The sequence below is a fragment of the Streptomyces sp. NPDC091292 genome (assembly GCF_044757265.1).
Taxonomy (GTDB): Bacteria; Actinomycetota; Actinomycetes; order Streptomycetales; family Streptomycetaceae; genus Streptomyces.
The window spans coordinates 225,246-273,860 of sequence record NZ_JBIVUQ010000012.1; the positions used below are offsets into that span (position 1 = coordinate 225,246).

The 48,615-nt window shown below is 70.0% G+C and carries 42 protein-coding genes, 3 tRNA genes and 2 pseudogenes (1 of these 47 cut by a window edge); 31 read left to right on the forward strand and 16 right to left on the reverse strand.

Translation table 11 applies throughout. The features are described 5' to 3' along the window. The 9 genes from dnaN to ACIQNU_RS28850 form a co-directional block, all read left to right on the forward strand. Positions 1-348, forward strand: partial view of a DNA polymerase III subunit beta gene (dnaN, locus tag ACIQNU_RS28810; RefSeq protein ID WP_401372001.1) — the 3' end only. 783 nt of this gene lie to the left of the window's left edge; only the last 348 of its 1,131 coding nucleotides appear in the window; its start codon lies beyond the left edge, outside the window; it ends in the stop codon at positions 346-348. A 138-nt stretch (positions 349-486) separates the two neighbouring features. Beyond that, positions 487-1,362 (forward strand): phosphogluconate dehydrogenase (NAD(+)-dependent, decarboxylating), encoded by an 876-nt coding sequence (gene gnd, locus ACIQNU_RS28815; protein ID WP_401372003.1) that lies wholly within the window; start codon positions 487-489, stop codon positions 1,360-1,362. Positions 1,363-1,391: 29 nt separating this feature from the next. Beyond that, positions 1,392-2,513 carry a DNA replication/repair protein RecF gene (gene recF, locus ACIQNU_RS28820; RefSeq protein WP_401372005.1) on the forward strand — a complete coding sequence of 374 codons (1,122 nt, stop codon included), beginning with the start codon at positions 1,392-1,394 and terminating at the stop codon, positions 2,511-2,513. A 128-nt stretch (positions 2,514-2,641) separates the two neighbouring features. Further along, positions 2,642-3,157: a DUF721 domain-containing protein gene (locus ACIQNU_RS28825; protein WP_401372007.1), complete on the forward strand. Its 516-nt coding sequence runs from the start codon at positions 2,642-2,644 to the stop codon at positions 3,155-3,157. A 431-nt stretch (positions 3,158-3,588) separates the two neighbouring features. Next, the gene (gyrB, locus tag ACIQNU_RS28830) at positions 3,589-5,649 is read left to right on the forward strand and encodes a DNA topoisomerase (ATP-hydrolyzing) subunit B (protein WP_401372009.1); all 2,061 of its coding nucleotides are present in this window, start codon (positions 3,589-3,591) and stop codon (positions 5,647-5,649) included. Between the two features lie 42 nt (positions 5,650-5,691). Further along, positions 5,692-8,289, forward strand: coding sequence for a DNA gyrase subunit A (gene gyrA, locus ACIQNU_RS28835; RefSeq protein ID WP_401372011.1), 2,598 nt, complete (start codon positions 5,692-5,694; stop codon positions 8,287-8,289). A gap of 15 nt (positions 8,290-8,304) precedes the next feature. Then, the gene (locus ACIQNU_RS28840) at positions 8,305-8,988 is read left to right on the forward strand and encodes a DUF3566 domain-containing protein (RefSeq protein ID WP_401372013.1); all 684 of its coding nucleotides are present in this window, start codon (positions 8,305-8,307) and stop codon (positions 8,986-8,988) included. A 139-nt stretch (positions 8,989-9,127) separates the two neighbouring features. After that, positions 9,128-9,204 (forward strand) — tRNA-Ile (locus ACIQNU_RS28845). A gap of 222 nt (positions 9,205-9,426) precedes the next feature. Beyond that, complete coding sequence (locus ACIQNU_RS28850) at positions 9,427-9,843, forward strand: hypothetical protein (protein ID WP_401372015.1); 417 nt, start codon at positions 9,427-9,429, stop codon at positions 9,841-9,843. A gap of 640 nt (positions 9,844-10,483) precedes the next feature. Here the strand turns inward: ACIQNU_RS28850 and ACIQNU_RS28855 are convergent. Then, positions 10,484-10,978 (reverse strand): DUF6344 domain-containing protein, encoded by a 495-nt coding sequence (locus tag ACIQNU_RS28855; protein ID WP_401372017.1) that lies wholly within the window; start codon positions 10,976-10,978, stop codon positions 10,484-10,486. 326 nt (positions 10,979-11,304) lie between these two features. On the opposite strand from ACIQNU_RS28855, the gene ACIQNU_RS28860 reads away from it, so the two are divergent. From ACIQNU_RS28860 to ACIQNU_RS28870, 3 genes are all read left to right on the forward strand, one after another. Beyond that, the gene (locus ACIQNU_RS28860; RefSeq protein WP_003999697.1) at positions 11,305-11,433 is read left to right on the forward strand and encodes a DLW-39 family protein; all 129 of its coding nucleotides are present in this window, start codon (positions 11,305-11,307) and stop codon (positions 11,431-11,433) included. A gap of 318 nt (positions 11,434-11,751) precedes the next feature. After that, positions 11,752-13,791 carry a VWA domain-containing protein gene (locus tag ACIQNU_RS28865; protein ID WP_401372019.1) on the forward strand — a complete coding sequence of 680 codons (2,040 nt, stop codon included), beginning with the start codon at positions 11,752-11,754 and terminating at the stop codon, positions 13,789-13,791. Then, positions 13,767-15,170: a hypothetical protein gene (locus ACIQNU_RS28870; RefSeq protein ID WP_401372020.1), complete on the forward strand. Its 1,404-nt coding sequence runs from the start codon at positions 13,767-13,769 to the stop codon at positions 15,168-15,170. The genes ACIQNU_RS28865 and ACIQNU_RS28870 overlap by 25 nt, the downstream gene beginning before the upstream one ends. A 72-nt stretch (positions 15,171-15,242) precedes the next feature. Here ACIQNU_RS28870 and ACIQNU_RS28875 read toward each other — a convergent pair whose 3' ends face one another. Next, positions 15,243-16,772: a protein kinase gene (locus tag ACIQNU_RS28875; protein ID WP_401372022.1), complete on the reverse strand. Its 1,530-nt coding sequence runs from the start codon at positions 16,770-16,772 to the stop codon at positions 15,243-15,245. Positions 16,773-16,821: 49 nt separating this feature from the next. Next, positions 16,822-17,370 (reverse strand): helix-turn-helix domain-containing protein, encoded by a 549-nt coding sequence (locus tag ACIQNU_RS28880; protein WP_401372024.1) that lies wholly within the window; start codon positions 17,368-17,370, stop codon positions 16,822-16,824. Between the two features lie 182 nt (positions 17,371-17,552). On the opposite strand from ACIQNU_RS28880, the gene ACIQNU_RS28885 reads away from it, so the two are divergent. Then, positions 17,553-17,625 (forward strand) — tRNA-Ala (locus ACIQNU_RS28885). 94 nt (positions 17,626-17,719) lie between these two features. Here the strand turns inward: ACIQNU_RS28885 and ACIQNU_RS28890 are convergent. Next, complete coding sequence (locus tag ACIQNU_RS28890) at positions 17,720-18,256, reverse strand: hypothetical protein (RefSeq protein ID WP_401372026.1); 537 nt, start codon at positions 18,254-18,256, stop codon at positions 17,720-17,722. A gap of 1,261 nt (positions 18,257-19,517) precedes the next feature. Further along, positions 19,518-19,691 (reverse strand): hypothetical protein, encoded by a 174-nt coding sequence (locus ACIQNU_RS28895; RefSeq protein WP_401372092.1) that lies wholly within the window; start codon positions 19,689-19,691, stop codon positions 19,518-19,520. 30 nt (positions 19,692-19,721) lie between these two features. On the opposite strand from ACIQNU_RS28895, the pseudogene ACIQNU_RS28900 reads away from it, so the two are divergent. Next, a pseudogene (locus ACIQNU_RS28900) lies at positions 19,722-19,955 on the forward strand (transposase); the annotation flags it as partial. 94 nt (positions 19,956-20,049) lie between these two features. Here ACIQNU_RS28900 and ACIQNU_RS28905 read toward each other — a convergent pair. Beyond that, positions 20,050-20,877 (reverse strand): ABC transporter permease, encoded by an 828-nt coding sequence (locus tag ACIQNU_RS28905; RefSeq protein WP_401372027.1) that lies wholly within the window; start codon positions 20,875-20,877, stop codon positions 20,050-20,052. 53 nt (positions 20,878-20,930) lie between these two features. Next, positions 20,931-21,842 carry an ABC transporter ATP-binding protein gene (locus ACIQNU_RS28910; protein ID WP_401372029.1) on the reverse strand — a complete coding sequence of 304 codons (912 nt, stop codon included), beginning with the start codon at positions 21,840-21,842 and terminating at the stop codon, positions 20,931-20,933. A 232-nt stretch (positions 21,843-22,074) separates the two neighbouring features. Here ACIQNU_RS28910 and ACIQNU_RS28915 point away from each other — a divergent pair, with 232 nt between their 5' ends. From ACIQNU_RS28915 to ACIQNU_RS28930, 4 genes are read left to right on the forward strand one after another with little or no spacing between them, the layout of a single operon-like run. Then, entirely contained in the window at positions 22,075-23,091 is a 1,017-nt protein-coding gene (locus ACIQNU_RS28915; protein ID WP_401372030.1) for a MarR family transcriptional regulator, read from the forward strand. 51 nt (positions 23,092-23,142) lie between these two features. Then, positions 23,143-24,204: an iron-siderophore ABC transporter substrate-binding protein gene (locus tag ACIQNU_RS28920; RefSeq protein ID WP_401372031.1), complete on the forward strand. Its 1,062-nt coding sequence runs from the start codon at positions 23,143-23,145 to the stop codon at positions 24,202-24,204. A 44-nt stretch (positions 24,205-24,248) separates the two neighbouring features. Further along, positions 24,249-25,310 carry a FecCD family ABC transporter permease gene (locus ACIQNU_RS28925; RefSeq protein WP_401372033.1) on the forward strand — a complete coding sequence of 354 codons (1,062 nt, stop codon included), beginning with the start codon at positions 24,249-24,251 and terminating at the stop codon, positions 25,308-25,310. Positions 25,311-25,321: 11 nt separating this feature from the next. Then, complete coding sequence (locus ACIQNU_RS28930; RefSeq protein ID WP_401372035.1) at positions 25,322-26,413, forward strand: FecCD family ABC transporter permease; 1,092 nt, start codon at positions 25,322-25,324, stop codon at positions 26,411-26,413. A 196-nt stretch (positions 26,414-26,609) separates the two neighbouring features. Here ACIQNU_RS28930 and ACIQNU_RS28935 read toward each other — a convergent pair whose 3' ends face one another. After that, positions 26,610-27,335 (reverse strand): DUF5324 family protein, encoded by a 726-nt coding sequence (locus tag ACIQNU_RS28935; protein WP_401372036.1) that lies wholly within the window; start codon positions 27,333-27,335, stop codon positions 26,610-26,612. A gap of 397 nt (positions 27,336-27,732) precedes the next feature. Here ACIQNU_RS28935 and ACIQNU_RS28940 point away from each other — a divergent pair, with 397 nt between their 5' ends. Next, a complete protein-coding gene (locus ACIQNU_RS28940) occupies positions 27,733-28,260 on the forward strand; it encodes a peptidylprolyl isomerase (RefSeq protein WP_401372038.1) in 528 nt (175 codons plus the stop codon). Positions 28,261-28,411: 151 nt separating this feature from the next. After that, complete coding sequence (locus ACIQNU_RS28945; protein ID WP_401372039.1) at positions 28,412-29,314, forward strand: rhomboid family intramembrane serine protease; 903 nt, start codon at positions 28,412-28,414, stop codon at positions 29,312-29,314. Positions 29,315-29,605: 291 nt separating this feature from the next. On the opposite strand, the gene crgA is transcribed toward ACIQNU_RS28945, so the two are convergent. Next, a complete protein-coding gene (gene crgA, locus ACIQNU_RS28950) occupies positions 29,606-29,860 on the reverse strand; it encodes a cell division protein CrgA (RefSeq protein ID WP_389893509.1) in 255 nt (84 codons plus the stop codon). Between the two features lie 152 nt (positions 29,861-30,012). Between crgA and ACIQNU_RS28955 the strand changes: the two genes are divergently transcribed. The 6 genes from ACIQNU_RS28955 (at position 30,013) to ACIQNU_RS28980 (ending at position 34,729) form a co-directional block, all read left to right on the forward strand. After that, positions 30,013-30,792, forward strand: a complete 780-nt coding sequence (locus ACIQNU_RS28955) for a DUF881 domain-containing protein (protein WP_401372041.1) — start codon at positions 30,013-30,015, stop codon at positions 30,790-30,792. Positions 30,793-30,820: 28 nt separating this feature from the next. Then, on the forward strand, positions 30,821-31,585 hold the full coding sequence (locus ACIQNU_RS28960) for a class E sortase (protein WP_401372084.1): 765 nt from the start codon (positions 30,821-30,823) through the stop codon (positions 31,583-31,585). A 184-nt stretch (positions 31,586-31,769) separates the two neighbouring features. Then, the gene (locus ACIQNU_RS28965) at positions 31,770-31,946 is read left to right on the forward strand and encodes a hypothetical protein (protein WP_401372043.1); all 177 of its coding nucleotides are present in this window, start codon (positions 31,770-31,772) and stop codon (positions 31,944-31,946) included. Positions 31,947-31,975: 29 nt separating this feature from the next. Then, positions 31,976-32,617 carry an aminodeoxychorismate/anthranilate synthase component II gene (locus tag ACIQNU_RS28970; RefSeq protein WP_401372086.1) on the forward strand — a complete coding sequence of 214 codons (642 nt, stop codon included), beginning with the start codon at positions 31,976-31,978 and terminating at the stop codon, positions 32,615-32,617. Further along, the gene (locus ACIQNU_RS28975; RefSeq protein ID WP_401372045.1) at positions 32,614-33,873 is read left to right on the forward strand and encodes a class E sortase; all 1,260 of its coding nucleotides are present in this window, start codon (positions 32,614-32,616) and stop codon (positions 33,871-33,873) included. The genes ACIQNU_RS28970 and ACIQNU_RS28975 overlap by 4 nt, the downstream gene beginning before the upstream one ends. A gap of 124 nt (positions 33,874-33,997) precedes the next feature. Further along, positions 33,998-34,729, forward strand: a complete 732-nt coding sequence (locus ACIQNU_RS28980; RefSeq protein ID WP_401372047.1) for a class E sortase — start codon at positions 33,998-34,000, stop codon at positions 34,727-34,729. Positions 34,730-34,829: 100 nt separating this feature from the next. Here the strand turns inward: ACIQNU_RS28980 and pknB are convergent, their stop codons facing one another. The 6 genes from pknB to ACIQNU_RS29010 form a co-directional block, all read right to left on the reverse strand. Beyond that, positions 34,830-36,845, reverse strand: a complete 2,016-nt coding sequence (gene pknB / locus ACIQNU_RS28985) for a Stk1 family PASTA domain-containing Ser/Thr kinase (RefSeq protein WP_401372048.1) — start codon at positions 36,843-36,845, stop codon at positions 34,830-34,832. Positions 36,846-37,013: 168 nt separating this feature from the next. After that, entirely contained in the window at positions 37,014-38,483 is a 1,470-nt protein-coding gene (locus tag ACIQNU_RS28990) for a peptidoglycan D,D-transpeptidase FtsI family protein (protein WP_401372049.1), read from the reverse strand. Then, positions 38,480-39,901, reverse strand: a complete 1,422-nt coding sequence (locus ACIQNU_RS28995; RefSeq protein ID WP_401372051.1) for an FtsW/RodA/SpoVE family cell cycle protein — start codon at positions 39,899-39,901, stop codon at positions 38,480-38,482. Before ACIQNU_RS28995 ends, ACIQNU_RS28990 begins: the two co-directional genes overlap by 4 nt. 26 nt (positions 39,902-39,927) lie before the next feature. Continuing rightward, entirely contained in the window at positions 39,928-41,505 is a 1,578-nt protein-coding gene (locus ACIQNU_RS29000) for a Stp1/IreP family PP2C-type Ser/Thr phosphatase (protein WP_401372088.1), read from the reverse strand. 132 nt (positions 41,506-41,637) lie between these two features. Continuing rightward, positions 41,638-42,153: an FHA domain-containing protein gene (locus ACIQNU_RS29005; protein WP_401372053.1), complete on the reverse strand. Its 516-nt coding sequence runs from the start codon at positions 42,151-42,153 to the stop codon at positions 41,638-41,640. 10 nt (positions 42,154-42,163) lie between these two features. Beyond that, positions 42,164-43,090 carry an FhaA domain-containing protein gene (locus tag ACIQNU_RS29010; RefSeq protein WP_401372055.1) on the reverse strand — a complete coding sequence of 309 codons (927 nt, stop codon included), beginning with the start codon at positions 43,088-43,090 and terminating at the stop codon, positions 42,164-42,166. A gap of 839 nt (positions 43,091-43,929) precedes the next feature. Between ACIQNU_RS29010 and ACIQNU_RS29015 the strand changes: the two genes are divergently transcribed. Further along, a tRNA-Leu gene (locus ACIQNU_RS29015) sits at positions 43,930-44,016 on the forward strand. A gap of 128 nt (positions 44,017-44,144) precedes the next feature. Here the strand turns inward: ACIQNU_RS29015 and ACIQNU_RS29020 are convergent. Beyond that, the gene (locus ACIQNU_RS29020) at positions 44,145-44,801 is read right to left on the reverse strand and encodes an FMN-dependent NADH-azoreductase (RefSeq protein WP_401372057.1); all 657 of its coding nucleotides are present in this window, start codon (positions 44,799-44,801) and stop codon (positions 44,145-44,147) included. 107 nt (positions 44,802-44,908) lie between these two features. On the opposite strand from ACIQNU_RS29020, the pseudogene ACIQNU_RS29025 reads away from it, so the two are divergent. From ACIQNU_RS29025 to ACIQNU_RS29040, 4 genes and pseudogenes are all read left to right on the forward strand, one after another. Further along, positions 44,909-45,247, forward strand: a pseudogene (locus ACIQNU_RS29025) (winged helix-turn-helix transcriptional regulator); the annotation flags it as partial. A gap of 229 nt (positions 45,248-45,476) precedes the next feature. Next, positions 45,477-47,063, forward strand: a complete 1,587-nt coding sequence (locus tag ACIQNU_RS29030; RefSeq protein WP_401372058.1) for a DUF2252 domain-containing protein — start codon at positions 45,477-45,479, stop codon at positions 47,061-47,063. A gap of 207 nt (positions 47,064-47,270) precedes the next feature. Next, positions 47,271-48,137 (forward strand): hypothetical protein, encoded by an 867-nt coding sequence (locus ACIQNU_RS29035; RefSeq protein WP_401372060.1) that lies wholly within the window; start codon positions 47,271-47,273, stop codon positions 48,135-48,137. A 52-nt stretch (positions 48,138-48,189) separates the two neighbouring features. Next, the gene (locus tag ACIQNU_RS29040) at positions 48,190-48,519 is read left to right on the forward strand and encodes a rhodanese-like domain-containing protein (protein ID WP_401372090.1); all 330 of its coding nucleotides are present in this window, start codon (positions 48,190-48,192) and stop codon (positions 48,517-48,519) included. The last annotated feature ends 96 nt before the right edge of the window (positions 48,520-48,615 follow it).

Sequence of the window (48,615 nt, forward strand, 5' to 3'; positions counted from 1 at the left end):
GAGACCGCCCCGTTCGTCGAGGCCGTCAAGCGCGTCGCGCTGGTCGCCGAGCGGAACACCCCGGTGCGGCTCAGCTTCGAGCAGGGCGTGCTCATCCTGGAGGCCGGCTCCAGCGACGACGCACAGGCTGTGGAAAGGGTCGACGCCCAGTTGGAGGGCGACGACATCTCGATCGCTTTCAACCCGACGTTCCTGCTCGACGGCCTCAGCGCGATCGACTCCCCGGTCGCCCAGCTGTCGTTCACGACGTCGACCAAGCCCGCGCTGCTCAGCGGCAGGCCCGCGCTGGACGCCGAGGCGGACGACGCGTACAAGTACCTGATTATGCCGGTGCGCCTGTCGGGCTGAGTCCGCGCCTGCGGGAGTCCGCAGGTGGGGGTACGTCTGAGCGGCTGAGCCCACAGGTGTGCGTGAGGGTGCGGGCGTAGGCTCGGACGAGGGTACGAAAGTGCCCGCTACGCCACATCGCGACGGTAAGGAACACTGATGGAGCTGGGTCTCGTCGGCCTCGGCAAAATGGGCGGCAACATGCGCGAGCGCATCCGCCGCGCGGGCCACACCGTGATCGGATACGACCGCAATCCGGACGTATCCGATGTCCACAGCCTGGAAGAGCTGGTGAGCAAGCTCAAGGGCCCGCGCGTGGTGTGGGTGATGGTGCCCGCGGGCGCCGCCACCCAGGCCACGATCGACGAACTCGCCGCGCTCCTGGACGCCGGTGACGTCGTCGTGGACGGCGGCAACTCCCGCTGGACGGACGACGAGAAGCACGCCGTGGAGCTGGGCCTCAAGGGCATCGGCTTCGTCGACTGCGGCGTCTCCGGCGGCATCTGGGGCCTGGAGAACGGCTATGCGCTGATGTACGGCGGCTCCGAGGAGAACGTCGCGAAGGTGCAGCCCGTCTTCGACGCCCTCAAGCCCGAGGGCGACTTCGGCTCGGTGCACGCCGGCAAGGTCGGCGCGGGCCACTTCGCGAAGATGGTCCACAACGGCATCGAGTACGCCATGATGCAGGCGTACGCCGAGGGCTGGGAGCTGCTGGAGGCCGTCCAGTCGGTGACCGATGTGCGCGAGGTCTTCCGCTCCTGGCAGGAAGGCACCGTCATCCGCTCCTGGCTGCTCGACCTCGCGGTCAACGCGCTGGACGACGACGAGCACCTGGACCACCTCAAGGGGTACGCGGAGGACTCCGGCGAGGGCCGGTGGACGGTCGAGGCCGCCATCGACAACGCCGTTCCGCTGCCGGCCATCACGGCGTCCCTGTTCGCGCGGTTCGCCTCGCGCCAGGACGACTCCCCGCAGATGAAGATGATCGCGGCGCTGCGCAACCAGTTCGGCGGCCACGCGGTCGAGAAGAACTGACACCACCAGGGGGAGGTCGGCGAACGACCATGCACGTCACGCATCTGTCGCTGGCCGACTTCCGCTCGTACGCCCGGGTCGAGGTTCCGCTCGATCCGGGCGTCACCGCCTTTGTGGGGCCCAACGGCCAGGGCAAGACGAACCTCGTGGAGGCCGTCGGCTATCTGGCGTCCTTGGGCAGCCACCGGGTCTCGTCCGACGCCCCGCTCGTCCGGGTCGGCGCGGAGCGCGCGATCATCCGGGCCGCGGTCCGGCAGGGCGAGCGTCAGCAGCTCGTGGAGCTGGAACTCAACCCGGGCCGCGCCAATCGTGCCCGTATCAACAAGTCGTCGCAGGTCAGACCCCGGGATGTGCTGGGGATAGTGCGGACGGTCCTGTTCGCGCCCGAGGACCTGGCGCTGGTCAAGGGCGACCCGGGCGAGCGCCGCCGCTTCCTCGACGAGCTGATCACCGCGCGCTCCCCGCGCATGGCGGGCGTCCGCTCCGACTACGACCGGGTCCTCAAACAGCGCAACACCCTGCTGAAGTCCGCCGCACTCGCCCGGCGGCACGGCGGACGGTCCATGGACCTGTCCACGCTCGACGTCTGGGACCAGCACCTCGCGCGCGTGGGCGCCGAACTGCTCGCCCAGCGGCTCGACCTGATCGCCGCGCTGCAACCGCTCGCCGACAAGGCGTACGAGCAGCTCGCGCCCGGCGGCGGTCCCGTGGCCCTGGAGTACAAGCCGTCCGCGCCCGGCGAGGCCCACACCCGCGAGGGCCTGCACGACCAGCTCCTGGCCGCGCTCACCGAGGTCCGCAAGCAGGAGATCGAGCGCGGGGTGACGCTCGCCGGACCGCACCGTGACGACCTGCTCCTGAAGCTGGGCCAGCTCCCGGCGAAGGGGTACGCGAGCCACGGCGAGTGCTGGTCGTACGCGCTGGCGCTGCGGCTCGCCTCGTACGACCTGCTGAGGGCCGAGGGGAACGAACCGGTGCTCGTCCTCGACGACGTCTTCGCCGAACTGGACGCGCGCCGCCGTGAGCGGCTCGCGGAGCTGGTGGCGCCCGGCGAGCAGGTGCTCGTGACGGCCGCGGTCGACGACGACGTGCCGGGCGTCCTCGCGGGGACCCGGTTCACGGTCTCCGACGGCACCGTGGAGCGCGTGTGAGCGCGCCGCGGGACATCCGGCCCGGCGATGCGGGCGGCCCCCTCGGAGCGCCCGGTGGAGGCGGTGGCCCCGCCCCCGGTCCCGTACCACCCACACCTTCCGTAACTTCCGTACCCTCCGCACCGTCCATGCCCTCCGCACCTCCCGAGCCGAGCGGTGTCGATCTCGCGCGGGTCGCCCTGCGGGCCGCGAAGGAGCAGGCACGCGCGCGGGGGGACGCGGTGGCGCAGAAGAAGCAGGCGCGCAGGGGTGGCCTTCGCTCCGGCGCGCGCGCCGACGGCCGCGACCCGATGGCGCTCGGCGCCGCGATCAACCGGCTCATCACCGAGCGCGGCTGGGAGGCCCCGGCCGCCGTCGGCGGGGTCATGGGCCGCTGGCCGCAGATCGTCGGCGACGACCTCGCCAAGCACTGCGTCCCCCAGAAGTACGACGAGGACGAGCGGGTCCTGACCGTGCAGTGCGACTCCACGGCGTGGGCGACCCAGCTGCGGCTGCTCGCCCCGCAGCTCGTCGCGCGGCTCAACGAGGATCTGGGCCACGGCACGGTGAAACTGCTCAAGGTGCTCGGTCCCGGAGGCCCCCCACGCCGCTTCGGCCCCTTGCGCGCCCCGGGCAGCACGGGCCCCGGCGACACCTATGGATGACCGCGCCGTCCCCGCCCGCCCGCTGCCCGGCGGCTCCCGTCCCGTGTCCTGCCTGCTCATCCGCCCTGCTCGCGCCGGGTTCGCGCCCTCCGCGTGCGGCCCTTTCGCTGCTGTTTCGCCCGTTCGGAGAACAGCGGGCCCGACGGTCGCTCGTGGTTGACACCTCGAAGCGCTGAGTGCCGCTGTGAGCCTCTTTTGGCCCGGGGCCGCATATGGGGAGTCGGTGGAGACCGGTTCAGGGCGGCACATGCGGACTCAGGTACCGGCAAACCCCCATCACTGTCGGCGCTACCGGTAGACTGGAAGCTAATCCCGCCCCACTTGTGGGACGCACCGAGCAACGCTGACCAAGGCTTACCACCGCAACACGCCGCAGCCGCTCCGGCCACCCGCCGGGAATTCGGCTAGTGCTGTGCCAGAAAGGGCGCTTCGTGGCCGATTCCGGCAACCCCAACGAGAACATCCCGTCCACCGACGCCGGCGCCACCGGCGAGGCCCACGCCTCGAACGGCGAGGTCACCGCCTCGTACGACGCCAGCGCCATCACCGTCCTTGAGGGTCTGGACGCGGTCCGCAAGCGCCCCGGTATGTACATCGGCTCGACAGGCGAGCGCGGCCTGCACCACCTCGTGCAGGAGGTCGTCGACAACTCCGTCGACGAGGCGCTGGCCGGCCACGCGGACACGATCGACGTCACGATCCTCCACGACGGCGGCGTGCGCGTGATCGACAACGGCCGGGGCATCCCGGTGGGCATCGTCCCGTCCGAGGGCAAGCCCGCCGTCGAGGTCGTGCTGACGGTGCTGCACGCGGGCGGCAAGTTCGGGGGCGGCGGTTACGCGGTCTCCGGCGGTCTGCACGGCGTGGGCGTCTCCGTCGTGAACGCGCTGTCCAGCAAGGTCGCCGTCGATGTCAGGACCGACGGCTACCGCTGGACGCAGGACTACAAGCTGGGCGTCCCCACGGCCCCGCTCGCGCGGCACGAGGCCACGGACGAGACCGGCACGTCGGTCACCTTCTGGGCCGACCCGGACGTCTTCGAGACCACCGAGTACTCCTTCGAGACGCTGTCGCGGCGCTTCCAGGAGATGGCGTTCCTCAACAAGGGTTTGACGATCAAACTCACTGACGAGCGCGAGCTGGCGAAGGCCACGGCCGGTGCCGACGAGGCGGGTGCGGACGAGAAGGACGAGGTCAAGACCGTCACGTACCACTACGAGGGCGGCATCGTCGACTACGTGACGTACCTCAACTCCCGCAAGGGAGACGTGGTGCACCCCACCGTCATCGACCTTGAGGCGGAGGACAAGGACAAGAGCCTGTCCCTCGAAGTCGCCATGCAGTGGAACAGCGGATACAGCGAGGGCGTGTACTCCTTCGCCAACATCATCCACACGCACGAGGGCGGTACGCACGAGGAGGGCTTCCGTGCGGCGCTGACCTCGCTCATCAACAAATACGCGCGCGACAAGAAGCTGCTGCGCGAGAAGGACGACAACCTCACGGGTGACGACATCCGCGAGGGTCTGACCGCGATCATCTCGGTCAAGCTGAGCGAGCCGCAGTTCGAGGGGCAGACCAAGACCAAGCTCGGCAACACCGAGGCGAAGACTTTCGTACAGAAAGCGGTCTACGAGCACCTCAACGACTGGCTGGACCGCAACCCGAACGAGGCCGCGGACATCATCCGCAAGTCCATCCAGGCGGCCACCGCGCGCGTGGCGGCCCGCAAGGCGCGCGACCTGACCCGCCGCAAGGGCCTCCTGGAGACCGCGTCGCTGCCCGGCAAGCTGTCGGACTGCCAGTCCAACGACCCGACGAAGTGCGAGATCTTCATCGTCGAGGGTGACTCCGCCGGCGGCTCGGCGAAGTCCGGACGCGACCCGATGTACCAGGCGATCCTGCCGATCCGCGGCAAGATCCTGAACGTCGAGAAGGCGCGGATCGACAAGATCCTGCACAACCAGGAGATCCAGGCGCTGATCTCGGCCTTCGGCACCGGTGTGCACGAGGACTTCGACATCGAGAAGCTCCGCTATCACAAGATCATCCTGATGGCGGACGCCGACGTCGACGGCCAGCACATCAACACGCTGCTGCTGACGTTCCTGTTCCGCTTCATGCGTCCGCTGGTCGAGGCCGGCCATGTCTTCCTGTCCCGCCCGCCGCTCTACAAGATCAAGTGGGGCCGCGACGACTTCGAGTACGCGTACTCGGACCGTGAGCGCGACGCCCTGATCGAGCTGGGCCGCCGCGCCGGAAAGCGCGTCAAGGAGGACTCGATCCAGCGCTTCAAGGGCCTCGGCGAGATGAACGCGGAGGAGCTGCGCATCACCACGATGGACATCGAGCACCGCGTACTCGGCCAGGTCACCCTGGACGACGCCGCCCAGGCCGACGACCTGTTCTCGGTCCTCATGGGTGAGGACGTCGAGGCCCGCCGCCAGTTCATCCAGCGCAATGCCAAGGATGTCCGCTTCCTCGACATCTGAGTCGGTCTCAGCTGACCGCAGCAGAAAGGATCTTCACCAGCAATGGCCGACGAGAACCCCCCCACTGTGCCCGCTGTGCCCGAAGGGCCCGAGTCGAACGTGCGCATCGAGCCCGTCGGGCTCGAAACGGAGATGCAGCGCTCGTATCTCGACTACGCGATGTCCGTCATCGTGTCCCGCGCGCTGCCCGACGTACGGGACGGCCTCAAGCCCGTCCACCGCCGCGTCCTGTACGCCATGTACGACGGCGGCTACCGGCCCGAGAAGGGCTTCTACAAGTGCGCCCGCGTCGTCGGCGACGTCATGGGCAACTACCACCCGCACGGCGACTCCTCGATCTACGACGCGCTGGTCCGGCTGGCGCAGCCCTGGTCGATGCGGATGCCGCTGGTGGACTCCAACGGCAACTTCGGCTCCCCGGGCAACGACCCCGCCGCCGCCATGCGCTACACCGAGTGCAAGATGGCGCCGCTGTCCATGGAGATGGTCCGTGACATCGACGAGGACACCGTCGACTTCACGGACAACTACGACGGCCGCTCCCAGGAGCCGACCGTCCTGCCGGCCCGGTTCCCGAACCTGCTGATCAACGGCTCCGCCGGTATCGCGGTCGGCATGGCGACCAACATCCCGCCGCACAACCTCCGCGAGGTCGCCGACGGCGCCCAGTGGTACCTGGAGCACCCGGACGCCTCGCACGAGGAGCTGCTCGACGCCCTCATCGAGCGCATCAAGGGCCCCGACTTCCCGTCCGGCGCCCTCGTCGTCGGCCGCAAGGGCATCGAGGAGGCGTACCGCACGGGCCGCGGCTCGATCACCATGCGCGCGGTGGTCGAGGTCGAGGAGATCCAGAACCGCCAGTGCCTGGTCGTCACCGAGCTGCCCTACCAGGTCAACCCGGACAACCTCGCGCAGAAGATCGCCGACCTGGTCAAGGACGGCAAGGTCGGCGGCATCGCCGACGTCCGCGACGAGACCAGCTCCCGTACGGGCCAGCGCCTCGTCATCGTCCTGAAGCGGGACGCGGTCGCCAAGGTCGTCCTGAACAACCTGTACAAGCACACCGACCTCCAGACGAACTTCGGCGCCAACATGCTGGCGCTCGTCGACGGAGTGCCGCGCACGCTCTCCCTCGACGCGTTCATCCGCCACTGGGTGGCCCACCAGATCGAGGTCATCGTCCGGCGGACGAAGTTCCGGCTGCGCAAGGCCGAGGAGCGCGCGCACATCCTGCGCGGCCTCCTGAAGGCCCTGGACGCCATCGACGAGGTCATCGCGCTGATCCGGCGCAGCGACACCGTGGAGATCGCACGGACGGGCCTGATGGGCCTCCTGGAGATCGACGAGATCCAGGCAAACGCGATCCTGGAGATGCAGCTGCGCCGACTGGCCGCCCTGGAGCGCCAGAAGATCGTCCAGGAGCACGACGAACTCCAGCAGAAGATCACCGAGTACAACGCGATCCTCGCCTCGCCGGTCCGCCAGCGCGGCATCATCAGCGAGGAACTGGCCGCGATCGTCGAGAAGTACGCCGACGACCGCCGTTCCAAACTCGTTCCCTTCGACGGCGACATGTCCATCGAGGACCTCATCGCCGAAGAGGACATCGTCGTCACCATCACGCGCGGGGGCTACGTCAAGCGCACCAAGACGGAGGACTACCGCTCCCAGAAGCGCGGCGGCAAGGGCGTACGCGGCACGAAGCTCAAGGAAGACGACATCGTCGACCACTTCTTCGTGTCGACGACGCACCACTGGTTGCTGTTCTTCACCAACAAGGGACGCGTCTACCGCGCGAAGGCGTACGAACTGCCGGACGCCGGCCGGGACGCGCGCGGGCAGCACGTCGCGAACCTCCTCGCCTTCCAGCCGGACGAGGCCATCGCCGAGATCCTCGCCATCAGGGACTACGACGCCGCGCCCTACCTGGTCCTCGCGACCAAGGCGGGCCTGGTCAAGAAGACCTCACTGAAGGATTACGATTCGCCCCGCTCCGGCGGTGTGATCGCGATCAACCTGCGGGAGACCGAGGCCGGCGCGGACGACGAGCTGATCGGCGCCGAACTGGTCTCGTCGGACGACGATCTGCTCCTCATCAGCAAGAAGGCGCAATCCATCAGGTTCACCGCGACGGACGAAGCGCTCCGCCCGATGGGCCGCGCCACCTCGGGCGTCAAGGGGATGAGCTTCCGCGAGGGCGACGAACTGCTCTCGATGAATGTCGTCCGGCCAGGTACGTTCGTGTTCACCGCCACCGACGGCGGGTACGCCAAGCGGACCCCCGTCGACGAGTACCGCGTCCAGGGCCGCGGTGGCCTCGGTATCAAGGCCGCCAAGATCGTGGAGGACCGCGGCTCGCTGGTCGGGGCGCTGGTGGTCGAGGAGACGGATGAGATCCTGGCCATCACCCTCGGCGGTGGTGTGATTCGTACGCGAGTCAACGAGGTCAGGGAGACGGGCCGTGACACCATGGGCGTTCAACTGATCAACCTGGGCAAGCGCGATGCCGTGGTCGGTATCGCGCGTAACGCCGAGGCCGGCCGTGAGGCCGAGGAAGTCGACGGGGACACTGTCGACGAATCGGCCGACGGCGAGACGGTCACCGGTACGGACGAGGGCACGGAGTCCACGGCCGAGTAGCGCGAGGAGTGAGTCGTGAGCGGAGCCACGGGCGCCGGAGCGAATGGAACCGGAGCGGACGGCGGCCGTGGCCCCGCCACTGACTCTTCTGCCTCCCATGACTCTCATGGATCCCAGGGGGGAACTGTGACGGACACCCGAGGGCCCCAGGCCCCGTACGAGGGGTATGCGGGCGGCCCGGCAGGCGGCGGCAGCACCCTGCCGGGGGAGCGCGAGCCCCAGCAGCACGCCGGGCAGCCCTACCACCCGCCGCAGGCGTACCAGACGCCTCCGGCGGGTCCGGCGGGCGGGACACGCCGGCCGCGGACCGGGGCGCGGACCACGCCCCGTACGAGGAAGGCACGGCTGCGGGTGGCGAAGGCCGACCCGTGGTCCGTGATGAAGGTGAGCTTCCTGCTCTCCATCGCGCTCGGCATCTGCACGGTCATCGCCGCTGCCGTGCTGTGGATGGTCATGGACGCGATGGGCGTCTTCTCGACGGTCGGCGGCACGATCTCCGAGGCCACCGGCTCGAACGAGTCCAACGGATTCGACCTTCAGTCGTTCCTGTCGCTGCCGCGTGTGCTGATGTTCACGGGCATCATCGCCGTCATCGACGTGGTCCTCGCCACGGCGCTCGCGACGCTCGGCGCCTTCATCTACAACCTGTCCGCCGGGTTCGTGGGCGGCGTGGAGCTGACGTTGGCGGAGGACGAGTAGGGGACGCGCAGCGGGATGCTGGGCGGCATGCGAGGCGCGATGCGGGGCGGTCGGTTTTCGGCCCGTACGGACCCCGGATACCGATTTTGGGACTGACCGCGTCGTGCGCTAATCTTCAGAGGTCAGCGCGCAGCGCGGCGGGGCTATAGCTCAGTTGGTTAGAGCGCATCCCTGATAAGGATGAGGCCACAGGTTCAAATCCTGTTAGCCCCACCAGTACGAAGACCCCCAACCAGTTGTGGTTGGGGGTCTTTGGCGTCTGCGGCCGGTGTTTACGGCTGACGTGGGGTGTTCGCGTCGCTGATCGGCTGTCGGTGCCCGGCGCTACCTTGAGGCCCCATTGGCGCGGCAGCTACAGAACAGGGGTAAGCCATGGGGGCCAGCGGGTGGGACTACGTCACTCCCTACCGAGAAAGCGTCGGAGCGACACTGGAGGCCTTGCACGACGAGGTGTTTCAGGAGCTGTACGGCGACGGCGAAGAGTACGAGAGCCTGCACGAGCTGTACGCCGACGAGGAATTCATGGGCGAGGAAGGCACTCACTCGATTCTCGACGTGCGGCGCATGGTCGAAACGAGCAATCCGCCTCAGGAGCACGACGAGGCCGACTACTTCACGCTGCGCCCGCTGCCCGCCGACCGGCTTGTGGACCACTTCGGCACGGACCGTCCCACCGTGCGGCAGTACGAAGACGCGATGGCTCGGTCGTTCGAGGCCATGCGCACGAGACGGCCTGGGGACGAGGACAGCACGCTGCTCGGTGAACACCGGGTGCGCTGGACGGGCTTCTACGTGGTCCTCTACGCCGATGGTCGGCCCACCCATGTCGGCTTCTTCGGCTCTTCCGGGGACTGAGACTCAGTCACGCGCGACGCCATTGGTCGGAGCCGGGGCCGGATCGGTGGCCGGGCGGTCGGGCCGGCGTCGGGGCGGTCGGTGTCGCTCGTCCTGAGGGGCGCGGGCGCGTGGGGGCGCCGGGGCGCGCGGGGGCTCAGGAGGGACTGCCGGGGCCGCGGTGTTCCGGCCGTCGCGTCGGGGCACGCGACGCTGCGGTTGGGGCAGTGGCTTTCCGCCGTGGGGCGGTGTGCGCTGCTGCGGGGCCGCGTCGTCGTGTGGTCGCGTCGCTACGGTGTGGGGCTGGGCGTGTGTGGGGGTGGGGCGTGCCGTGCTCGGCCGTCTTGCGGTGCGTCGTCGGGCGGTACGTGTTGGGGTGCGGGGCGTTGTGGCGCCCGTGGTGCTGGGGTGCTGCTTGGTGCATCGGGTGCGACCGGCGTACCGGATGGGGCCGGACTGCCGGTTGTTCCTGGTGGTTGTTCCTGGTGCGGATGGTGCAGCTCGTGTAGCTGGGCGTTGCGGGTGTATCCGGTGGTTCTGATGGTTCTGGTGGGGCTTGTTCTGCTGAGGGAGCTGGTTTTGCTGGGCTGGGCCGGGTCTTGACGGGCCTGCTCTGCGGTGGGCGCTCTGGTCGGCCGTGGTGCCGGGGGCGCCGGTGCGGTCAGTTCGCGTAGGCGTGGCGCGCATGGGTGTGGTGTGCGGGGCGGCCCTGGTGCGGGGTGCCGTGCTGTGCCGGGCCCTGGTGGCTGTGGGGGCGGTGCGACGGGCTGTGCTGTGACGGGCCGTGCTGCGCGGGGATGTGGGGCCGGTGCGCCGTGGGGTCCGGGGATTCGGTGGTGAGGGCTGCAACCGGTGCGTCGGCCTGTTCCGTCGTCGTGGCGGGTGCCGAGGGGCGGTGGCGGCAGCTCGGCGAGGAACCGTGGGCCTCGGCGCGGATCCGCTGCTTCATCGTGGGTGGCAGCGATGTGTCGTAGCGGGCCGGCAGCGGCGCCGCCGCCAGGCACGGCTCGGTGGTCTCCGCGCTGTTGCGCGCCTTCTCGGCCTGCTGTACGGGGGTGGCCGCGGCGGCCGTGGTGGAGAGTCCCAGGGTGGCGAGCACTGCGAAGACGGCTGTGATCAGGGCGGTCCACAGCGTCATGACCTTGTTCCTGGCCATGTTCCCTCACTTTCGGGTTGGTTCGATTTGCGTACTTTCCTCATGATGTGTATGTGCGCTCTTGAGTGGGGGACGCTCGCTTGTGGCGCGGCGATCTTCAGATGAACACCACTCGGATGGGCGCAAGTGCCCCGAATAATGGGCTGGAGCGGCGAAAGTCACAGTCTGAGGGGAGTAGTCGGAGTGCCTTCGCCCGCCAGGGCTCGTTGCTACTGCGGTGCTCGGAGCGGGAGTTGGGCTCCCTGGCAGGTCACTGATCGATATCGACCGGTGTGTATAGTCGGGCGCCAGAGGTCCCCTACGTCAAGGAAAGACGAGGTCGCGCGGTGAAGAAGCTTCTCCTGGTCGCACTGGCCGCCATCGGCGGGCTCCTCGTGTACCGCCAGATCCAGGCGGATCGCGCCGAGCAGGATCTGTGGACGGAGGCGACCGACTCCGTGCCCACGGGTTCGTGAGAATCGACAACAGTCTCTTCGCAGGCCCCGATCGCCCGAGCGGTCGGGGCTTTGTGCTGCCTGATCACGTTGTTGCGGGACCGTGACGCAGCGTCCCTTGAGTTCACCCCAGCAAATGACTAGGTTGCAGGAGCAAAGTCACGGGGTGGCGCAGACGGGGACGAGGGGGCACGCGTGAAGTCACAAGCATGGGCGTGGGTACGGGGACGAGTACGAGTGGATGTAAGGGCACGGGGGCGGGTTCAGGGGTTGGGTCGGGGGAAGCCGGGCGTCGTCGGGGGTGCGTCGGACGACGGTGACATCGGGTGGAATCGGATCTTGGGTGGGCGTCCGGGTGGCGGCCGTGCGGGTGGGCGGGTGCGCCGGGCCGGGGGTGGCGCGGTGCTCGTCGGGGCGGTGCTCTGCGGCCTGGTCGTCGCGCCGCTCCCGGAGGCGTCCGCCGCTCCGGCCGAGTCCATTGCCAACAGCGGCAACACCGGTAGCAGCGGCGACACCGGTAGCAGTGGTCTCGTCATGGTTCTCGACTCCTCGGGGTCCATGGCCGACGACGACGGCACCGGGCGTACCCGCATGGAGTCCGCGCGGGACGCCGTGGGCACGGTCGTCGACAGCCTTCCGGACGGTTATCCGACCGGATTGCGGGTCTACGGCGCCGATCAGCCGCGCGGCTGCACCGACACCCGGCTCGTGCGCCCCGTGGAGGCGCTCGACCGTGAGGCGATGAAGCGGGCCGTGGGCGCCGTACGACCCAAGGGCGACACCCCGATCGGGCTGTCGCTGCGCAAGGCGGCGCAGGATCTGCCCGAACCGCGGGCCGGCGCGATCGGGCGGCGCACGATCCTGCTGATCTCCGACGGTGAGGACAACTGCGGTGCCCCCGAGCCCTGCGAGGTCGCCAGGGAACTCGGCGAGGACGGCGTCGACCTGCGGATCGACACCATCGGCTTCCAGGTGAAGGGCGCGGCACGCAAGCAGCTCGAATGCGTCGCCGACGCGGGCCACGGCTCGTACTACGACGCACCGGACGCCGAAGCGCTGGCCCGCCAACTGGTGCGTGCCTCGCAACTGTCGGCCGACGGCTACCGCTTCCGAGGCGCCTCGATCACGGGCGGGTCGCGCGCGGAGGACGCCGCCGGGCTCACACCGGGGCAGTACCTCGACACGATCGGGCCGGGCGAGACCCGCTGGTACGCCGCCTCGCTCGACGGCGCGTCCGCGGCGGACTTCGGTGTCACCGCCGTACCGCAGCCGGGGGTGCGGGTCGCGTACGGCGACGGGATCGAGCTGAAGCTCACCTCCACGGGTCGGGTCGGGGCCACCTGTGACAGCGACCGGGCGCACTTCTCCCAGACCGAGGGCGCGATGGTGCTCACGAGCGCGGTCAGTCGAATCCCCTCCTCCCAGGGCAACCGGTTCTGTGACAAGGCCGGGCGGTTCCTACTCTCTGTACACCGCTCGACCGCATCTGGTTCCGATGCCGCCCGCTGGCCGGTCGAACTGCGCCTGGGCACCGAGAAGCCGCTGAAGGCCGGGACGGTGCCGGCGGAGTCGGCGACCGAGTACGGTGCGGCGGGACCGGACGCCGTCCTTCCGGTCGGCGACCCGAAGGACGTGACGGGCGGAACGGGTTTCAACGACGCGCGCGCACTGACCAAGGGCGTGTGGCGCGACCATCTGCTGCCCGCGCAGACCCGCTGGTACAAGGTGCGGGTGGGCTGGGGCCAGCAACTGCGCTACCGGCTCGACTTCGGCAACGAACCCACCGTCGACGCCACGACGACGGGCACGCCGAAGTCCTCGTTCGTGCACACGGCCGTCTACACGCAAGGCCGCAAGAGCGTCTGGTCGGGCACCGGCTTCCGCGACCGGCGCGGCTACTACGGCGATCCGGCCGCCCTGGACATGGGGACCGTCCCGGTCTCGTGGACCAATCGCTGGGAACCCGCTCACCAGGTCGTTCCGTTGCGCGCGGCGGGTGACTACTACGTGGCCGTCTCCCTGGGCCCGGAGGTGGCCGCCTTCGCCGAGAACCCGGCGATCGGCGTCGTGCTCAAGGTCGACGTCGTCGGTGACGAACTGGCCGGTCCTCAGCACGACGCGCCCCCGCGCGCGAAGAACGCGGACGACGCCGGTGACACCGCTGGTACCGACGGCAAGGGCGGCGCCGGTGATTCGGGTGCCCGCGCGGACGGTGCGGAGTCCGGCGCGGCAGGATGGTCCACCGTCACGGTCGCTTCGGTGGCCGGTGGCGCCGTCGCGCTGATCGCCGCTCTCGGGCTGGTGTTCGCGCGGCGCCGGGCGGCCAGGGCGGCGGCCGGGACGGGAACGGCCGGATGGACAACGAGGGGTGGCGCGTGATGAGGCGGTACGGCACGAACGGGAGGCACGCGGGCCACGGGAGGCACGCGGGCTACGGGAAGTTCGGCCGGGCCGCGCTGGCCGCCGGAGCGGCGCTGTGTGCCGTCGCCGCGCTGCCGGAGGTCGCCTCGGCGGCCGGCACCCCGAACCCGTACGCCTTTGCCGAGGGCGCGAAATCGGTGACCGGGACGGCGAGCAACACGGACGCCGCGAAGCTCGAAGCCGGGAGCACGTACAAGAGCACCAGCGCGCGCGAGGGGACGCTTTACTACCGGCTAGAACTCGACGCGAAGACGAACGCCTATGTGTCCGTGACGGCGGTCCCTCCGCTGGGCACGAAGGTCGCCTACGGGGATGGTGTGACGGTCTCCGTACAGGACGGCAACGGCACCAATTGCTCGTCCGGGCAGGCGCGTTTCGGGTCGGCGACGAGTCCGCGGCCGATCACCGCCTGGGCGTCACGGAGGATCGGGCCCGACAAGACCAGTTGCCAGGAGAGCGGCACGTACTACGTGGTCGTCGAACGGACCCGGCAGGGCACGTCGACGCCGGGGCCCTGGGACCTGGAGATCCAGCACGTGTCGGAGCCGGGTCTCGCGAAGGCGGGCTCCACCACGCCCCCGGAGACCTGGAACTCGGCCTCGCCCGAACCGCTGTCCGGCGATCCGCAGCGGCGCACCGGCGGGACCAGCTTCAACGACGCGGTCGGCCTGGAGGAGGGCGTCTGGTCGGACCGGGTCAAGCCCGGACAGACGTTGTACTACCGGGTGCCCGTCGACTGGGGACAGCAGCTCTCCGCGCGCGCGGAGCTGGGCAGTTCGGCGGATGACGGCTATGTGTCGTCGGCGCTGGAGATCGCGCTGTACAACCCGGTGCGCGGCTTCATCACGCGGGCCGACACCCCGTACGACGGCAAGCAGAAGTCGGCCGCCCTGGAACCGCTGCCCCCGGTCGCGTATCCGAACCGGTACGAGACCAAGGACGACGTCAGCGGGATGCGGTTCGGCGGGTGGTACTACCTGACGGTGCATCTCAACCCGGAGATGGCGGAGAAGTACGGCCAGGGGCCGATCGGGACGACGTTGCGCGTGAAGGTCTCCGGGACCGCGCAGGGCGGACCGGAGTACGCGGGGACGCCGCAGCCGGCCGACGCGTTCGGCGTCAGCGACCGGGACAAGGAACTCGCCGCGTCCGGCGGTACCGAGGAAGAGGCCGCGCGGAGCGACACCATGCGGCTGGTCGCCGCGGGCGCCATCGGTGCCGGTGTGGTGCTGGTGGCGGTGCTGGCGGTGTGGACGCTGACGGCCCGCAAGCGGGCGGCGGCGGCACCGCAGGGCGGCACGCCGCCTACGGGGTACGGGCCGCCGGGCGCCTGGTAGCGGTCGGCAGCCAGCCGGGAAGCCTACGGCGCGGAAGAGTGCGGCGAGGAAAGGTACGGCGCGGGGCAGGGCTCAGGTCTGGGTGAGGGCCCAGATGCCGACCGCGAAACAGAGCAGGGCGACTACGAGGACCGGGACTGCGACCTTCGGGGGCGGTCCCGGTCGGCGTTGCGGCACCTGCCGGTGGCCCGTCGGCGCCGACATGGCCGGACCGGCCGGTGTGGCCGGAGCGCCCGACTCCGGAACCTGTGCGCCGGGATGCGGAACCTGGAGGCCCTGGGCGGTGTATGGACGAGTAGGAGCGTATTCACGCTGCACCCCGGAGGTCGGAGCCTGGGGGGAGACGGGGGAATGGTGGGGCTGAGGTTGAGGCTGAACGGACGGATGGGGCTGACCGGCCTGGTGCTGGGGTGCCTGCTGGGCTGGGGGACCCTGGTGAGGCTGCTGAGGCTGAGACTGGTGACCGGGATGGGGGCCTTGGTAGGGCTGGGGGGCGGACGCCTGCGTGGGCTCGAAGTGCGCCGGGGCCTGGTGGGCGGGGGCCTGCGTGGGGTCGGGCGCGGAGGGAGTGGAGGGGGTGGAGAGGCCGGAGGCCGTGTGGGGTGCGGCCGGCGGAGGGGGCGCGAGATGGAAGCTGCCGGTCTCCGACATGGACGGCCGCACCGCAGCGGGCACAGCGTCGGGTACGGGAGCGGTGGCGGGGCCGCGTCGGCTCTCGGGGCGCTCGGGACCCTCGGGGCCGAAGCCTGCGGGGAGCGGTCCGATCTGGTCGAAGACCTCCACCAGCTCGTCGTCGGGGCCCAGCTCGGGCAGCATCTCGACGGCGGAGGTCAGCGCCTTGCGCGCTCCCGTGGCCGTGCGGAACCGCGCCTGCGGATCGGGCTGGAGCAGATTCGCGATGACCTGCCACAGCGGCTCGTCGATGCCCTGCGGCGCCGACGGTGTGCCGTGCTCCGCGAAGTGCTCGATGAGGGCCTGCGAGTCGGGCTTGGCTCCCTGCAGCAGATAGAGCGCGACCAGGCCCACGGCGAACAGATCGGCGGTGAAGTCCGGCTCCGCGCCCATCATCTGCTCGGGCGCGAAGTAACCGGGCGTGCCCACCACATAGTTGGTCTCGGTCAGCCGCGGCTCCCCCTTGCGCATGGAGATGCCGAAGTCGGACAGCCGCAGATGCGGGCGCCCGGTGCCGGTGGCCTCCAGAAGGATGTTGGCGGGCTTGATGTCGCGGTGCACGACCCCCTCCGCGTGCACCGCGGTGAGCCCGGACAGAAGCTGGTCGAGCAGCGTACAGACGAATCGGGGCGGCAGCGGGCCGTAGTCCCCGATGAGATGGGCCAGTGAGCCGCCGCTGACGAGGTCCATCGTGAACAGGACCTTGTCGTCGTCGGCGGCCCAACTGGCCGGCGCGAGTACATGCGGGTGATCGATCCGGAGTGCCTGTTCGCGGACGAAGCGCAGCAGGGTGTGCGCGTCGCTCTGCTGAAGGACCTTGGCGGCCACATACCGGCGCCGCCGGTGGTCCCAGGCACGCCAGACCGCGCCGACTCCCCCACGTCCGATCGGGTCGGCCAGTTCGTACCTGCCGGCGAATACCTCACCCATCGCTGTACGTCGCTCCCCGTGCTGCGTTTCCGGCTGCTGGGCCCTGGGCTCAGCTCTGGTGTGCCTGATAGTGGGCGACCGCGTCGGCGGTGCGCCCGGCGCCGTAGACCTTGAGGAACTCTGCCAGTTCCGGGTGGGTCGGGGCGAGGGAGTCCGCCGCATCGATGATGTCGCCCGCCGCCGCGACCGAGCGCAGCAGGGACTGGATCTCACGGACCACACGCTTCACGGTGGGCGCACCGGTGCTGGAGGTGGACTGGGACGTGTTGCTCAGGACGGATCCCCCCTGGGACTTCTTGATCTCGTCCATGCGCTCGGTGGCCTCGGCGGCGCTGACACTGCCGTCGGCGACCTGGGCGGCGAGTTCCTGAAGGAGCTGGACGCGCTGGACGACCGCCGGGTTGCCGATCTTGGCGCGCTGGCCGCTCATCAGCTGGGACAGCATCGGCGCCGACAGTCCGAGGACTCCGGCGAGCCGGGCCTGATTGAGCCCGAGATCCTCGATGAGCTTACGGAAGAGCGCCCCCAAAGGCTCTCCGTACCAGTTCCGCTGTAGCTCCCGCGCTCTCGCGGTGGCTTCTTGCTGTGCGGCGTCCATTTGCGTCTCCCCATCGCTTCCCCAAGTACCGCGCTTCGCTCCAGCGAACCGCGTGCGAGCATCTTACGGAGCGTGCTGGGGCACGGGGAGTCCAATCCTTTTGCGGGATCCGGGGGGTGACCCGGTACTCTGGTCTGCGATGCCGCCCGGGGGCCGAGTGCTCCGGCGACCGCATCAATTTCGGGGCCTTAGCTCAGTTGGTAGAGCGCTGTCTTTGCATGGCAGATGTCAGGGGTTCGACTCCCCTAGGCTCCACACTTGCGAGACCCTCTCTGAACTGCGGAAACGTTGATCAGATGGGGTCTCGCGCCACATCTGGTGGGTGTACGGCGGGCGCGCACGCGGTACGTCAGTCCTCGTCCGCCCTGGTCAGGGCTTCGGTGATCAGGCGGGTGGCGAAGTCGCGGTCGTCGGTGAGGCGGTTGATGTGCTCCGCCAGCAGGAAGACCGTGGCTTCCAGCGGAGTCATCTCGTCCCTGGTCCATTCTCCGTACTGCTTGCGCCACAGGCTGGGGCTCAGTCCCGTGCCCGCGGCGACGAGCAGGCCCGCCATGCTGGGAATCGCCTCGGGGCGGACACTGCGGGGCATCATGCGTAACGTGGCCACGAGATTGGGTACCACTGCGGCGATGACGTCCTCGTCGTGGTCCTCGTAGGCCATCCGCAGCCACTCCATGAACATGAAGATGAGCGTGCACGCGCCGTCCAGCACTTCATGCGCTCCCCTGGGACCCAGAGTCGCGGCGAACTGGTCGGCCAGGGCCTTTTGGTCGGCGTCGGTCTCGGTCCTGCCGTCGTAGACGGCTTTGAGCCGCGAGTCGATCATCATGAGCGCCGTGCCCACGTCGCCGGCGGGTGCGTACCGGGGGTCACAGGGCGATGGCACGGGAACCTCCTCATGGCCCGCGCCGGGCAGCGCGGCGTGTTCGTACGCTAGACCGCCGAGGGGGCGGGGTCCGGCGAATCCGGGAAGGTCCGTCCGGAGAGACGGATCGCTGATCGATTGTGTGTCGAAGCCGGTCATCGGCGGTCTTCGGACGCCACCTCGCGATCCCCGCTCCGGACTTCATTCCACCGCCGGCCGTGGCACCGCCGTCACCGGCCGGCCAGGTAACCAAGATCAACCCACCCTGCGCTCAGTCTTGTCTCGTAGCAGGTCGACGTGGTGATGCGCACCCGTCCACCGCCGTGCCACCGTCAGTGTCATCGCGCGCCCACGTCCGCCACCGCCGCCGCAGCAGCAGCCAACCCCAGCACCCGAGTGCGATGAGCATCAGGATCGGCCAGGCGAGCTGACCCGGCTGCTGTCCGAGGCCGACCCGCACGCGTCGCGCACCTTCGTCAGCCTGGTGAGCGGGGGCGTCAACCATGGTCCGGCGTTCCAGGGATCGCACATCATCGGTGACATCACCTTCCACGTCCCGTCGGCACCGGCGTCCACCCCGGGCATCCCGCCCAAGCCGGATCAAGTGCCGCCCGTGACCGTCCACTTCAGCAACGGCAGCGCCGAACTGGCCGTACTGGACCAGACGCTCGGCCCGGGAAGTGGCCGCGGCTCCGTCAATGTCGGAGTGCTGGGCGGACTTCCCGGGGTCGGCAAGTCGACCACGGCCCGGTGGTGGGCGGAGACGGCCCGGGAGTTCTTCCCCGACGGGCAGCTGTACGTGGACTTCGCGGCGCTGCGCGACCGGCCCACGGCCGGCGCGGATGTCTCGGAGGCCGTCGCCATGTGCCTGCGATCGCTGTGCGGAGGCGACCTCGGCATCCCGAACTCACTCGCGGAGCGGACCAATCTGTTCCGGTCACGTTCGGCCGGCCTCCGCATCCTGATCGTCCTGGACGACGTGAACCAGCCCGCACAGGTGCGGGGGCTGATCCCCAAGGGGCCGGGCAGCGCGGTACTGGTCACCAGTCAGGGCAGGCTCGGCGAGCTGGCCCTGGACGGGGCCCGGTTGGTAGCGCTGAAGCCGCTGGACGCCCACGGCGGACTGGCCCTGCTCAAGGACAGGTGCGGTGAGGAGGCGGTCGCGGCGGAACGGGGCGCCGCGGAGCGCCTGGTGGAGCTGCGGGTGTCGGTTTCGGGGCGGCCAGTGGGGCGGCCACGGGAGCGGTCGCTGGAGCGGCCACTGGGGCGGTCCGCGGAGTGGCTACCGGTGCGGTGGACCGGGGCGAAGGCGGAGTACGACGTCCTCGTCCCGCACGTCACCGATCCGCAGCGCCACCCGGGCGCCGTCCAGCGGACGCCCCGCGCGCAGACAGGCGTAGACGACCGCGGCTGGCAGGCCCGGGTCCATCGCCGGACCCGTGGCCGCCGACTCCACGACCCGGCCGTCCCTGAGGCCGACGAGACAACCGCCCCCGGGAAGAAGGTCTTCGGCAAGCCGCTGCCCAACAGCGAACCGAAGCTGCTGGCCATGTTCAACAAACTGACCGCGAAGTTCGGCACCGTCCTGGTAATCGTGGGCCAGCCTGCCTCCACCGCAGCCCACCTCGCCTCCTACGCCGGCCTCCTCCCCACCACGAATTCGTCCGGGACCTCGATCCACGGCGAACACGCGCCCCGGGGAGGAAAGCGCCCAGTCAAACGCGCGATGCTCCGGGACGGCACCTTCCACGAACCCAGAACCCCCACGCCTCGCTTGACGAAAGACATAGAGGCAGCCCATGCCCCACCCCTCCTCACCCCACCCGCTGAAGTGCCCTCTCCCGTCGGGCCCCCAGGTCCGAGCCCGACTCGCGGCGGGCCATGCGGCGTAGGACGTAGGGGGCGATGGTCAGGGACAGGAGTGTCCAGGTGCTCAGTACCGCGACTGTTTCCCAGGGGCGCCAGGAGGCGCCTATCTCGATTGCCGCTGCCGAGTCGGGGAGGAGCGCGGAGCGCATGCCCAGGCCGAGCCAGTAGATCGGCGAGAACTGTGCGACCCCTTGCAGCCAGCCCGGCATCGAGGTGATCGGGTAGAAGATGCCGGAGATCGCTATCAGGGCAAGCACCGGGAGCTGGATCAGACCCTGGCCGCGGGCGCTGGTGAAGACCGATCCCAGGATCGCGCCCACGGGCAGTGTCGCCGCCATGCCGAGGACCAGGACCCAGCTCAGGGTCAGCCAGGTCCCCGGGCTGCCGGTGGTCAGGCCGTCGATGAGGAACAGGCCCGGGATCAGCAGGATCGCCAGGTCCGCGAGGAGACCGCCGCCCACCGATACGACCTTGCCGACGAGGTAGCCGAGCATGCCGTTCGGTGTCGCCTTGGCCCGCAGCAGCGTTCCGTCCTCGCGTTCGGCGGTCAGTATCTGGCTCATGGCGACCATGCCCATCGCGACGTTCATCCCCAGGATGCTCGGCAGCGCCAGTGTGCCGAGGAGCGGTCCGTCCGGACCGAACTCCCTGTCCCGCAGGAAGAACAGCGCGATCAGCATCAGGACCGGCCAGAGGAGATGGGACACCAGGTCGGGGCCGTTCGTGAACGACTGCCGCAGTTCGATCACGCCCCGCGCCCAGCCCGCGCGCACCGCCTCCGCCTTACCCGCCTTAGCCCCTGCCGTGGCCCTTTTCGGCTCCCCCCTCACCGGCCCGCCCCCTCGTCCTGCCGTACCCAGGCCAGGTACGTATCTTCCAACGAGGCTCGGCGCACTTCGAGTTCCCCGATCGTGTCCCCGTACGTGTGGAACAACTCCCTGACGAACTCCGTGGATTCGGTGGTCGTGCGGACGAAGCGGTGGCCCTCGTGTGTCCAGCGGACCTCGTCCTCGCCGGCCGTGCGCCGGGCCAGGTCGTCGGCCGAGCCGTCGGCGACGATCCGGCCGCCGACGAGGATCAGGACGCGGTCGGCGAGCTTGCCGGCCTCGGCGAGGTCGTGCGTGGTGAGCAGGACGGTCGTGCCGTGGTCGTCGGCGAGGCGGCGGACCAGGTCGTGGAACTCGTACCGCGCCTCGGGGTCGAAGCCTGCCGTCGGTTCGTCCAGGAACAGGAGTTCGGGGCGGCCCACGATGCCGATCGCCACGTCCAGCCTGCGCCGCTGCCCGCCGGACAGCGTCTTGATCTTCTTGTCGGCGTGGGCGGTCAGACCGACCGCTTCGACCAACTCGGCGGCGTCCCATGGTCGTCGGACCGTGCCGTCGGAGTAGGGGGCGTAGTAGCGGCCGAGGTGGGCGAGGAGTTCCCGTACCCGCCATTTGCCGTGGTCGCGCCAGGACTGGAGGACGACGCCGATCCGCGCGCGCCAGCGTTCGTCGCCGTGCGCCGGGTCCGTGCCGAGGACCTCGACGCGGCCCGCCGAGCGCATCCGGAAGCCTTCCAGGATCTCGATCGTGGTGGTCTTTCCCGCGCCGTTCGGGCCGAGCAGGGCCAGGACCTCGCCCTGTTGAGCCCGGAACGTCACCTCGTGCAGAACGTCGTGCGGGCCGTAGCGCATCCGCAGCCGTTCGACATCGAGCACCACACCCCCGGTGCTCGCCGCCGCCGTGTTCGCCGTCATCCCACTCCCACTTCCGCTCTCCGTACCGTTCGGGCCCGATTCCCTTCGGGCGGCCTCAAAAGCTACGTTGCGTTCAGTGTGGCCTCAATGAGTTCGGGGATGGATTCGGTTGTGTAGCGGGGTAATTCGGTGTTCCATTGCAATGGTTCTGACGGCGAATGCAATCTTCATGATCTTTCGTTGCAATGTGCTGAAGCTGAACGTAAGGAACGTGAGGGAGTAGGGAGTACGGATGCCCGGTGGCAGGCTCACGCACGAGGACCGGCGGCAGATCGCGTCGGGGCTGGCCGATGGGCTCGGGTATGCCGGGATCGCCCGGCGGCTGGCGCGGCCGACCTCGACCGTGAGCCGGGAGGTGGCCCGTAACGGCGGGCCCGACGGGTACCGGGCCGACCACGCCCATCACGCGACCGCCCGCCGTGCCCGCCGCCGCGATCCGCTCCCGCCTCCGGGCGCCCCCGGCGACGAGAGCCGCGCACCCGGGGGCCGTACCCCCGAAAGCCGCAGCTCCGAGGGCCGTGACCCCGAAGCCGTCCGCGCCTTTGTTGATGATTTCGCCGCGCTCATGGTCGGCACCGGGCTGCCCCGCATGGCGGCGCGCGTGCTGGCGTCCCTGGTCACGACCGACTCGGGGGCCCTGACGGCCGCCGAGTTGGTGCGGCTGCTGCGGGTCAGCCCCGCCTCGGTGTCCACGGCGGTCCGCTATCTCGAAGGGTTGGATCTGGTCCGGCGTGAACGCGAGGGTGCCCACCGCAGGGAGCGGTATCTCATCGATGACGACGTCTGGTTGCGTACGTGGATGACGAGCGCCCGGACGAACGCCGCGCTCGCCGATCTCTCCCGGCGGGGCGTCGCGGTGTTCGACGGCGCGACGCGGGCCGGGGCGCGACTCGACGGGATGCGGCTGTTCTTCACGCAGCTCAGCGACGACATGGCCGGCGGCACCACCGCCGCCGTCTTCAGCGACGCACTGACTGTGCTCGCGGCGCTCACACATGCCGCGCTCGCCGGGGCACCGGCCCTCACCGCGCACCGCATCGCCGCCGCGCTGAACTGGGACGAGAACCGTGTCACGGACGCCCTGCGCGAGATCGAGCGGCACCCGGACCTCTCCGACCCGCTCACCCTCCACCGCACGGGGCCCGGCGGGTACACGGTCACCGTCCGGCCCGACCGGCTCACTTCCGCCCAGCGCCGGGCACTTGGGGAACCCGGCGTTCCGCACCCACCTCCGCACGGTCTAAGGTAAGGCTTACCTAATACGAGTGCCACGCGGGTGGCGAACTGTGGGAGTGCGGTCATGCGGGTGCGAGGGGCGAGGGCCGTACTGGTCGCGGTGGTCGTCGGTGGGCTGGTCGCCGGGTGCGGCGAGTCCGGGAGCGGGAGTTCCGGCGGCGGCAAGGACAGCGGAGGCGACACCTCCCGTAACGCCGTCACCGGGGCGAAGGACGGGAAGGGGCCCACGGCCGCGCCCAGCGCCGTACCGGACGGGATGGGTACGGAGGCGAAGGACGGCGAGTTCCCGCGTACCGTCGGCCACTTCAAGGGAGAGGCGGAGCTGGCGAAGGCGCCCGAGCGGATAGCCGTACTGTCCACCGGACAGCTCGACGACCTGCTGACCCTCGGCACCGTGCCCGTCGCCACGACCCGCGCCGACAACGCCGGACTCGTCCCCGACTATCTCGCCGACGCCTTCCCCACCGAGAAGAAGAAGCTCGCGGCGATGACCGACGCGGGCACGCGCACCGCGCCCAATCTGGAGTCCCTGGCCCGCGCCAAGCCCGATCTGATCCTCGCCAACGACTCCCTCGGCGATCTCTACCCCAAGCTCTCCGCCATCGCGCCGACCGTCGTCACCAAGGGCCAGGGCATCAACTGGAAGAGCGATCTGCTGCTCGTCGGCGCCGCGATCGGCAAGAAAGAGCAGGCACAAAGTCTCCTGGACGGGTTTGCGAAGGAAGCGAAGACAAAGGGCGCGGCGCTCGCCGACAAGGGCGCCGAGGTCTCCATGGTCCGCTTCACACCCGGCCGGACCCGGATGTTCGGGGTGTCCTCGTTCACCGGATCGATCGCCGTCGACCTGGGCGTCGCGCGCCCGAAGTCCCAGCAGTTCCTCGCCATCTCGGAGGACATCAGCGCCGAGCGGATCGACACCGCCGACGGTGACTGGATCTTCTACTCGGTGCAGGGCGACCCCGCCAAGACCGACGCGGGCAGCGTGCTCGCCGGGCCGCTGTGGAAGTCCCTCAAGGGCGTCAAGGCCGGGCACGCCGTCAAGGTCGACGACGACCCCTGGTACCTGAACGCGGGGCCGACCGCCGCGCAACTCGTCCTCGACGGACTCACCGACCGGCTCGGCTGACCCCCTCCGGACCGGCCCCGCAACCCACCCCAATCCACGTCACCATGGCCCCCGCCGCACGAAGCGACACCAGAACCCCCGCCGCACGGATCGCCCGCCGCACCGCGTGGCCCGTCCTCGCGCTCGCGCTCACCCTCGTCGCCGTCGCGCTCAGCCTCGCCGTGGGCTCACGCCCCGTACCGCTGAGCACCGTCGTGGACGCGCTGCTGCACGGAGCGGACGGTGGCGGAGCGGACGGCGGCGGCCGGGACGCGCTCGTCGTACGGTCCCTGCGGCTGCCGCGTACCGCCGTGGGGCTCGCCGCCGGGGCCGCGCTCGGACTCGCTGGAGCCGCGCTCCAGGCGGCGACCCGCAATCCGCTGGCCGACCCCGGGATCCTCGGGCTCAGCCAGGGGGCCGCCGCCGGTGTCGTGTTCGCCATCGCCACCGGCAGCGCCAACGGCTTCGCCGGATATGTCTGGTACGCGTTCGCGGGCGCCGTGCTCGCCGCCTGTCTCGTGTACGCCATCGCCACGCGCGGCCGGGGCGGCGCCGACCCGGTCAAGCTGGCGCTCGCCGGTACGGCGCTCTCCGCGATGATCACCGGCGCCACCACCGTGGCCCTGACATCGAGTTCGGCGACGCTCGACCAGTTCCGGTTCTGGCAGGTCGGCGCGCTCGACGGGCGGGACGCGGGCACGGTCACGCGGATGCTGCCGTTCCTCGCGGCGGGCGCGCTGCTCCTGCTCGTCTGCGCACGCGGCCTCGACGGGCTCGTGCTCGGCGACGAGACCGCCCGCGCCCTCGGCCACCACGTCCAGCGGGTACGGGTCACGGCGGCGCTCGGCGCGACCCTGCTGACCGCGGCGGCGGTGGCGGCGGCCGGACCCATCGCCTTCGTCGGGCTCGCCGTACCGCATCTCGCCCGCCGGCTCGTACCCGACGGACACCGCTGGACGCTGCCCATGTCGGCGCTGCTCGGCGCCTGTCTGCTGCTCGCCGCCGATGTCGCGGGCCGCGTCGTACGGCCGCCCGGCGAGGTGCCCGCCGGGGTGATGACCGCGCTGGTCGGCGTTCCGGCCCTGATCTGGCTGGTGCGGCGGCGCCGCGCGGTGGGGGACGCCTGATGGACACGGCCATGCGGGATTCCGGCGCGAGGGGTTCCCGTACCCGGACCACCTACCCCCGGTCCGCCGGGCTGCGCGTCCTGCGCGCCCCCCGGTCGTCCCGGCGCCGCTTCTCCGTCCTCTGGCACCGCCGTTCCGCCGTCGTCGCCCTGGTGCTGTTCCTGCTCCTGGCCGCCACCGCGATCCTGTCCGCGTGCGCCGGGCAGACCTGGGTGACGCCGGGCGAGGTGTACGGGATACTGCGCGGCGGTCAGGGGGCTCAGCGGCTGGTCGTGGGGGAGTTGCGGGTGCCGAGGATCGTGCTCGGCGCGCTGGTGGGCGCCGCACTCGGGCTCGCCGGCGCGCTGATCCAGTCCGTGACCCGTAATCCGCTGGCCTCGCCCGACGTCATCGGCGTCGGACACGGCGCCGCCGCGGCCACCGTGCTCGCCCTCGCGACCGGGGTGACCGCGTCGCCGAACGCGCTGCCCCTCGTCTCCGTCGCGGGCGGACTCGCCGCGGCCGGTCTGGTGTGGGCGGTCGCCTGGCGGGGCGGGATGCGCGCGAGCCGGTTCGTGCTGACCGGTGTCGGGGTCGGCGTCGCGCTGTCGGCCGTCGTACAGCTCTATCTCACGGACAGCGAGCTGGAACAGGCCGAGCTGGTCAAACTGTGGCTGACGGGCAGCCTGAACGGCCGTGGGTGGGAGCAGGCGGGTCCGCTGGCCCTCGTCCTCCTGCTGTCGCTCCCCGTCCTGGTGTGGGCGGCCCGTGCGCTGCGCCCGCTCGGTCTGGGCGCCGACACGGCCACCGCGCTCGGTTTCCGGGTGCGGCGGGCCCAGCTCGGCCTGACCGCGCTCGGCGTGGTGCTCGCCGCGAGCGCCACGGGGGCGGCCGGGCCGATCGGTTTCGTCGCGCTGACGGCGCCCCAACTCGCCCGCCGCCTCACCCGCACCCCCCACCTCCCGCTGACCGCCTCCGCCCTGACCGGCGCGCTGACCCTGACAGCGGCGGACCTGACGGCCCGCACGGTGCTCATCCCTCTGGAGATACCGGTGGGCGCGCTGACGGCGCTGGTCGGAGCCCCGTACCTGCTGTGGCTCCTGGGCAGCAAGAACTCCCGTTGAACCCGCCGACCGCACGAGGGACCGTCCGCACCCGCTGAATGTTTCACGTGGAACATCGCAGAGGGCCGGGAACCCGCTACGGGTCCTCCGGCCCTCTCAAGCGCCTTCTCGCAGAGTTGGGTCAAGTTGCGTCAGGTGGGGCAGATGGGGCGCCTACCGCGCTACCACCCCTACCGCGCTACCGCCCCTACCGTCCCTACTCCTGCCGGTCCGACGGCGAATCCGCCTCCGCCTGCTTGGCCTCGACCTCCGGATCGAGTCCGCTGCCGTCCACCGAACTCAGCCGCGCCCCGCCGTCGGAGACCTCCGTGGCGGCTGGCGGTTCCACCAGCCAGTCCGGGTTGGCCTGCTTGTCCCACCACTTCCACGCGGCGAAGGCGCCGCCGGCGAGCAGTGCGACCAGGGCGAGCCTCTTGACGGCACGCCCGGCCCGAGCCCTGCGCTCATGGCTGCGGATCAGCCGCTGGATCTCCTGGGCCGACACCTGCCCCCGCAGCGCGGCCAGCGCGGCGGCGCTGCGGGACGCGGCCTCGTCGCGCACGGGCCCGGCCGCGGCGACGACGTGCTCGATGTGGGGCCGGGAGTAGTCCGCGGCCTGACGCGAGTACTCGGCGGCCTGCCGAGCCGCCCTACGGGTCCGCTCGGCCGCCTCCTGGGCGGCCAGGTCGACCTTCGGCGGAACATGGGTACGGGCCTGCTCGATCCGTGGCGCGAGATACGCGCCGTACTGCACGCGGGCCTGTTCGGCGGCCTGCTGTGCGGCGTACGAGACCTTGGGTGCCAGTCGCAGCCGGGCCTCCTGCGCGTAGAACGCGGCCCGGTCCTTGGCCGTGTCGGCGTAGGGCGCCACCACTTCCGCGGCGTGCAGCACGCTGTCCTTCGCCGAACCGGTCGCGGCGCGCACGCTGTCGATGCGGGTCACGGGAACCTCCTCCTCGGTGGCGTACGTAGGCGTTCGGGGGTGTGCCCCAAAAAGTCACAGTTCACCTTTCCACCCTTTTCCGGATCATGCCTGCCGGACACCGCCCCGGCATGCGAGGGCGGGCATCCGGGTCAATTCCGGGGCAATTGCGCGCAAGGGTGAGGCCTGCTTTCGACGATGCCACGGATCGGACGTCCCGGCGCCTCGTTCGGCGAAGGCGAGTACGAGGGCGGGCCCGCTGCTGAGGGGACGGCAAAGGGGCGTCAGAGGGGACGGCGGGGGGACGGGAGATGACGCGCGACCATGCCCGACCATGCCGAGAGGAGGCCGCCGGACGACGGGCGCCTGCGCTCGTGCGAGGATCGGGGGGTTCACAGAGGACAACGGAAGGCAGATCGTGGCCGAGCAGCTTTACGCCACCCTGAAGACCAACCAAGGCGACATCGTGATGAGGCTCCTGCCCAACCACGCGCCCAAGACGGTCAAGAACTTCGTCGAGCTTGCCACCGGTGAGCGCGAGTGGGTCAACCCGGAGACCGGCAAGAAGACCACCGACCGCCTCTACGACGGCACGGTCTTCCACCGGGTGATCAGCGGATTCATGATCCAGGGCGGTGACCCGCTGGGCAACGGCACCGGTGGCCCCGGCTACAAGTTCGAGGACGAGTTCCACCCGGACCTCGCCTTCACCAAGCCGTACCTCCTGGCCATGGCGAACGCCGGTCCGGGCACCAACGGCTCGCAGTTCTTCATCACGGTGTCGCCGACGGCCTGGCTGACCGGCAAGCACACCATCTTCGGCGAGGTCGCGGACGAGGCCAGCAAGAAGGTCGTGGACGCCATCATCAACACCGACACCAACCCGCGCACGGACCGTCCCGTCAAGGACATCGTGATCGAGTCCGTCGTCGTGGAGACCCGCTGAACCGCGTCCCGTAGGGGAAGCAGGCTCGCGGCACCCCGTTCGGGGAACAAAACCGCCCCGCCCATCCGTCAGGAAGGGCGGGGCGGTGCGTTGGCCCCGGGGCGGGGACAGTGCGGAGACGGGCCTCAGTACGGAGATGGAGGGGACCCCCATGGATCAGGCGCCAGGCGGACCGCAGGGCACACAGGGCCCACAGGACGCGCACGGCCTGCCGGGCTGCTATCGGCACCCGGACCGCGAGACAGGGGTGCGCTGCACCCGCTGCGAGCGTCCGATCTGCCCGGAGTGCATGGTCAGCGCCTCGGTCGGCTTCCAGTGCCCGGAGTGCGTGCGCGGCGGCTCGGGCACGGGTCACGCGCCGGCGGCCAACCACCCGCGGACCCTCGCGGGCGGCACGATCGCCCGTGACCCCCGGCTGATCACCAAGCTCCTGATCCTGATCAATGTCGCGATCTTCATCGCGATCCAGGCCGACAGCCGGCTGGTCACGGATCTGACGCTGATCGGCGCCTGGCCCCCGGCCCCCTTCACGCCGACGCAGGGTGTCGCGGGCGGTGAGTGGTATCGCCTGGTGACGTCGATGTTCGCGCACCAGGAGCTGTGGCACATCGCGTTCAACATGCTGAGCCTGTGGTGGCTGGGCGGTCCGCTGGAGGCCGCGCTGGGCCGGGTGCGGTACTTCTCGCTGTACATGGTGTCGGGCCTCGCGGGCAGCGCCCTCACCTATCTGATCGCCTCGCCGTCCGAGCAGTCGCTCGGCGCGTCCGGCGCGATCTACGGCCTCTTCGGCGCGACCGCCGTCCTGGTCCGCCGGCTCAACTACGACATGCGGCCGGTCATCGCCCTGCTGGTGATTAACCTGATCTTCACCTTCAGCCTGAGCGGTATCGCCTGGCAGGCCCACGTCGGCGGTCTCATCGCGGGCGTGATCGTCGCGTACGGCATGGTGCACGCGCCACGGGAGCGCAGAGCGCTGGTGCAGTGGGGGACCTGCGGGGCGGTCCTGCTGATCGTCATCGTGACGATCGTGCTGCGGACCGCGGCTCTCGCCTGAAACCGCGGCTCCCGCCTGCTCGGACGTGCTCGGCGTGAGGTTGTCCACAGCGTGTACCCGAACCTGTGCATGCTGTGGGGAACAACTGTGCCCCTCGCCCCTGACCTGGGTTTCCCCAGGAAGGGCAAGGGGCGAACAGGGGTCCGGATCCCGGTAGGTCAGTCACACCGGCGTCAACACCGAGAGGTTATCCACAGATCGTCAGACCTTTTCCCCACTGTGGACAAGGGTTGTGGATAACTCCCCGGATAACTCGGGGCAGAGCTATGTCCACCCAGGCGTTGGGCGCCGTTACTTCCACTGAGTGGAGACGCCGAAGCCCGCCGCGATGAATCCGAAGCCGACGACGATGTTCCAGTTGCCGAGGGCGTCCAGCGGAAGCTTGCCGTCCGTCACATAGAAGACGACGATCCAGGCCAGGCCGATCAGGAACATCGCCAGCATGACCGGTGCGACCCAGCTGCGATTGGTCAGCTTGATGGTGGTCGTCTGCTTCGACGGCGGCGGCGTGTAATCGGCCTTCTTGCGGATACGTGACTTCGGCACGAGGGTCTCTCCTGTCGATGCGCTGCGTGGCCGCGCAGGGAACTGTGGCGGGCTCCGGGGCAGCGTACGGGGAAGTACAGGGGGAAACCGACTGCTCCCCCGGGCGTCCGTTAGCGTAGTGCTTCCTCGGCGCCGTAAGGAGTAAGGGTACGTTGAGCAATTCTGCCGACTCCCCCGGCATGGGCACCAGCCCTGCCCCGAAAAAGCGCTGGCGCCCGGTGCGGGTGCTCACCGTAGCGGTCTTCGCCTTGGCCGGGCTGATCTTCTTCACCAGCTTCAACACGGCCAAAGGTACCAATATCCGGACGGATGCCTCCCTGCTGAAGCTGTCCGACCTCATCCAGGAGCGCAGCCGCAAGAACGGCGACCTGGAGGAGTCGAACGGGGCCCTGCGTCAGGACGTCGACTCACTCGTGGGGCGGCAGGACACCGGCACCAAGGCCGAGGGGGACCGGCTCACCGAGCTGGAGAGGCGGGCCGGCACCCGCAAGCTCACCGGCGACGCCGTCTCCGTGACCCTGAACGACGCCCCGCCCGACGCCACCGCCAAGCTCCCCGGCTACCCCGAGCCCCAGCCCAACGACCTGGTCATCCACCAGCAGGACCTCCAGGCCGTCGTGAACGCCCTGTGGCACGGCGGCGCCGAGGGCATCAAGGTGATGGACCAGCGGCTGATCTCCACCAGCGCCGTCCGCTGCGTCGGCAACACCCTGATCCTCCAGGGCCGCGTCTACTCGCCGCCGTACACGATCACCGCCATAGGGGATCCGGGACGGCTCAAGAAGGCGCTCACCTCGTCCCCCGAGATCCAGAACTACATGCTGTACGTGAACGCCTACGGCCTCGGCTGGAAAGTGGAGGACGACGGGGCGGTGACTCTTCCCGGCTACTCGGGCACAGTGGATCTCCATCAGGCGGAGCCTGTCGGCTAGACCTAGTCCGGGAGGGGCGACGGTGTCGGTGCGGGTGGTCGTCAGGACGTTCAGCGAACTGTGCATCACCGTCGGCGCCGTGATTGTCCTGTTCGTCGTCTACGTCCTGTTCTGGACGGGTGTGAAGGCCGACGGCGCCATGGACGAGCAGATCTCCCGGCTCCAGGACAGCTGGGCGCAGGGCGCGCTCCCCACGCAGCCGCCCCCCGGGCCGACGGACACCCCGCCCACCGACCCCACCGCTCCGGCTGACAGCAAGTCCGGGGGCGCCGACCCCGCCCCATCGCCCAAGGCCGCGAAACCCGCGAAACCCGCGCCCTACGAGAACGGCAAGCCCTTCGCCGTCATGTACATCCCGCGGCTTGGTTTCACGTGGAACAAGCCCGTGCTCCAGGGCACCGCGACCGACACCCTGAAGAAGGGCCTCGGCCACTACTCGGGCACCGCCCAGCTCGGCCAGGAGGGCAATTTCGCGGTCGCCGGGCACCGCCGCACCTACGGCGACCCCTTCAAGGACTTCCCGCGGTTGCGCCGAGGCGACGCGGTCGTCCTGACCGACGGCACGACCTGGTTCACGTACCGGATCGACAAGGGGCCCTACAAGACGCTGCCCACCGATGTCGCCGTCATCGATCCCGTGCCGCGCGCCTCGGGATACAGCGGTCCCGGGCGCTATCTCACCCTCACCACCTGCGAACCGGAGTGGGGGCACAGCCACCGGCTGATCGTCTGGGCCCATCTGGACTCCACCCGGCCCGTGGAGCAAGGGAAACCGCCGGCGCTGCGACGCTGAGACAGGTTCGGGCCGGTGCTTTGCGCAGACCGATCCGGCCCTTTGCCCCGCACCGCCTTGCAACTGCACGCACCACACCCCGCTCACCAGTACCGGGAGGTCGCCGTTGCATTCCTCCGACCTGACCCGCCGGACAGGCCCTAGTCTGGGGACGCACACATCCTCGACGGCAAGTAGGGACGGCATGTACGGCTGGATCTGGCGGCATCTGCCGGGCAATGCGTGGGTGAAGGCGCTTCTGTCGCTGATCCTCGTTCTCGCGGTCGTCTATGCGCTCTTCCAGTACGTGTTCCCGTGGGCGGAGCCGCTGCTTCCCTTCAATGACGTGACCGTCGACGAGGGAAGGTCGGCCACCCCGTGAGCACCCAGCCCGTGAGCGCCATCCGAGCCGTGAGCAGCGCGCGCATTCTCGTCGTGGACAACTACGACAGCTTCGTCTTCAACCTCGTGCAGTACCTGTACCAGCTCGGCGCCGAGTGCGAGGTGCTGCGCAACGACGAGGTGTCCACGGCGCACGCCCAGGACGGTTTCGACGGCGTGCTGCTGTCGCCGGGGCCCGGGACTCCCGAACAGGCCGGTGTCTGCGTCGACATGGTCCGGCACTGCGCCGCGACCGGGGTGCCCGTCTTCGGTGTCTGTCTCGGCATGCAGTCGATGGCGGTGGCGTACGGCGGCGTCGTCGACCGGGCGCCGGAGCTGCTGCACGGCAAGACCTCGCTGGTCGAGCACGGCGGCAAGGGCGTCTTCGCCGGGCTGCCGTCACCGTTCACCGCGACCCGTTACCACTCGCTGGCCGCCGAGCCGGCCACCGTCCCGGCCGAGCTGGAGGTCACGGCCCGTACGCACGACGGCATCATCATGGGGCTGCGCCACCGTGAACTCGCTGTCGAGGGCGTCCAGTTCCATCCCGAGTCGGTCCTGACCGAGCACGGCCACCGGATGCTGGCCAACTGGCTCGTGGAGTGCGGGGACACCGGCGCGGTGGGGCGGTCGGCGGGGCTCGCCCCGGTGGTGGGCAGGGCCACGGCGTGACCGCAGTGCGCCCCGAGCGCGACTCCGGCTCCGGATTCGGAGAGTCCGGGGAGTACGGGACCTCGTACGGGCAGGAGCCGTACGAGGTGCCGGGCGCGTTCGAGGCGGCGGTGCAGGGGCTCGCGGATCCGCTGAGCGACCCGCTGCCGGGCCACTGGTACGGGACAGAGGCGGCGCCCGAGTCCGCGTATCCACAGGCGCCTCCGGCGCCCGCGCCCGCACGGGAACCCGTACCCGTACCCCAACCCGATCCCGTACCCGTAGCTGTCCCCGTACCCGATCCCGTACGCGAGCCCGCCTATCAACCGCATCAGCCGCCCCCGGACGACGAGACCGTGGCCTTGCGGACCTCCGACCTGCGGCGAATAGCCGCCGAGGGGACGCTCACCGACCCGTCTCGGCCGCCGTCCGCCACTCCGGCCCCCGAGCCGCCCTTCGAGGGCCGGGCCGCGCGCCGCAAGGCGGCGAAGCGGGGCGGCGGGGGCCACCGGGCCACCGAATCGCCCGCGCAGCCCGCGGCCTCCGCCGAGTCGGGCGCCCCGCTCTCCCGCGTCGAGGCCCGCCGCCAGGCGCGCGCACAGAAGCCGGGCGCCGGCGTCGTGGCGAGCCGCGCGATCGGTGAACTGTTCATCTCCGTCGGCCTGTTGATGCTGCTGTTCGTCACCTACCAGCTGTGGTGGACGAACGTCCGCGCCCAGGCGCAGGCCAACGGCGCCGCCGACCATCTCCAGGACGACTGGGCCAAGGGCAAGCGCAACCCCGGCACCTTCGCACCGGGCCAGGGCTTCGCCCTGCTGCACATCCCCAAGCTGGACGTCGTCGTCCCGGTCGCCGAGGGCATCGACAAGCAGAAGGTCCTGGACCGGGGCATGGTCGGCCACTACGCCGAGGGCAGCCTCAAGACGGCGATGCCGGACGCCAAGACGGGCAACTTCTCGGTCGCCGGGCACCGCAACACCCATGGCGAACCGTTCCGCTACATCAACCGCCTCAAGCCCGGCGACCCGATCGTCGTGGAGACGCAGGACGCGTACTACGTGTACAAGATGGCGAGCATCCTGCCGCAGACCCCGCCCAGCAACACCAGTGTGATCGGGCCGGTCCCGCCGGGATCGGGCTTCACGAAGCCCGGCCGGTACATCACGCTCACCACATGCACCCCCGAATTCACCAGCAAGTACCGGATGATCGTCTGGGGCAAGATGGTCGAGGAACGGCCGCGTGACAAGGGGAAACCGGATGCGCTCGTCGGCTGACCCACCCGACGCCACCCCGAACCGGCGGGACCCACCGGACCTACCGGACCATCCGGCCGCACCAGAACATCCGGCCGCAGCAGAACAGCCGCACAGGGCAGACAGAGCAGACAAGGCAGATGCAGTGGCAGCGACGACCGACCACGACGAGCGGACCGACACGCCCCCGTCCGCACCGAGGCGCCGGGGGCGCGGCCGGGTGGCCATGGCGGTCAGCGTCTTCGGTGAACTCCTCATCACCGCGGGCCTGGTGCTCGGCCTGTTCGTCGTCTACTCGCTGTGGTGGACGAACGTCGTCGCGGACCGCGCGGCCGACAAACAGGGCAGCAAGGTACGGGACAACTGGGCGGACAGCGGTCCCGGCGCCCTGGACACCAAGGACGGCATCGGCTTCCTGCACGTCCCGTCGATGGTCAAGGGCGAGGTGCTGGTCGAGAAGGGCACCACGTCGAAGATCCTCAACGACGGCGTAGCCGGCTACTACACCGACCCCGTCAAGTCCGCGCTGCCGCAGGACGCCAAGGGCAACTTCACGCTCGCCGCGCACCGCGACGGGCACGGCGCCAAGTTCCACAACATCCACAAGATCAAGAAGGGTGACCCGATCGTCTTCGAGTCGAAGGACACCTGGTACGTGTACAAGGTGTACGCGATCCTTCCGTCGACCTCGAAGTACAACGTGAAGGTGCTCCAGCCGATCCCGAAGGAGTCCGGCGCCAAGAAGGCCGGCCGCTACATCACGCTCACCACCTGCACGCCGATCTACACGTCCACGTACCGCTATGTGGTCTGGGGCGAGCTGGAGCGCACGGAGAAGGTCGACAGCGAGCGCACCCCGCCGAAGGAACTGGGCTGAGCCAGGACGCGGCAGAGCACACGACGGAGCCCCGGCACCCTTTCTGAAGGGTGCCGGGGCTCTGCCGTACGCTCTGGCCGGTTCGGGTCGGTCCCCGCGGTCAGTTCCTGCGGCTCAGGCCGTTCTGGCCGCCGAAGAAGCCGCCGTCACCGCCGCCTCCGCCGTTGTTGTTGCCGTTGTTCCCGCCGCCCCCGGCCATCGTCTGGAGGGCGACCTGGCTGTTGGCGGGGACCTGGGTGCCCGAGGGCGGGTTGGACCCGAGGAAGATCGCGTTGTCGTCGCCGGGACCGTTGATCTGGCCGACCTGGAGTCCGGCGTCCGTGATCGCCTTCTTGACGTCCTTGAGGGACATACCAGCGGTCAGGGTCGGTACGGTCACCTGCTGCGGGCCCGCCTTCGCCACCTGGAGGTTGACGACCGAACCCGGGGTGACCTCGCTGCCCGGCTCCAGGGACTGCGAGAAGACCTTGCCGGCCTCCTGGTCGTTGTTCTCGACCTCGGTGCAGGTGCCGGTCAGCTTGTTGTCCTGGAGCTGCTTCTTGGCGTCCTCACAGGTCTGGCCCTTGACATCCGGAACCGTGGACTTCGCCTTCTCCTTGGCCACGTCCAGCGTGATCGTGGAGCCCTTTTCGACCTCGGTGCTCGGGCTCGGGTTCTGGTCGAGAACGGTGCCGGGCGTCTGGCTGGACTCGACCGGCTTCTCCTTGACCTTGAACTCGAACTTGGGGCCCCCCAGCTTGGCCGTCGCCTCGTCGATGTCCATGTCGATGACGTTCGGCACGGCCACCTTCGGCGCCCCGGTCGACACGGTCAGCGTGATCACGTCGTTCTTCTTGACCTGCGTACCGGCCGTCGGGTCCTGCGCGCAGACGCTGCCCTTGGGCTGCTCCTCGCAGGGCTTCTTGGTGGTCTCCAGCTTCAGCTCACGGTTCGCCGCCATCCCCTCGGCGTCCGAGAGGGTCTGCCCCACGAAGTTCGGCGCGTCGAAGCTGTCGCCCGCGCTGCTGTCGCCGCTGACGATCCACTTGCCGATCAGGATGGCGCCCACCAGGACCAGCAGACCCGCCACGACCAGCAGGATCGTGGAGGTGTTGTTCTTCTTCTGGCGGCGCCGGTCGGGCCGGTCGTCATAGCCGTAGCCGCCGTCGTCCGGGTTCATCGGCGGCAGCATGGACGTCGGCGCCCCGCCCCCGCCCTGCGCGGACATGGCGGTCGTCGGCTGGTCGTCGCCGTATCCGTAGCCGACGGACGCCATGGCGGCGGTCGCGGCGACGGGCTGGCCGTCGAGGCACGCCTCGATGTCCGCGCGCATCTCGTCGGCGGACTGATAGCGGTAGTCCGGGTCCTTGACCAGCGCCTTGAGGACGATCGCGTCCATCTCGGGCGTGATCTCCGGGTCGAAGACGCTCGGCGGCTGCGCCTCCTCGCGGACATGCTGGTACGCGACCGCGACCGGCGAGTCCCCGATGAAGGGCGGCCGTACGGTCAGCAGCTCGTACAGCAGGCAGCCCGTCGAGTACAGGTCGGACCGTGCGTCGACCTGCTCGCCCTTGGCCTGCTCGGGCGAGAGGTACTGCGCGGTACCGATGACGGCCGATGTCTGCGTCATGGTCATCCCGGCGTCGCCCATGGCGCGCGCGATGCCGAAGTCCATGACCTTGACCTGCCCGGTGCGCGTCAGCATGACGTTCGCGGGCTTGATGTCACGGTGGACGATCCCGTTGCGGTGCGAGTACTCCAGGGCCTGGAGGATGCCGATGGTCATCTCCATGGCCCGCTCGGGCAGCAGCTTGCGCCCGGAGTGCAGCAGCTCACGCAGCGTCGACCCGTCCACGTACTCCATGACGATGTACGGGATCGAGATGTTGTCGACGTAATCCTCGCCGGTGTCGTAGACCGCGACGATCGCCGGATGGTTGAGCGAGGCGGCCGACTGGGCCTCACGGCGGAACCGGGCCTGGAACGACGGGTCGCGAGCGAGGTCCGCACGCAGCGTCTTCACGGCTACGGTGCGGCCGAGGCGGGTATCGTGCGCGAGATAGACCTCGGCCATGCCACCGCGGCCGAGCACCTGGCCCAGCTCGTACCGGCCGCCGAGGCGACGCGGCTCTTCCATAGCTATTCCAGCCCTCTCCGTCGGTCCCGACCGCACCGTCGTGCGGTCCGGCGGTGTGCTGTCCGGGCATACCGTACCCGGCTCGTCCTACCTGCTCCGGCCGTGACCGTCACCCGATACCGGACCGGTATCGCAACGTGCACCGATGTGAAGGGAACGTGACCGGGGTCACTTCTTGCTGTCGATGACCGCCTGCATCACGGCCCGCGCGATCGGGGCCGCGAGACCACCGCCGGAGATGTCGTCACGGTTGGCGCTGCCGTCCTCGACGACCACGGCGACCGCGACCGGCGAACCGTCGCCCGTCTTGGCGTAGGACAGGAACCACGCGTACGGCTTCTCGCTGTTGTCGACGCCGTGCTGCGCCGTACCGGTCTTTCCTCCGACGGTGACGCCGGGGATCTGCGCCTTGGTTCCGGTGCCTTCCTTGACCACGGTCTCCATGATCGACTGGAGCTTCTGGGCGTTCTCCTTGCTCAGCGGCTCGCTCATCTTCTTCGGGCTGTGCTTCTCGATCACGTCCAGGCTCGGCGCCTGGAGTTCCCGCACCATGTACGGCTCCATCAGGGTGCCGTCATTGGCGATCGCCGACGCCACCATCGCCATCTGGAGCGGCGTCGCCGCCGTCTCGAACTGGCCGATCGAGCTGAGCGCCGTCTGCGGCTGGTCCATCGTGGTCGGGAAGTTCGACGCGTTGGAGCGGACCGGCGTGAACTGCTCCGCGTTGAAGCCGAACTTCTCGGACGTCTCCAGCATCTTGTCCTTGCCGAGATCCGCGCCGATCTTGCCGAAGACGGTGTTGCAGGACACCCGCAGCGCCTCGCGCAGCGTGGCGTTCTTACAGGGCAGGTTTCCCTCGTTCTTCAACTCGGTCGACGTGGTCGGCAGGTCGTACGGCAGCGGCGAGTCCGTCTTCGCGTCGACATCCGAGTACAAGCCGTGCTCCAGGGCGGCGGCGGCGGTGACCACCTTGAACGTCGAACCGGGCGGATAGGTCTCCCGCAGCGCCCGGTTGAGCATCGGGTCGTTGGGGTCCTTGTCCTTCTGCAGGCTCTGCCACGCCTTGGTGTCCGTCGTCGTGGAGTTCCCGGCGAACGACGACGGGTCGTACGACGGGGTCGACGCCAGCGCCAGGATCGCGCCCGTCGTCGGATCGATCGCGGCGACCGCGCCCTTCTTGTCGCCGAGCCCCTCGAACGCGGCCTTCTGCGCCGCGGCGCTGAGCGTCGTGACGACGTTGCCGCCTTCCTTCTTCTTGCCCGTGATCATGTCGAGCGTGCGGCGGAAGAAGAGCCGGTCGTCGTTGCCGGTGAGGATGCCGTCCTCGATGGACTCCAACTGCGTCGCGCCGAACGCCTGCGACGCGTACCCCGTCACGGGCGCCCACATCGGCCCGTTCTTGTACGTCCGCTTGTACGCGAAGTCGCTGGCGTCGGTCTTCTTCGACCCGGTGATCGACTTGCCGTCCACGATGATGTCGCCGCGCGGCTGCGCGTACCGCTCGATGGTGACGCGGCGGTTGTGCTTGTTGCTCTGCAGGTCGTCCGCCTGGACGTACTGCACCCAGTTGTCCCGCAGCAGCAGCGTCAGGATGAGCAGGCCGCAGAAGAGCGCGATCCGGCGCAGGGGCTTGTTCACGGTCGGACCACCTGGGTCATCTCGGCGTCGGGGCTCGGGGCGGGGGCGGGCGCCGGGCGGCGCGCGGTGTCACTGATACGGATCAGGATGCCGATCAGCGCCCAGTTGGCGATCACGGAGGAACCGCCGTACGCGACGAAGGGCATGGTCATACCGCTCAGTGGAATCAGACCCATGACGCCGCCCGCGACCACGAACACCTGGATCGCGAAGGCGCCGGACAGGCCGACGGCGAGGAGCTTGCCGAACGGGTCGCGGGCGGCGAGCGCCGTGCGCACACCGCGCTCCACGATCAGCCCGTAGATCAGCAGGATCGCCATCACACCGGCGAGCCCCAGTTCCTCGCCGAATGTGGCGAAGATGAAGTCGGAGTTGGCCGCGAAGCCGATCAGGTCCGAATTGCCCTGACCGAGCCCCGTGCCGAGCACACCGCCGGAGCCGAACGCCATCAGCGACTGCGCGATCTGGTCGCTCTGCCCCATCACCTCCGGCGAGAAGGGGTGCAGCCAGGCGTCGACCCGCTGCTGCACATGCGGCTCGAAGGTGGCGACACCGACCGCGCCGGCCCCCGACATCAGCAGACCGAAGACGATCCAGCTGGTCCGCTCGGTGGCGACGTACAGCACGACGACGAACATCCCGAAGAACAGCAGGGACGTACCGAGGTCCGTCTCGAAGATCAGGATGAGCAGGCTGATCGCCCACACGGTGATGATCGGGCCCAGGTCACGGCCGCGCGGCAGATACAGGCCCATGAAGCGGCGGCTGGCCAGTGCCAGTGCGTCCCGTTTCACCATGAGATAGCCCGAGAAGAAGATCGCGATCATGATCTTCGCGAACTCACCGGGCTGGATGGTGAAGGAGCCGATCTTGATCCAGATCTTGGCGCCGTTCACGGCGGGGAAGAACACTGGCGCGACCAGCAGGATCAGCGCGGCGGCCATCGAGATGTACGTGTACCGCTGAAGGATGCGGTGGTCCTTCAGCAGGATGAGGATCACAGCGAAGAACGCGATGCCCAGGGCCGAGTACATCAACTGCTTCGGCGCGTCGGGACTGAAGGCCCCGAACAGGTTTTCGGCGCGCTGCTGAAGTCTCGGTGACTGGTCGAGCCGCCAGATGATCACCAGTCCCAGACCGTTGAGCAGCGTCGCCAGCGGCAGCAGCAGCGGGTCCGCGTACGGCGCGAACTTGCGCACCACGAGATGCCCGACGCCGGCCAGCAGACCCAGCCCGATGCCGTACCCCAGCAGTCCGGTGGGCACCTCGCCGTTGATCGCGAGCCCGACGTTGACATAGGCGAACACGGGGATGACCACCGCGAACACCAGCAGGGCAAGCTCGGTGTTACGGCGGCTGGGCGCGCCGATCGAACCGATCGTCGAGGTGTGCGTCGTCGTGTTGGTAGTGCTGCTCATGGCGTGACAGGGCCCCTCACGGCTGCTTACTGCTTACCGCACAGCGAGACCAGCTTCTGCTCTTCGTCGGAGAGGCTGGGGCCGGGTGTCGGAGTGGGTGCGGTCTTGGACTTGTTCGCGGACTGGGTGCCGGACGCGGTCGGCTGCGTCGACGCCGCCACCTGGGTCGTGCCGGGCTTCGCCGTACCGGACTGGGACAGCGGCTCCTTCGCCGTGCCCTCCGTGCCGCCGGCCTGACCCTCACCGGTCTTGGCGTTCTCGCTCTCGGCCGCCCGGCGCTGTGCGTCCTTCTTGCACGCCGACGCCTGCGTCGCCAACTCGTCGATCTTGTCATTGGCCTCGACGAGACCGCCCTCGGCGATCGTCGCCTCGACCTGCTTGCGCTGATACGGCGGGAGGTACTTGAGTTCGATCTCGGGGTGGTCCTTCTGGACCTTCGACAGACTCACCCACGCCAGGTCCTGGCTGATCCCGCGGTACAGCGCCACGTGCTCGTCCTTGGAGCCGACGAAATACTGCGTCTGCGTCCAGCGGTAACCGCCGTAGAGGCCGCCGCCGACGACCGCGAGCGCCAGCACCACGAAGAACGACCGCTTCAGCCACTTCCGGCCGCCGCCCCGCTTCACGAAGTCGTCGTCGCCGTACGCGCCGAAGCCCCCCTCGGGTGCGTACCCCGCCGGGTCGCCGCTGTCCGGCGGGCCGAACTCGCCGCCGCCCGCGCCGCCCTGACCGCCCTGGCCCGGCACCGGCCGGCCGAGGCCGGAGGCGCGGCCCGCGGGGGTCTGCATGGCGCCGCCGTCGTGCAACTGGTGCTGGTTCTCGGCGACCGCGCCGACGACGACCGGGGTGTCCGACAGCTGCTCGGCGAGCGTGTCGCCGCTGTCGATGTCGAGGACGTCGGCGACGATCACCGTGATGTTGTCGGGGCCGCCGCCGCGCAGCGCGAGCTGGATCAGCTCCTGCACGGTCTCCTGCGGTCCCTGATAGCTCGCGAGGGTGTCCTCCATCGTCTGGTGCGACACGACACCGGAGAGACCGTCGGAACAGATCAAGTACCGGTCGCCCGCGCGGACTTCACGGATCGACAGATCGGGCTCGACATGGTCGCCGCTGCCCAGCGCGCGCATCAGCAGCGACCGCTGCGGATGCGTGGTGGCCTCCTCCTCGGTGATCCGGCCCTCGTCGACGAGCCGCTGCACCCAGGTGTGGTCCTGCGTGATCTGCGTCAGCACACCGTCGCGCAGCAGATACGCGCGCGAGTCGCCGACATGGACGAGGCCGAGGCGCTGCCCGGTCCACAGCAGGGCGGTGAGCGTCGTGCCCATGCCCTCCAGCTGCGGGTCCTCCTCGACCATCAGCCGCAGTTGGTCGTTCGCGCGCTGCACGGCGGTGCCGAGCGAGGTGAGGATGTCGGAGCCCGGCACGTCGTCGTCGAGCGTCACGAGGGTCGAGATCACCTCGGAGCTGGCCACTTCACCGGCGGCCTGGCCGCCCATGCCGTCGGCGATCGCGAGCAGGCGCGGACCGGCATAGCCCGAGTCCTCGTTGCCCTCGCGGATCATGCCCTTGTGCGATCCGGCGGCGAAGCGCAGTGACAGACTCATGCGCACCTCGCCCGTCGGCTCCGGGTACAGCCGGTCGTGTCGAGCCACACTGCCCACCCTCCGGTCGGGAGCGCGCTGGCGTCCGTCGTACGGACCGCGTCGGCTCGCTCGCTCCGCTCGCTCATTGTCGTACTACTTCCGCAGCTCGATGACGGTCTTGCCGATGCGGATCGGCGCGCCCAGCGGAATCGGTGTCGGAGTCGTCAGACGGCTCCGGTCGAGATACGTGCCGTTGGTGGAGCCCAGGTCCTCGACGATCCACTGGCCGTCACGGTCCGGATAGATCCTGGCATGCCGACTGGACGCGTAGTCGTCGTCCAGCACGATCGTCGAATCGTGGGCCCGGCCGAGCGTGATCGTCTGGCCCTGCAGCGCGACCGTGGTGCCGGTGAGGGTGCCTTCGGACACGACCAGCTTCGTCGGCGCACCGCGCCGCTGGCGCCCGCCGCTCTGCTGCTGGCCGCGCTGCTGCGGGGGCGCGGCCTGCCGGGCGTTCTGCTGCGGGCGCGGACTCTCACGCCGCGAACCGCGCTGCGTGACACGCGTACCGAACAGATCGCTGCGGATGACCTGGACGGCCACGATCACGAACAGCCACAGAACGGCCAGGAAACCCAGCCGCATGACCGTCAGGGTCAGCTCTGACATTGCCCCCGCTTCACCCTTCGGCTTGCCGGTAAATGATGGTGGTGCTGCCCACGACGATCCGCGAGCCGTCGCGGAGCGTAGCGCGGGTGGTGTGCTGCCCGTCTACCACGATGCCGTTGGTAGACCCGAGATCCTGGATCGTCGAGGGCGTTCCGGTCCGGATCTCACAGTGCCGGCGCGAGACGCCGGGATCGTCGATCCGCACGTCGGCGTCGGTGCTGCGGCCCAGCACCAGCGTCGCGCGGGAGATCTGATGGCGGGTGCCGTTGATCTCGACCCAGCGCCGCACCTGGGCCCCGGGCAGCGGCCCGGGAGCCGCGCCGGGACGGCGGTCCGCGGCGCCCGGCCGGCCGCCGGGGGGCGGTGCCGCGGGCATCGGGGGCGCGCCGGCGGGCTGCGCGGGATAGCCGCCGCCCGCGCCCGCGGGCTGGGGATAGCCGTAGCCACCGCGGCCCGGCGCCGGGGGCGCGGGGTTCGCGGGGGGCGGGGGTGCGCCGCGCCCCGGGGCGCCCGCGGCGGCGTGCGGCGCGGCCGGGCCGCCTCCGGCCCCGGGCTGGGACGTGCTGGACGCGAGGGTGCGGCTGCGGACGCGGTACAGACCGGTGTCGAGATCGTCGGCCTTCTCCAGATGGACCTTGATGGGGCCCATGAAGGTGTACCGCTGCTGCTTCGCGTAGTCGCGGACCATGCCGGACAGTTCGTCACCGAGCTGTCCCGAGTACGGGCTCAGCCGCTCGAAGTCGGGGGCGCTCAGCTCCACGATGAAGTCGTTGGGCACGACCGTGCGGTCGCGGTTCCAGATCGTCGCGTTGTTGTCGCACTCGCGCTGGAGCGCGCCGGCGATCTCGACGGGCTGGACCTCGGACTTGAAGACCTTGGCGAAGGTGCCGTTGACCAGACCTTCGAGGCGCTGTTCGAACTTCTTCAGGACTCCCATGGGGCACCTCCTCCTTCGTTGCCGTCCTGGTACTGCTTACTGATCGTATCCACGCGCCGGTAAATCGGCTGGTTCCCCCTGTCTGCCCGGCCGACGAGTGTCGACCCTCACAGGACATGCCCTGCGGCGGGCCCCTCGATCCTTCCGTGCCCCTGCTGAACGCGACCTGTATGCGACCTGTACGTGACCTGGCCTTACGGGGCCTGGTCACCGGGCCGGGCGGACCTCTCCGACAAGGGGATCGTAGAGGGGGCCCTCAGCCAGTGTCGCGCACCTGGAGAACACCCCTGCCCACTCCGGCGCCACGGGCCGAGGCTGGTGCCAGGTTGAAACATGTTGGGGACGGAGGGGTGGGGGTGGGTGGGGGGACTCGGGGTAGTGGAGGGGGTTGGAGAGGTGGGTCGGGGCCGGGTCGGCGGGTCGGGTCCGGAGGGCGGGTCGGGGGTCGGGGGTCGTGGGCCGTGGAGGGGTGGCGGGGCGAGGGGGCGAGGGCGAGGGGGCGAGGGGTGGCGGGTCCCGTAATGACTCAACTACTCACAGTCCTGCCGGGTTCCCGGTACGGCGGACTCCGTGCGGCGGAGGTGGGTCGGGGGTGTGGCTGTGGTGGGGCAGGGGGGTGGTGGAGGGGTGGTGGAGGGGCTGCGTCAGGCGGCGGTGCGGGGGCGGGACCTCCGGCGGTACGAGGGTGGGCGAGGGCGGGTCCGGCGGCGGGGTGAGGGGCGGGTCTGGCTGGTCAGGGGTGCTGAATACGGATGTGAATCCACCGTCTCCCCCGTGCTAATCTTCTGCATGTCGGACGGCGTTCACCCCCCTGCCGGGGGCCGGAAGACAGCACCCATGCGCGGGTGGCGGAATAGGCAGACGCGCTGGATTCAGGTTCCAGTGCCCGAAAGGGCGTGGGGGTTCAACTCCCCCCTCGCGCACCAGCAAAGAGGCCCTCACGGTTCGCCGTGAGGGCCTCTTTCGTATGCCTGGCGGAGGGTGCGCGTCCGCGCGCCGGGGGCGACGGTGTGGCGTATCTCTCAGGTGCGGATCGGGGAACTCCTGTCGGTGGCTACGCGGCCGAGGTGAGGCGGGCGGCGAGGGACTTGGCCTTGGTGGCCGCGTCCTCCAGGGCCTTCTCGCGGGAGGCGTCGGCGAGCGGGATGAGTTCCGCCATGGCCGGCGCCGTACGGGCCAGGGTCAGCTCCGGGACGATGAAGTCGACGTCGAGGCCGAGCATTTCGCCGAGCAGGTCGCGCAGGTAGTTCTGCACGTATTCGAAGGGCTCGCGGGGGGTGCCCGGCGCGTACGAGCCGCCGCGGCTGGCGACGACCGTGACGGGCTTGCCCTTCGTGGACGAGGTCGGGCCCGCGGTGCGGCCCACCAGGATCACCTGGTCCAGCCATGCCTTCAGCGTGGACGGGATGGAGAAGTTGTACATCGGCGCGCCGATCAGCAGGGCGTCCGCGCGCTCCAACTCCTCGATCAGCGCGACGCGTTGCGCGAACGCGGCGGCCTGCTCGGGGCTGTGCGTGGTCGGATCCGCGAACCCGGCGGAGGCCGCGAGCCCGTCCAGATGCGGAACCGGATCCGCCGAGAGGTCGCGGTAGAGCACCGTGCCCTCGGGGTGCTGGGCCTCCCACGCGCTACGGAACGTGGACGTCACGGCGCGGGAAGCGGAAGCGGACTCCGGGAAGAGGGACGAGTCCAGGTGCAGGAGGGTGGCCATCGTGATCTCCGGGACGAGTAGGCGGGAGTTATTTCCTTCGTAGCTATTCTTAGCACAGCTACTTACTTTTCTTCACCCCATCCCTGGCGGGCAGTACCCTGTGGGGCATGGGGACCCCGGAAACGCACGGCGAAGAGGCCTGCACACAGGTCGATGTCGGCATGACCCGTGTCTTCGCGCTGCTCGGCAAGCGCTGGACCGGCCTGATCGTCGCCGTCCTCATCGGACAGCCAGTGCACTTCGCCGATCTGCGCCGTGCCATTCCGGGCATCAGCGAACGCATGCTGTCGGACCGCCTCACCGAACTCGGCGCGGCCGGCCTCGTCGTACGCGAGGTCGTCGAGGGCCCTCCGTTGCGGGTGTCCTACCGGCTGACCGAGGCCGGCGCGGCCCTGGGGCCCGCCCTCAAGGAACTCGGACAGTGGGCCGAGGAGCATCTGCCGGGGGAGAACGAGGCTTGTTCCGCGCAGTTGCGGGGCGACGGGGGCGACGGGGGCGCTGGGAGCAGTGGGGGCGCTGGGGGCCCGGGGGGTCCTGGGGTTCCTGGAGGCGTGGGCGGCACGGGGTGTTAGGTCCGTCGTCACCACGGGTGGGTGAACGGGTTTTCCACAGGTCAAGGCTTGTCCACAGGGCCTGACGCCGATTCGTGGGCGGCGGTACGGTCGTGGCCAGTTGATGTTCATCGGGTACGGATGCCGGCAGGGGTTCGTACCGGCTGCGGGGGAGGCGTTCGGGGTGTCCGAGGGTGCGGTGGGGACGGGCTTGGTTGGAGGAGCGGGGTCCGTCGTCAGGACCGGAGTGACTGCGGGGGTCGGAGGGACCGCGGGGTCGGGGCGGTTGCCGAGGGTGCGTGGGTTCGCTCACGGCGCCGCGGTGCCGGGAGGCTCGGACGGTTCGCCGGGGGGTGGTTCGGTGTGGGGCGGCGGCTCGGTCAAGGACGAGGGCAGGGCGCTGCGTGAGCGGGTACCGCGTAGTGCGCATGCCGCGCTCACCGTGGACGGTGCCCGGCCCGACGCCGTGGCGGCCGTCGAGGAGTCCAACCGGGGCCGGCTGACGGAACTCACACCGATACGGGTCGGCAGAATGGCCGCCACCCCCTTCGCCTTCCTGCGCGGCTCAGCGGGGCTCATGGCGTACGACCTGGCGCGCACCCCCGTCACGGGAGTCGGCGCCCAGATATGCGGCGACGCCCACGCGGCGAACTTCGGGCTGTACGGCGACCCGCGCGGCGGCCTGGTCATCGACCTCAACGACTTCGACGAGACCGTGCACGGACCGTGGGAGTGGGACGTCAAGCGGCTGGCGGCCTCACTCGTCCTCGCCGGGCGGGAGACGGGCGCCGACGAGGACACCTGTCGCAAGGCGGCCTTCGACGCGGCCGGCGCCTACCGCCGCACCATGCGCCTGCTCGCGAAACTGCCGGTCCTCGACGCATGGAACGCCATCGCCGACGAGGAACTCGTCTCGCACACCGACGCGCACGACCTCCTCGGCACCCTGGACCGGGTCGCGGAGAAGGCCCGTAACAACACCAGCGGCCGGTTCGCGGCGAAATCGACGGAGGCCGTCGAGGGCGGCGGTCGCCGGTTCGTCGACGCGTCACCGGTGCTGCGCCGCATACCGGACGCCGAGGCGGCATCGGTCGCGGCGGCCCTCGGTGACTACGTCGACACGCTCTCGGAGGACCGCCTCCCGCTGCTGGCCCGGCACAGCATCCAGGACGTGGCGTTCCGAGTGGTCGGCACGGGCAGCGTCGGGACCCGGTCGTATGTGGTGCTGCTCCTGGACCACCGGGGCGAGCCGCTGGTCCTCCAAGTGAAGGAGGCCCGCGCATCGGCTCTTCTCCCGCATCTGGCCACCGCCGGATTCGACGCCCCGGACGCGGGGCACGAGGGCCGGCGCGTGGTGCTCGGGCAGAAGCGGATGCAGGTCGTCAGCGACATCCTGCTCGGCTGGACCACGGTCGGTGAACGGCCCTTCCAGGTACGCCAGTTCCGCAACCGCAAGGGCAGCGTCGACCCCGCCGCCCTCGCCGCCGACCAGCTCGACGACTACGGTCGGATGACCGGAGCCCTGTTGGCCCGCGCCCACGCCCACAGCGCGGACCCCCGTCTGATCGCGGCGTACTGCGGCAAGAACGAGCAACTGGACGAGGCGATGGCGACATTCGCGGTCACCTACGCCAACCGCACCGAGGCAGACCACGCGACGCTGGTCGCGGCGGTACGGGAGGGAAGGGTGCGGGCGGAACTGGGCGTCTGAGGGGACCTCCGGGGGCGGACGCGTGGGGAGGGGGCGATGCCGGGGTGGGGCGGGTCACTCTGGGCGGGGGGTGAGGGAGGGGAGGGGGAGGGAGGGGAGGGGGAGGGAGGGGGGAGGGGCCCCCTCCGTGCTCGGTTCTCTTTCGCATCGCCTCGGCTCGCCTCGGCTCGGCGGAACCGTTCCCTCAGGTGGCCTAGGGTGGGGTGGGTGACGACTTCGGAAGCCGGGCCGAGCGAGACCGAGGGCCCCGAGGGGCCGACCGCGGACGCCGGGGCCGGGCAGAGTGGTGGAGCCCGGCCCGAGGAGCGGTTGGAGCGGGCGGTGCGGGTCGCCGAGCAGGCGTTGATCGAGTTCGAGATCGCGGTGGAGACCTTCCGTATCGAGGTCGACAACTTCTCCCGTCTGCATCACCAGAAGCTCGGTCCGATGTACGCGCGCCTGGACGAGCTGGACGCGCGGATCGCCGAGGCGAAGGCGGCCCGTAGCGGGGACCCCGAGGACCGGCGCAAGGCGGACGAGGCGCGCGCCCGGGTCATGCCCATGCCCAACGTGGAGGAGCTGTTCCACGACTGGATGGACTCCGACGGGCTCTCGCCGGAGGCCGCGGCCATGCTGACCGAGCAGCCGGTCAGGCCCCCGCAGCGGGTGCGCCCCAGTGACGAGGCCCGCAAGCTCTACCGCGAGCTGGCCCGTAAGTCGCACCCGGACCTGGCCCAGGACGACAAGGAGCGGGACCGGCGCGAGGAGTTCATCGCCCGGGTCAACGCCGCCTACGCCCGGGGCGACGAGGCGCTGCTGCGGGAGCTGGCCGAGGAGTGGGCCGCCGGACCCGTGCCGCCGGAGCGGCAGCCGAGCCCGAGCGAGGAGCTGTACGCCCGCCTCGAATGGCTGTCGCACCGCAAGGAGCTGCTGGCCGTTGTCGCCCGCGAACTGGAGGAGAGTGCCATCGGCGCGATGCTCCGGATGGCGCCCGACGACCCGGACACGCTGCTCGACGAGATCGCCGAGCAGCTTCTCGCCCAGGTCGCCGAGCGGGAGGCGGAGCTGAGTCGGCTCGTCCAGGAGATCGGCTGAACCGTACGGTCGGGCGTCGGGTAGCGTCGGGTGCATGCATTTCGGATCTGGTGTGCCCACGGTCGCGGTCGGTGATCTCACGGACGGTGACTTCCTGCTGGACGTCCGCGAGGACGACGAATGGGAGGCGGGCCATGCCGGTGGCGCGCTGCACATTCCGATCAGCGAATTCGTCGCCCGGTACGGGGAGTTGACGCAGGCCGCTCCGCAGGACGGGAAGATCCATGTGATCTGCCGCTCGGGCGGGCGTTCGGCGCAGGTCGCCACGTATCTGGTGCAGCAGGGCATCGACGCCGTGAACGTGGCCGGCGGCATGCAGGTGTGGGAGGCCGCCGGGCGCCCCGTCGTGGACGCCAAGGGTCAGCCGGGCACTGTGATCTAGACCCAACGCCGTTCAGTTAGGCGGGGCTGGGTGGTGTCAAGGGTCGGTTGCGAGCATGTTGATGCTGATGGTGGCCTGGTAGGTGGCCCGGTCGAT

Bases quoted from the DNA above. Each gene is read 5' to 3' on its own strand.
- gnd (WP_401372003.1), top strand. From the start codon at position 487: ATGGAGCTGGGTCTCGTCGGCCTCGGCAAAATGGGCGGCAACATGCGC.
- recF (WP_401372005.1), top strand. From the start codon at position 1,392: ATGCACGTCACGCATCTGTCGCTGGCCGACTTCCGCTCGTACGCCCGG.
- ACIQNU_RS28825 (WP_401372007.1), top strand. From the start codon at position 2,642: ATGCCCTCCGCACCTCCCGAGCCGAGCGGTGTCGATCTCGCGCGGGTC.
- gyrA (WP_401372011.1), top strand. From the start codon at position 5,692: ATGGCCGACGAGAACCCCCCCACTGTGCCCGCTGTGCCCGAAGGGCCC.
- ACIQNU_RS28855 (WP_401372017.1), bottom strand. From the start codon at position 10,978: ATGGCCAGGAACAAGGTCATGACGCTGTGGACCGCCCTGATCACAGCC.
- ACIQNU_RS28870 (WP_401372020.1), top strand. From the start codon at position 13,767: ATGGACAACGAGGGGTGGCGCGTGATGAGGCGGTACGGCACGAACGGG.
- ACIQNU_RS28875 (WP_401372022.1), bottom strand. From the start codon at position 16,772: ATGGGTGAGGTATTCGCCGGCAGGTACGAACTGGCCGACCCGATCGGA.
- ACIQNU_RS28880 (WP_401372024.1), bottom strand. From the start codon at position 17,370: ATGGACGCCGCACAGCAAGAAGCCACCGCGAGAGCGCGGGAGCTACAG.
- ACIQNU_RS28910 (WP_401372029.1), bottom strand. From the start codon at position 21,842: ATGACGGCGAACACGGCGGCGGCGAGCACCGGGGGTGTGGTGCTCGAT.
- ACIQNU_RS28915 (WP_401372030.1), top strand. From the start codon at position 22,075: ATGCCCGGTGGCAGGCTCACGCACGAGGACCGGCGGCAGATCGCGTCG.
- ACIQNU_RS28920 (WP_401372031.1), top strand. From the start codon at position 23,143: ATGCGGGTGCGAGGGGCGAGGGCCGTACTGGTCGCGGTGGTCGTCGGT.
- ACIQNU_RS28925 (WP_401372033.1), top strand. From the start codon at position 24,249: ATGGCCCCCGCCGCACGAAGCGACACCAGAACCCCCGCCGCACGGATC.
- ACIQNU_RS28930 (WP_401372035.1), top strand. From the start codon at position 25,322: ATGCGGGATTCCGGCGCGAGGGGTTCCCGTACCCGGACCACCTACCCC.
- ACIQNU_RS28945 (WP_401372039.1), top strand. From the start codon at position 28,412: ATGGATCAGGCGCCAGGCGGACCGCAGGGCACACAGGGCCCACAGGAC.
- ACIQNU_RS28965 (WP_401372043.1), top strand. From the start codon at position 31,770: ATGTACGGCTGGATCTGGCGGCATCTGCCGGGCAATGCGTGGGTGAAG.
- pknB (WP_401372048.1), bottom strand. From the start codon at position 36,845: ATGGAAGAGCCGCGTCGCCTCGGCGGCCGGTACGAGCTGGGCCAGGTG.
- ACIQNU_RS28995 (WP_401372051.1), bottom strand. From the start codon at position 39,901: ATGAGCAGCACTACCAACACGACGACGCACACCTCGACGATCGGTTCG.
- ACIQNU_RS29000 (WP_401372088.1), bottom strand. From the start codon at position 41,505: ATGAGTCTGTCACTGCGCTTCGCCGCCGGATCGCACAAGGGCATGATC.
- ACIQNU_RS29005 (WP_401372053.1), bottom strand. From the start codon at position 42,153: ATGTCAGAGCTGACCCTGACGGTCATGCGGCTGGGTTTCCTGGCCGTT.
- ACIQNU_RS29010 (WP_401372055.1), bottom strand. From the start codon at position 43,090: ATGGGAGTCCTGAAGAAGTTCGAACAGCGCCTCGAAGGTCTGGTCAAC.
- ACIQNU_RS29020 (WP_401372057.1), bottom strand. From the start codon at position 44,801: ATGGCCACCCTCCTGCACCTGGACTCGTCCCTCTTCCCGGAGTCCGCT.
- ACIQNU_RS29030 (WP_401372058.1), top strand. From the start codon at position 45,477: ATGTTCATCGGGTACGGATGCCGGCAGGGGTTCGTACCGGCTGCGGGG.